This window comes from Cognatishimia sp. 1_MG-2023 (genome assembly GCF_030548175.1).
Lineage (GTDB): Bacteria > Pseudomonadota > Alphaproteobacteria > Rhodobacterales > Rhodobacteraceae > Cognatishimia.
The window spans coordinates 400448-456121 of the sequence record NZ_JAUORX010000002.1; the positions used below are offsets into that span (position 1 = coordinate 400448).

At 54.1% G+C, this 55674-nt stretch carries 55 protein-coding genes, 2 tRNA genes and 3 pseudogenes (2 of these 60 only partly in view); 32 read left to right on the plus strand and 28 right to left on the minus strand.

Annotated elements, in window-relative coordinates:
- Positions 1 to 159, plus strand: the end of a protein-coding gene (locus Q4544_RS04910) for a cold-shock protein (RefSeq protein ID WP_303504365.1). The gene continues 1581 nt to the left of window position 1, outside the view; only the last 159 of its 1740 coding nucleotides appear in the window; the start codon falls outside the window, past its left edge; its stop codon occupies positions 157 to 159.
- A gap of 908 nt (positions 160 to 1067) precedes the next feature.
- Positions 1068 to 1730, plus strand: a complete 663-nt coding sequence (locus tag Q4544_RS04915; RefSeq protein WP_303504366.1) for a hypothetical protein — start codon at positions 1068 to 1070, stop codon at positions 1728 to 1730.
- Positions 1731 to 1824: 94 nt separating this feature from the next.
- On the opposite strand, the gene Q4544_RS04920 is transcribed toward Q4544_RS04915, so the two are convergent.
- From Q4544_RS04920 to Q4544_RS04935, 4 genes are all read right to left on the minus strand, one after another.
- Positions 1825 to 3176 (minus strand): IS3 family transposase gene (locus Q4544_RS04920; protein WP_407063029.1). Its coding sequence is split into 2 segments (ribosomal slippage): positions 1825 to 2840 and positions 2840 to 3176, totalling 1353 coding nucleotides; the frame shifts between segments, so codons are not numbered across the junction.
- A gap of 1386 nt (positions 3177 to 4562) precedes the next feature.
- Positions 4563 to 5810, minus strand: a complete 1248-nt coding sequence (locus tag Q4544_RS04925) for an FAD-binding oxidoreductase (protein ID WP_303504369.1) — start codon at positions 5808 to 5810, stop codon at positions 4563 to 4565.
- A gap of 3 nt (positions 5811 to 5813) precedes the next feature.
- Entirely contained in the window at positions 5814 to 8030 is a 2217-nt protein-coding gene (locus tag Q4544_RS04930) for a TRAP transporter permease (RefSeq protein WP_303504370.1), read from the minus strand.
- A 207-nt stretch (positions 8031 to 8237) separates the two neighbouring features.
- A complete protein-coding gene (locus Q4544_RS04935) occupies positions 8238 to 9248 on the minus strand; it encodes a TAXI family TRAP transporter solute-binding subunit (RefSeq protein WP_303504371.1) in 1011 nt (336 codons plus the stop codon).
- A gap of 28 nt (positions 9249 to 9276) precedes the next feature.
- On the opposite strand from Q4544_RS04935, the gene Q4544_RS04940 reads away from it, so the two are divergent.
- Positions 9277 to 10299 (plus strand): LysR family transcriptional regulator, encoded by a 1023-nt coding sequence (locus tag Q4544_RS04940; RefSeq protein WP_303504372.1) that lies wholly within the window; start codon positions 9277 to 9279, stop codon positions 10297 to 10299.
- A 61-nt stretch (positions 10300 to 10360) separates the two neighbouring features.
- Here Q4544_RS04940 and Q4544_RS04945 read toward each other — a convergent pair.
- Positions 10361 to 10519, minus strand: a pseudogene (locus Q4544_RS04945) (RidA family protein); the annotation flags it as partial.
- Between Q4544_RS04945 and Q4544_RS04950 the strand changes: the two are divergent.
- The 3 genes and pseudogenes from Q4544_RS04950 to Q4544_RS04960 all read left to right on the plus strand — a co-directional run.
- Positions 10478 to 10597, plus strand: a pseudogene (locus Q4544_RS04950) (DDE-type integrase/transposase/recombinase); the annotation flags it as partial. The pseudogenes Q4544_RS04945 and Q4544_RS04950 sit on opposite strands and share 42 nt — an antisense overlap.
- Before the next feature lie 193 nt (positions 10598 to 10790).
- Positions 10791 to 11843 carry an IS110 family transposase gene (locus tag Q4544_RS04955; RefSeq protein ID WP_303504373.1) on the plus strand — a complete coding sequence of 351 codons (1053 nt, stop codon included), beginning with the start codon at positions 10791 to 10793 and terminating at the stop codon, positions 11841 to 11843.
- Between the two features lie 16 nt (positions 11844 to 11859).
- Positions 11860 to 12045: pseudogene (locus Q4544_RS04960) on the plus strand (IS3 family transposase); the annotation flags it as partial.
- 207 nt (positions 12046 to 12252) lie between these two features.
- Here the strand turns inward: Q4544_RS04960 and Q4544_RS04965 are convergent.
- Positions 12253 to 12326: transfer RNA gene (locus Q4544_RS04965), tRNA-Cys, on the minus strand.
- A gap of 143 nt (positions 12327 to 12469) precedes the next feature.
- Here Q4544_RS04965 and Q4544_RS04970 point away from each other — a divergent pair.
- From Q4544_RS04970 to Q4544_RS04985, 4 genes are all read left to right on the plus strand, one after another.
- On the plus strand, positions 12470 to 13123 hold the full coding sequence (locus Q4544_RS04970) for a protein-L-isoaspartate O-methyltransferase (protein ID WP_303504374.1): 654 nt from the start codon (positions 12470 to 12472) through the stop codon (positions 13121 to 13123).
- A 48-nt stretch (positions 13124 to 13171) separates the two neighbouring features.
- Positions 13172 to 14548 (plus strand): TolC family outer membrane protein, encoded by a 1377-nt coding sequence (locus Q4544_RS04975; RefSeq protein WP_303504375.1) that lies wholly within the window; start codon positions 13172 to 13174, stop codon positions 14546 to 14548.
- A gap of 71 nt (positions 14549 to 14619) precedes the next feature.
- Complete coding sequence (locus tag Q4544_RS04980; RefSeq protein ID WP_303504376.1) at positions 14620 to 15669, plus strand: hypothetical protein; 1050 nt, start codon at positions 14620 to 14622, stop codon at positions 15667 to 15669.
- Positions 15670 to 15693: 24 nt separating this feature from the next.
- Positions 15694 to 16266 carry a cobalamin biosynthesis protein CobQ gene (locus tag Q4544_RS04985; RefSeq protein ID WP_303504377.1) on the plus strand — a complete coding sequence of 191 codons (573 nt, stop codon included), beginning with the start codon at positions 15694 to 15696 and terminating at the stop codon, positions 16264 to 16266.
- Between the two features lie 70 nt (positions 16267 to 16336).
- Here the strand turns inward: Q4544_RS04985 and Q4544_RS04990 are convergent, their stop codons facing one another.
- On the minus strand, positions 16337 to 16657 hold the full coding sequence (locus Q4544_RS04990) for a DUF6280 family protein (protein WP_303504378.1): 321 nt from the start codon (positions 16655 to 16657) through the stop codon (positions 16337 to 16339).
- A gap of 206 nt (positions 16658 to 16863) precedes the next feature.
- Here Q4544_RS04990 and efp point away from each other — a divergent pair, with 206 nt between their 5' ends.
- A complete protein-coding gene (efp, locus tag Q4544_RS04995) occupies positions 16864 to 17427 on the plus strand; it encodes an elongation factor P (RefSeq protein WP_303504379.1) in 564 nt (187 codons plus the stop codon).
- A gap of 320 nt (positions 17428 to 17747) precedes the next feature.
- Here the strand turns inward: efp and Q4544_RS05000 are convergent, their stop codons facing one another.
- Positions 17748 to 18605, minus strand: a complete 858-nt coding sequence (locus Q4544_RS05000; RefSeq protein WP_303504380.1) for a LysR substrate-binding domain-containing protein — start codon at positions 18603 to 18605, stop codon at positions 17748 to 17750.
- A gap of 85 nt (positions 18606 to 18690) precedes the next feature.
- Here Q4544_RS05000 and Q4544_RS05005 point away from each other — a divergent pair, with 85 nt between their 5' ends.
- The 3 genes from Q4544_RS05005 to Q4544_RS05015 all read left to right on the plus strand — a co-directional run bounded on the left by Q4544_RS05005 (position 18691) and on the right by Q4544_RS05015 (position 21376).
- On the plus strand, positions 18691 to 19713 hold the full coding sequence (locus tag Q4544_RS05005; protein WP_303504381.1) for a permease: 1023 nt from the start codon (positions 18691 to 18693) through the stop codon (positions 19711 to 19713).
- Positions 19714 to 19857: 144 nt separating this feature from the next.
- Entirely contained in the window at positions 19858 to 20118 is a 261-nt protein-coding gene (locus tag Q4544_RS05010) for a type II toxin-antitoxin system Phd/YefM family antitoxin (protein WP_303504383.1), read from the plus strand.
- 154 nt (positions 20119 to 20272) lie between these two features.
- A complete protein-coding gene (locus tag Q4544_RS05015) occupies positions 20273 to 21376 on the plus strand; it encodes a TauD/TfdA family dioxygenase (RefSeq protein ID WP_303504384.1) in 1104 nt (367 codons plus the stop codon).
- Here Q4544_RS05015 and Q4544_RS05020 read toward each other — a convergent pair.
- Positions 21373 to 22113: a folate-binding protein YgfZ gene (locus tag Q4544_RS05020; RefSeq protein ID WP_303504385.1), complete on the minus strand. Its 741-nt coding sequence runs from the start codon at positions 22111 to 22113 to the stop codon at positions 21373 to 21375. The two genes, Q4544_RS05015 and Q4544_RS05020, sit on opposite strands and share 4 nt — an antisense overlap.
- 69 nt (positions 22114 to 22182) lie before the next feature.
- Between Q4544_RS05020 and Q4544_RS05025 the strand changes: the two genes are divergently transcribed.
- On the plus strand, positions 22183 to 22860 hold the full coding sequence (locus tag Q4544_RS05025) for a TIGR04283 family arsenosugar biosynthesis glycosyltransferase (RefSeq protein WP_303504386.1): 678 nt from the start codon (positions 22183 to 22185) through the stop codon (positions 22858 to 22860).
- On the opposite strand, the gene Q4544_RS05030 is transcribed toward Q4544_RS05025, so the two are convergent.
- The 3 genes from Q4544_RS05030 to Q4544_RS05040 all read right to left on the minus strand — a co-directional run bounded on the left by Q4544_RS05030 (position 22861) and on the right by Q4544_RS05040 (position 25622).
- Complete coding sequence (locus Q4544_RS05030) at positions 22861 to 24741, minus strand: ABC transporter ATP-binding protein (protein ID WP_303504387.1); 1881 nt, start codon at positions 24739 to 24741, stop codon at positions 22861 to 22863.
- A 201-nt stretch (positions 24742 to 24942) separates the two neighbouring features.
- Positions 24943 to 25110, minus strand: coding sequence for a hypothetical protein (locus tag Q4544_RS05035; protein WP_303504388.1), 168 nt, complete (start codon positions 25108 to 25110; stop codon positions 24943 to 24945).
- A gap of 116 nt (positions 25111 to 25226) precedes the next feature.
- On the minus strand, positions 25227 to 25622 hold the full coding sequence (locus Q4544_RS05040) for a RidA family protein (protein ID WP_303504389.1): 396 nt from the start codon (positions 25620 to 25622) through the stop codon (positions 25227 to 25229).
- Between the two features lie 87 nt (positions 25623 to 25709).
- Here Q4544_RS05040 and Q4544_RS05045 point away from each other — a divergent pair, with 87 nt between their 5' ends.
- Entirely contained in the window at positions 25710 to 26426 is a 717-nt protein-coding gene (locus Q4544_RS05045; protein WP_303504390.1) for a YafY family protein, read from the plus strand.
- On the opposite strand, the gene Q4544_RS05050 is transcribed toward Q4544_RS05045, so the two are convergent.
- Positions 26408 to 27523 (minus strand): pyridoxal phosphate-dependent aminotransferase, encoded by a 1116-nt coding sequence (locus tag Q4544_RS05050; protein ID WP_303504445.1) that lies wholly within the window; start codon positions 27521 to 27523, stop codon positions 26408 to 26410. The genes Q4544_RS05045 and Q4544_RS05050 overlap by 19 nt on opposite strands.
- A gap of 115 nt (positions 27524 to 27638) precedes the next feature.
- Here Q4544_RS05050 and Q4544_RS05055 point away from each other — a divergent pair, with 115 nt between their 5' ends.
- Together Q4544_RS05055 and Q4544_RS05060 are read left to right on the plus strand one after the other, a co-directional pair.
- Complete coding sequence (locus Q4544_RS05055; protein ID WP_303504392.1) at positions 27639 to 28940, plus strand: pitrilysin family protein; 1302 nt, start codon at positions 27639 to 27641, stop codon at positions 28938 to 28940.
- 15 nt (positions 28941 to 28955) lie between these two features.
- Positions 28956 to 30332, plus strand: coding sequence for a pitrilysin family protein (locus Q4544_RS05060; RefSeq protein WP_303504393.1), 1377 nt, complete (start codon positions 28956 to 28958; stop codon positions 30330 to 30332).
- Positions 30333 to 30401: 69 nt separating this feature from the next.
- Here the strand turns inward: Q4544_RS05060 and Q4544_RS05065 are convergent, their stop codons facing one another.
- From Q4544_RS05065 to Q4544_RS05080, 4 genes are all read right to left on the minus strand, one after another.
- Positions 30402 to 33566, minus strand: coding sequence for a valine--tRNA ligase (locus Q4544_RS05065; RefSeq protein WP_303504394.1), 3165 nt, complete (start codon positions 33564 to 33566; stop codon positions 30402 to 30404).
- Between the two features lie 134 nt (positions 33567 to 33700).
- Entirely contained in the window at positions 33701 to 33883 is a 183-nt protein-coding gene (locus Q4544_RS05070) for a hypothetical protein (RefSeq protein WP_303504395.1), read from the minus strand.
- 247 nt (positions 33884 to 34130) lie between these two features.
- Complete coding sequence (locus tag Q4544_RS05075; protein WP_303504396.1) at positions 34131 to 34550, minus strand: SRPBCC domain-containing protein; 420 nt, start codon at positions 34548 to 34550, stop codon at positions 34131 to 34133.
- A complete protein-coding gene (locus Q4544_RS05080) occupies positions 34547 to 34906 on the minus strand; it encodes a helix-turn-helix transcriptional regulator (protein WP_303504398.1) in 360 nt (119 codons plus the stop codon). Before Q4544_RS05080 ends, Q4544_RS05075 begins: the two co-directional genes overlap by 4 nt.
- 114 nt (positions 34907 to 35020) lie before the next feature.
- Between Q4544_RS05080 and Q4544_RS05085 the strand changes: the two genes are divergently transcribed.
- On the plus strand, positions 35021 to 35473 hold the full coding sequence (locus Q4544_RS05085; RefSeq protein WP_303504399.1) for an MmcB family DNA repair protein: 453 nt from the start codon (positions 35021 to 35023) through the stop codon (positions 35471 to 35473).
- On the opposite strand, the gene Q4544_RS05090 is transcribed toward Q4544_RS05085, so the two are convergent.
- Positions 35474 to 35662, minus strand: coding sequence for a DUF6324 family protein (locus Q4544_RS05090; protein ID WP_303504400.1), 189 nt, complete (start codon positions 35660 to 35662; stop codon positions 35474 to 35476).
- Positions 35663 to 35762: 100 nt separating this feature from the next.
- Between Q4544_RS05090 and Q4544_RS05095 the strand changes: the two genes are divergently transcribed.
- Together Q4544_RS05095 and Q4544_RS05100 are read left to right on the plus strand one after the other, a co-directional pair.
- Complete coding sequence (locus Q4544_RS05095) at positions 35763 to 36677, plus strand: helix-turn-helix domain-containing GNAT family N-acetyltransferase (RefSeq protein WP_303504401.1); 915 nt, start codon at positions 35763 to 35765, stop codon at positions 36675 to 36677.
- A 62-nt stretch (positions 36678 to 36739) separates the two neighbouring features.
- Positions 36740 to 36816: transfer RNA gene (locus tag Q4544_RS05100), tRNA-His, on the plus strand.
- 122 nt (positions 36817 to 36938) lie between these two features.
- Here Q4544_RS05100 and Q4544_RS05105 read toward each other — a convergent pair.
- The gene (locus Q4544_RS05105; protein WP_303504402.1) at positions 36939 to 37232 is read right to left on the minus strand and encodes a DUF6476 family protein; all 294 of its coding nucleotides are present in this window, start codon (positions 37230 to 37232) and stop codon (positions 36939 to 36941) included.
- Between Q4544_RS05105 and Q4544_RS05110 the strand changes: the two genes are divergently transcribed.
- Both Q4544_RS05110 and rpoH read left to right on the plus strand, forming a co-directional pair.
- Positions 37231 to 38268 carry an RluA family pseudouridine synthase gene (locus tag Q4544_RS05110; protein WP_303504403.1) on the plus strand — a complete coding sequence of 346 codons (1038 nt, stop codon included), beginning with the start codon at positions 37231 to 37233 and terminating at the stop codon, positions 38266 to 38268. The two genes, Q4544_RS05105 and Q4544_RS05110, sit on opposite strands and share 2 nt — an antisense overlap.
- Positions 38269 to 38587: 319 nt before the next feature.
- Positions 38588 to 39484 carry an RNA polymerase sigma factor RpoH gene (rpoH, locus tag Q4544_RS05115; protein ID WP_303504404.1) on the plus strand — a complete coding sequence of 299 codons (897 nt, stop codon included), beginning with the start codon at positions 38588 to 38590 and terminating at the stop codon, positions 39482 to 39484.
- 155 nt (positions 39485 to 39639) lie between these two features.
- On the opposite strand, the gene Q4544_RS05120 is transcribed toward rpoH, so the two are convergent.
- From Q4544_RS05120 to Q4544_RS05140, 5 genes are all read right to left on the minus strand, one after another.
- Positions 39640 to 40233, minus strand: a complete 594-nt coding sequence (locus tag Q4544_RS05120) for an MAPEG family protein (RefSeq protein WP_303504406.1) — start codon at positions 40231 to 40233, stop codon at positions 39640 to 39642.
- Positions 40234 to 40321: 88 nt separating this feature from the next.
- Positions 40322 to 42142, minus strand: a complete 1821-nt coding sequence (locus Q4544_RS05125; protein ID WP_303504407.1) for a M3 family oligoendopeptidase — start codon at positions 42140 to 42142, stop codon at positions 40322 to 40324.
- Between the two features lie 154 nt (positions 42143 to 42296).
- Complete coding sequence (locus Q4544_RS05130; RefSeq protein WP_303504408.1) at positions 42297 to 42899, minus strand: hypothetical protein; 603 nt, start codon at positions 42897 to 42899, stop codon at positions 42297 to 42299.
- A gap of 195 nt (positions 42900 to 43094) precedes the next feature.
- Entirely contained in the window at positions 43095 to 44033 is a 939-nt protein-coding gene (locus tag Q4544_RS05135; RefSeq protein ID WP_303504409.1) for an alpha/beta hydrolase, read from the minus strand.
- Positions 44033 to 44323, minus strand: a complete 291-nt coding sequence (locus Q4544_RS05140; RefSeq protein WP_303504410.1) for an SCP2 sterol-binding domain-containing protein — start codon at positions 44321 to 44323, stop codon at positions 44033 to 44035. The genes Q4544_RS05135 and Q4544_RS05140 overlap by 1 nt, the downstream gene beginning before the upstream one ends.
- A gap of 72 nt (positions 44324 to 44395) precedes the next feature.
- Between Q4544_RS05140 and Q4544_RS05145 the strand changes: the two genes are divergently transcribed.
- The 5 genes from Q4544_RS05145 to Q4544_RS05165 all read left to right on the plus strand — a co-directional run bounded on the left by Q4544_RS05145 (position 44396) and on the right by Q4544_RS05165 (position 49355).
- A complete protein-coding gene (locus Q4544_RS05145; protein WP_303504411.1) occupies positions 44396 to 44956 on the plus strand; it encodes a tetratricopeptide repeat protein in 561 nt (186 codons plus the stop codon).
- A 15-nt stretch (positions 44957 to 44971) separates the two neighbouring features.
- A complete protein-coding gene (locus tag Q4544_RS05150) occupies positions 44972 to 47743 on the plus strand; it encodes a helicase-related protein (RefSeq protein ID WP_303504412.1) in 2772 nt (923 codons plus the stop codon).
- A gap of 67 nt (positions 47744 to 47810) precedes the next feature.
- Positions 47811 to 48188: an RNA-binding S4 domain-containing protein gene (locus tag Q4544_RS05155; RefSeq protein WP_303504413.1), complete on the plus strand. Its 378-nt coding sequence runs from the start codon at positions 47811 to 47813 to the stop codon at positions 48186 to 48188.
- Positions 48189 to 48238: 50 nt separating this feature from the next.
- Positions 48239 to 48577 carry a ferredoxin FdxA gene (fdxA, locus tag Q4544_RS05160; protein WP_303504414.1) on the plus strand — a complete coding sequence of 113 codons (339 nt, stop codon included), beginning with the start codon at positions 48239 to 48241 and terminating at the stop codon, positions 48575 to 48577.
- Between the two features lie 268 nt (positions 48578 to 48845).
- Positions 48846 to 49355: a CarD family transcriptional regulator gene (locus tag Q4544_RS05165; RefSeq protein WP_303504415.1), complete on the plus strand. Its 510-nt coding sequence runs from the start codon at positions 48846 to 48848 to the stop codon at positions 49353 to 49355.
- 146 nt (positions 49356 to 49501) lie between these two features.
- On the opposite strand, the gene Q4544_RS05170 is transcribed toward Q4544_RS05165, so the two are convergent.
- Entirely contained in the window at positions 49502 to 50050 is a 549-nt protein-coding gene (locus tag Q4544_RS05170; RefSeq protein ID WP_303504416.1) for a helix-turn-helix domain-containing protein, read from the minus strand.
- Positions 50051 to 50167: 117 nt separating this feature from the next.
- On the opposite strand from Q4544_RS05170, the gene Q4544_RS05175 reads away from it, so the two are divergent.
- Both Q4544_RS05175 and Q4544_RS05180 read left to right on the plus strand, forming a co-directional pair.
- Positions 50168 to 50899, plus strand: a complete 732-nt coding sequence (locus Q4544_RS05175) for an AzlC family ABC transporter permease (RefSeq protein ID WP_303504417.1) — start codon at positions 50168 to 50170, stop codon at positions 50897 to 50899.
- Entirely contained in the window at positions 50892 to 51188 is a 297-nt protein-coding gene (locus tag Q4544_RS05180; RefSeq protein ID WP_303504418.1) for an AzlD family protein, read from the plus strand. Before Q4544_RS05175 ends, Q4544_RS05180 begins: the two co-directional genes overlap by 8 nt.
- Here the strand turns inward: Q4544_RS05180 and cobS are convergent.
- Positions 51185 to 51931 carry an adenosylcobinamide-GDP ribazoletransferase gene (gene cobS, locus Q4544_RS05185; protein ID WP_303504419.1) on the minus strand — a complete coding sequence of 249 codons (747 nt, stop codon included), beginning with the start codon at positions 51929 to 51931 and terminating at the stop codon, positions 51185 to 51187. The genes Q4544_RS05180 and cobS overlap by 4 nt on opposite strands.
- 80 nt (positions 51932 to 52011) lie before the next feature.
- Here cobS and cobT point away from each other — a divergent pair, with 80 nt between their 5' ends.
- Entirely contained in the window at positions 52012 to 53022 is a 1011-nt protein-coding gene (gene cobT / locus Q4544_RS05190) for a nicotinate-nucleotide--dimethylbenzimidazole phosphoribosyltransferase (protein ID WP_303504420.1), read from the plus strand.
- Between the two features lie 136 nt (positions 53023 to 53158).
- Here cobT and Q4544_RS05195 read toward each other — a convergent pair whose 3' ends face one another.
- Positions 53159 to 55033 carry a monovalent cation:proton antiporter-2 (CPA2) family protein gene (locus Q4544_RS05195; RefSeq protein WP_303504421.1) on the minus strand — a complete coding sequence of 625 codons (1875 nt, stop codon included), beginning with the start codon at positions 55031 to 55033 and terminating at the stop codon, positions 53159 to 53161.
- 20 nt (positions 55034 to 55053) lie between these two features.
- Positions 55054 to 55509: an Lrp/AsnC family transcriptional regulator gene (locus Q4544_RS05200; RefSeq protein ID WP_303504422.1), complete on the minus strand. Its 456-nt coding sequence runs from the start codon at positions 55507 to 55509 to the stop codon at positions 55054 to 55056.
- Positions 55510 to 55652: 143 nt separating this feature from the next.
- On the opposite strand from Q4544_RS05200, the gene hppD reads away from it, so the two are divergent.
- Positions 55653 to 55674, plus strand: partial view of a 4-hydroxyphenylpyruvate dioxygenase gene (gene hppD, locus Q4544_RS05205; RefSeq protein ID WP_303504423.1) — the beginning only. Its footprint extends 1076 nt past the window's final position; 22 of the gene's 1098 nt are visible here — the first part of the coding sequence; it begins with the start codon at positions 55653 to 55655; the stop codon falls past the right edge of the window.

The window sequence follows — 55674 nt, forward strand, 5'->3', positions numbered from 1 at the left end:
AAGATTATAGACAGTCGAGACCTCGGCAAGTGTGAAAACGGGTTCTACAGATGTAGCTGTGGAAGTTGTTGCAAGGAGCATCAGGTCGAAGCTGAGCAACGAAAAAGGCAACTGGAGCAAATGGTTCAAGACAGAGGAAGCAGAAGGTTCGGGCGATGAAAGCCCGATCGGGAATCCTGACTTAGCGCTGAGGTCACTCGGTGACCAGATCTTCATCGCGGCGGAGGAAGCGGAAGACGCTCGGCGAGGATGTCACCGAAGAACTTGAGTATGTGCCTGGCGTTTCGTCGTGAACCGGATCGTTCGGCCACGTTCCGGTCCTTGTATTTCTGCAAAGAAGCTTTTCGTTGAAGATAGAGATTTGCAACAACGATTGCCCAAACGTTCGAACGGTGGCATCGCTCCCGATCCCTCCCGCAACGAAACTGAAAGAAGCGATGTAGCTTAACTTCGCGGCCCGTTGAGAACCGCGTCCAACCACAGAACTGCGATATCTGGCGATTTTTGCCTGAAAACGCCGCAAATGCAGGAAAAAACTGTTTATTTACAACGATGTAACGCTGCAACAGGTGTGTTACAGGGCCTGTAACGCACCTAAGTACCTAATATCATTGGTAAATATCTATATCTATAACTTTGTAACAAAAATATAGAGAGTGTATATATATGAGACCATCACAGCTTCCCATGTACTGTTGTATATATATACATATATGTTGGCGTAACGCGTTACATTTGTTACATCGTTGATTTTATTGAATAATTTTGTAACGGGGCTCTTTTTTGCCGCCTTCCTTTGGTTGTAGGTCTATATTTGCGTTTAATATCAATAACTTAAAGCGTAACACTTGTCAGCTTTCGGTATTCAGCCTGACCTGTTGGAGTTGTTCAACCCTGCGCGCCACGAACAATCTGTTTTGTAATCGTATGGTGCTCCGGTAATGAGATTAGACCCAAAGATTTTCCGATGATGTCGGTGCTCTGGAAAGATATCCACATAGATATGCCGCAAGCCTACTTGGTATTTCAGTTTGATGACGTAAGTTGATTGGCAGAAGGAGCCATCTATGCAGGTCATCTCACATTGCGTCGCCCGCCACATAAACGACGATCCAGCAATTTTTGTCGGCGAAAGTCTATTTGCTCAGATGGTCTCTCGTGTAGAGCAACATCAGATCGCCAATGCATTATTGGAGGTTCACGACCCTTTGCTTGAGTTTGGTTCTGACATTGTCGCATATTATCGTGCGCCAAATCGAGTTCGAGATGCTAGCCAAACTGTGAGTAGCGACCGGCTAATTCAACGAATTGATGCGATTACTAAACGATTTTCGAGCCTTCATAATTATTCTAAAAACGACCCGCGGTTTCTCTGGACCCGGAAAGAAGCTACCAGACGAGCAATTCCTGGGATGTCTGAGGGGGAAAAAAAGCCTGTTCGACTTGCGACACTCGACATGCCTGGGGCGCGACTGATTATGATTTCGATGCTGATGGCTGTCGGCATTTACTCCAAGAAGTTAATCAAGCTTATGTCATTCGAACAACGTTACGCTTCGCTTTACTATTCGAACAGCGCCCACAATGTTTTCGATTGGGTCTTTACTGCTTTAGAAGAGACCGGTGTTGATTTGGAGCGTTTCTTTGATGACATGCATATGCTCAGGACTGTGCAACAGGTTTCATCAAAACGGGTGTCCCCACGCCAAAATCCCGCACACTCGATGTAGCCTTTAATCTGGGTGATGATTGTGCGTCGGCAGAGTTTTTGGGTCCAAAGGCGGCCTAAACTAAGAGAGCGTTTGGCTCATCTGGTTGGTTTGATTATGCGGCGCGTTGCCTGTGATGCAAGCGGCGCGTTTCGAGTGTCTTTCGTTTGATCCTTTCCCTTTGTTTTAGAATGGCTTTGTCCCGTCCGAAGTAGACGTCGGCAGGTGTGACGTTGTTCAGGCTCTCGTGGTAGCGCTGGTGGTTGTAGTGGTCGACAAAGGCTTCGATCTGGGCTTCGAGATCACCGGGTAGGAAGTAGTTTTCCAGCAGGATGCGGTTCTTCAAGGTTTGATGCCAACGTTCGATTTTGCCTTGTGTCTGGGGATGATACGGCGCTCCGCGTGAGTGCTTCATGCCCTTATCCTGCAACCATTCAGCCAGATCGCCCGAGACGTAGCTGGATCCGTTGTCGCTGAGTAGCCGTGGTTTGTGGGCGACGTGAACCTGGTCGCAACCTGATGCCTGCAATGCCACTTCCAGCGTGTCAGTCACATCTTCAGTCCTCATGTTTGTGCAGAGTTTCCATGAAATGATGTAACGGCTGTAATCGTCGAGTATCGTACTGAGATAAAACCAACCCCAGCCCAAAACCTTGAGATACGTGAAGTCGGTTTGCCAGAGTTGGTTGATGGCCGTGGTTTTGTCCTTGAACTCACTTGTCGCCTTGATCACGATGAAGGCTGGACTGGTGATCAGGTCATGGGCTTTCAGTATCCGGTATGTTGAAGCCTCTGATACAAAATAGTTTTCTTGATCCGTGAATGCGACGGCCAACTCCCGTGGTGATAGTTCCGTTTCCTTCAGGGCTAATTTGACGACCTTGCGCCGCACCTCGTCAGGGATACGGTTCCAGACGTGTTTGGGCTTGGGAGATTGGTCCTGCAAGCCAGCCTCGCCACGCTGATGGTATCGGTCGTACCAGCGATAGAATGTCGTGCGAGGGATGCCCAGTTTGGCCAGTGTTTGGCGGGCTGACAGGTGGCTCTCTTCGACCAGCCTGATGATCTCCAACTTCTCAGATGCAGCGTATCTCATTCTTGGTCGCCCCCATCTCCTGTCATGCTTTTTTTGAGAAGACGCAGTTCCAGCGTTTGCTCGGCCACAACCTCTTTCAGATCACGGGCTTCACGACGTAATTCCTTGACCTCATCGGTCGTCGCAGCACGTGCGGTGTCACCCGCCAACCTGCGCTTGCCAGCCTCCATGAAGTCCTTAGACCATTTGTAGTAAACGCCCTGGGAAATGCCTTCTTTGCGGCACAACTCCGCAATGCTGTCCTCACCGCGCAAGCCATCCAGGACGATCCTGATCTTCTCTTCAGATGAATAGTGCTTGCGGGTCGCTCGTTTGATATCTTTGACGATCTTCTCGCCAGGGCTTTTGCGTATTCCTGTTGTCTTTCTCATCATCCACTCCTCAGTGGTTACGATGAGCCAAGAACTCTCTCTTATCAAATACCGCTATTTGGATCCATAAGCGCTGACGTCAGACAGTCTGGTAAAATCCGGATGGATACGATCTTCATCGACGAAGGCTTCGGTAGTCTCGACGCTGAGAATGGAACGGGCACGCTGGACCAAGTGATACAAGTTCTTGCTGCGCTGACAGAGGGCAGTCGGGCAGTCGGGCTTATCTCACACGTCGGGCTGGTGCAGGAGGCTATTCCACAAGGCTTCTACGTTCGTTCGAGCCCAAGCGGTAGCAAAGTGGAGGAAAGAAGGGGGCTGAGATGACGGGCCGTTGGTATTATCGGAAGGCCCACACTCGTAGACTTTCATCAGGGGGGACCGTTTTTGCTCGCGGCGGCTGGTCTCTTCGGGCCGATCGTGGAAGTAGAAAGGGTGCAACCTTCAAGCGGGCGTGTCCTGTCTGCGGAGCACTGATCGTAAGCGTTGGAATGCCCAACGGGGGCTGGGGCCACTTTGAAAGTGGTATAGGCCTAACACGCATAAAGTACCCTTGCCTGCATCTTGGTGAAGGGCTGAGCGCGCGGCGCGACAAAGACACACCGGATCTTTTCGGTTCGCCCTAAACTGCTCGTGCGATTTTTGTCCGGAAATTACCCCGTTTCGACAAGGGGCTTGGTAACTGCAGCTCGGCAGTTAATGGCCTTGCAATAAGCTTTGGTTTGACATGCTAGAGTTCGTTCTTTTTCCTGCTCTGAGCGGCCTCCAAGTTCAATGACTGCTATTGCATTCGGTCTAGCAACTCGTAATTCCTCGAACCAATGAAGAGAGAGCTGAAGGTGCGCGAGTAATTAATTGAGGCTCAACCACTGCGGGTTAATTTACCCAGTTCCCGGCATTTACTTTCGAGTTCGTAGTTCGTTGTGCTGGTCGTGTGGTCAAATTTGACCTCTCCACCATCATCGTCTCATCGTCTCATCGTATGGTGATGTTATTTTGCAACACAACTCCAGTGTTGGTATTGGCGTTGGTATTCTCGGCCATTTTCCTCCGTAAGTTGTTGATTTTGCTTGGAGTGCGAAGACGCCCCTGGGCACCATTTTTACCAATCAAAAGCAATACGCTAGAGATGCGATAGCAGTTATCTGTGGCTGGGTTTTTTCCCGGGTAGGGCCGATACAGTAATGATAGCAATGGCTTTACCAACGAGCGTCTATAGGACGTTGTCGGCAAATTGATGAGAGCTAAGGGTAGGGCGCCCCCACCCTAATTCTACGTCAGTTTTTAAGGTAGATGCATTACCTATTCGTTTAAGCCGTCCTGTAGGGGCGTGGGGCAGCTGTAACTGTCGTTGAGGGGCGGACAAATTACAATAGTCACGATCCGCTATGAAAAGCGTTTTGTGTTAAATGCGGAAATGTCCAGATTGTGCTTTCGGCCCTCAATCAAATCAGACAAAATTTCGCCGGACTTTGGTGCCATCATCAATCCATAGTGGGAATGCCCGAACGAGGCGAATAGGCCCGGGTGTGTGTCAAACTCGCCGATCAATGGAAGGCTATCTGGAAAAGATGGACGATGCCCGTGCCAGAACGAGGCATCTTCGGTATTTAGATCCGGGACAATGGTCTTGGCTTGTTTTGTTAACAGGGCCTGACGCTTAGGGTCAGCTTTGGCATTGATGTTGCAAAACTCTGATGCGCCTGCGACTCGAAGGCCTTCGGTCATGGAGGAGGCAACAATCTTTGCATCTATGTCCATAACCGAGTTGTTAAGCGCGACACCAGGATTTGGGAATTGTACATGATAGCCTCGCTCGGCCATCAATGGCAGCTTGATCCCAAGTGGCTCTAGTAGTTTTGTACTCCAGGCGCCTGCAGCCATAACAAGCTTTTCGCTTTCAAAGGACCGGTCTTTGCATTGGATGTGCCATAAATCGTTTTCACGCCGGATTTCCAGCATCTCAGCTTGATCAAAGGTCACTCCTAGGCTGAGGGCCTTGTTGAGCAAAGCGAGAGCGATCTTTTCGGGTGATTTGGCGCGTGCCTGCCCCTTAACCAGAACAGCCGCCTTAAAATCGGGACCCAGCGCGGGTTCTAACCGATGCAAGTCTTTGTCTCCGATAAATTCGACTTCTGCCCCAAATTTCCGCCGCTGCCGGTAGTCGATGGCGTTTTCATCCCAATTGCGAGCGGTGTCTTCGCTGCGGAAGGCGTGAACGTACCAAGCCTCGGTCAGGAAATCCTCGTGCTTGGTTCCTACGAGATGCTGACGATAGAGATCAATGGATGGGCCACATAGGATCGACATGGCCTCTGATGCTCGCTCGACTTTCTCAGGAGCGGTGTTTCTGAAAAACTCAATGCCCCATGGCACCAGCTTTGGAAGTTGGCTCATGCGGGTTTTGAGCACTTGGTGCCGTCCGAACATCAAATTTGGAATGTTTTTCCAAATGCCCGGCACGGCTTGGGGCAGAATAGACCAAGGTGATATAATGCCAGCATTGCCGTAGCTCGCACCCTGGGCGGGCGCGTTCTTGTCTATAATGCGGACCTTGAAATTCCGTTCCGCGAGGGACAGGGCGGTGCAGATACCCACCATTCCTGCCCCAACGATAGTGACTGTTTCAGACATATTTTACGCTGTCGCTCCAACTTTGCGCCGTGCGACCACTTGGGTGATGACAGCCGGGCTTGCGATCAGCAAAGCGATAAGGTCTGCTTGCAGACTTGGAGCGATAAAGACGATGCCAGCTATGGCCAATAGGATGCGATAGATCCGACCAAGAGGGGCCAGCCAGTACCCCACGACAGAAGCCGACAGAGCAATCACACCTGCGATACAGCTTGCAGCCGCATAGGTGAATTCCCACAGATCAAAGCCGGATGAGGACACAATCAAGAGGACAGGTGCATACACAAAGGCCATTGGGGCAATCACTTTGCCAAGGCCCAATGTGAAGGCCGAAACCCCCGTACGGAATGGGTTGGAATTTGCGATTGCCGCCGCTGCATAGGCTGACGTACAAACCGGCGGCGTGATTTCTGCGACAACGCCGTAGTAAAGTACAAACATATGGCTTGCGATTGGCGGAACGCCAAGCTGCGCCAAGGCAGGTTGCGCAACGGATACCAGCATGATGTAAAGTGCAGTTGTTGGGATGCCAGCGCCCATCAGGATACAGGCCAGCGCAATGAAGACGAGACTGATGAAGAGCGTCAGGTCTTCAACGGCAAAGAAGTTTAAGCCAGTTGCGCTAAACAAGCTGTAAATATCCGCACCGAGGCTCGATGCCCCTTGGGTCACCATAAAGCCGATACGAAACCCGATACCTGTTGTGTTAATCACACCCACAACGATGCCAACAGCTGCAGAGGCTGCGCCTACAGCCAGCGCGTATTTTACGCCGGTCTCAAAGGTATCAGCCATTTCGCTAAGCGTGATGCGTTCTTGCGGGTTAAAGGTCGCAATTATTGCGCCAAGCACAAGTAAGCCGGTGATGATTGGCCCAAAGCCCCCGTTACTGAACTTCCAAAGTGCAAATGCAATGAAGGCGGCAGCGTAGATCAGTGTGATCGGTGCTTTGCGACGAGACATGCCTGCAATGATCGAAAGTGAAATACCGCAGAAAGCTGACATGAACGGCGTGTAGCCATTGAATAAGACCAGCAAAAGCCCCATCAACGGAACGATATTCGCCCAGCCCTCTTTCCAGACCGCTCTGAACTTTGGCAGCATTTCTTTCGTCAGGCCCTGAAGCTTCAAGCGACGTGCCATCAGGTGAACAACTGTAAATACACCTACATAGTGCAGTAGTGCTGGGAAGATCGCAGCAATGATGATTGTAGTGTAGGGAAGCTCTAGGAACTCGGCCATGATGAAGGCTGCTGCCCCCATGATAGGTGGTGTAATCTGTCCACCAGCAGATGCAGCGGCTTCAACGCCCCCTGCAAAGTGCCCCGGATACCCCAGCCTTTTCATGTTCGGGATGGTCAAGGCACCGGTTGAAACTGTGTTCGCCACAGAAGAACCAGAAATCGTTCCAAAGAATGCAGATGACACAACCGATACCTTTGCTGGTCCACCTGTGTAGCGTCCCGCCAGGATGGTGGCGTTGTCGATAAAGAGCTGCCCCAAACCTGTGCGCTGTGCGATCACACCGAATAGGACGAAGTGGAACACGATAGTGGAAACAACCCACAGCGTGACACCGAAGATGCCTTCTTGAGGGAAGTACATCGAGGAAACAAATGTACGGAACTTTACTCCGGGATGCTGCAGAATGCCGGGGAAGATCGGCCCAAACAACGCATATGCCATAAAGACACAGATGATCAGGGGCAAAACCCAGCCTAGGGTCCGGCGGGCAATGTCAAGAACGAGCAAGATCAATGCGCAGCCAAAGAACATATCGAACTGGTTGGGTGCACCCATTCTGAAAGTTTGTTCTTCGATGCCAAGCAATGGGAGACCGCGCCAAGCGAGACCCAGATAAAGTGCGGCCGATACCCCAAGGATCATTAAGAAGACATCAAAGTACGGCACACCGCCAAGGCGCATGGGACCGGTCTTTAGATCAAATGCAGTCGAGGTTTTCACCATCGGGAAGAATGCATATGTCAGGATGAATAGGCCTGCGAGGTGCCAGCCCATATGCCAATGATCCGGTGGCAAGGAGAAGCCAGCAGTCAGATAATGGTAGACCGCAAAGGTCAAAGCAACAACACGCAGTACCTTCGCCATTCCAGGTGCAACTTGACGTGTTGCGGCACCTTCATCGTATTTCTTTTCAATGGCTTCCAGCTCTTCAGCTGTCAATTCTTGTGCATCTGTATTCTGTGAGGCGTCAGTCATGTTTGGTCACCTTGGTACGGCGTTTCTTGCCAAGTCGAGTTTCACTTGACGTGCTTAGCTTGCGGCTGGCTACGCGATTGGTTTGTCAGCTGAGCTTATGGCATCGAAAACTTAGATGGCATCGGGTTGGTCACCCAATGCGTACTAAAATCTTGGGCGACAGGCTAATGAGCCTATCGCCCTGTGTTTTCAGAAGTTAAGGCGATCTTATTTTAGAAGGCCAACTTCGCGGTAGAATTTCTCGGCACCTGGGTGAAGAGGGACGCCAAGCGCTTCGACGCCATCCAGCGCGGTATCAGCTGTGATTTGCTTGCCTTTAGCGTGACCATTATCAAGCAGCTTACGCGTGTTGTCGTTCCACATGGCTTTGGTAATGCCGTATACGAGTTCTTCGCTTAGGTCAGAAGAAACCACAAGCATCGCAGAAACAGCTGGTGTTAGAACGTCGTAATCAACGCCTTCATAGACACCTGCAGGGATCTTGGATGGGATGTATGCAGGGATGATTTCGTTGATCTTTTCAAGATCTGCCTGCTCAAAGGAGTGCAATTCCATACCTTTTGTGGACGCCAACTGAACCATCGCAGCAACAGGCCAACCTGCAGCATAGAAATACGCATCTAGCTGACCATCTGCCAGGCGCTCAGCGGACTGGCTGTTATTCAACTCCGCTTCGTTCATGTTGTCGCGGTTGACGCCCCAAGCATCCAGCATTTGCAGCACGGCAACTTGAGTTCCGGAACCAGCCTGTGCAATGCCAACGCGTTTCTCAACGAGGTCACCTAGGTCAGAGATTTTAGATCCCTTTGGCATCACAAGATGCAGGTCCTCTGGGAATAGGTTTGCGACGATGCGCAGTTTTGGATGTGGTTTGCCATCAAACTTGCCTTCGCCCAAATACATGGAGCGCGTAACGTCAGCTGCCGCAAGACCGGCCTCAAGTTCACCATTTTGAACGGCGGCATTGTTGAAAACCGATGCGGTTGTGGATTGAGCGATCGCAATCAGGCCAGGAACGCCGCATTGGCCACCTTCATCACATGCACGGGAGCCAGGAGGGGAGGAAATGCCGTTTGCAATAGTGCCGCCGATTGGGAAGTAAGTACCACCGGCGCCGCCGGTCCCGATGCGGAAAAAGGTTGGGCTTTGTGCAAAGGCCGTGCCTGCCATCAGCGAAGTGGCTAGCAGAGCTCCCATAATCTTAGTCATTTTTGTCATGTTATTTTCCCTGTGGAAGTCATTTACTTTGGATTCTTCGATCCATGCTCTCAGTTTAGAAATCACAATTATAATTACAAATTTCAATTTCTTGCTAATTGATAAGAATGTTTTATGCTTGGGTATGAATGTTCCACAACTCCTTTCCTTTTGCGAAGTCATGAAGACCGGGTCCGTCTCACAGGCAGCGCGAAATCTTGGCCGCACCCAGCCTGCGATTAGTTTGTCGATCAAAAGCTTAGAGGAACTGTTAGCCGTGAAGCTCTTTGTGCGCGACGGGCACAGTTTGCATCCTGTTCCAGAGGCTCACTACCTATTCGAAGAAGCTAGGAATGTTTTAGATAGATTGAATGTCGTTACAGACACGATGAAGAACCTTGCAAGAGGGCAAAGCGGTGCTTTGAATGTGGCTGCGATGCCGGGGCCTTCGACGCTCGTCTTTCCTCGATTTGTAGCTCAAGCTATTAGAAATAATGAGAATATCAAAATCTCATTGTCTTCCCGTTCTTCGCAACATATCAGAGAAATGGTCGGCGCCCAGACTTTGGATTTCGGGTTTGCGGATGCCGCCGAAGTTAACGACCCAAACGCGCTTTATGAGGAAGAAAAACTAGCTGCGCCGTGTCTTTGCGCGGTTCCAGCAGATCATCCGCTCGCACTTAAAGACTGCATTTCTATTAAGGATCTTGATGGTGTGCCTCAGGGTACGCTCCAAAACGGGCATCCGCTTTTTGAGCGTGTCCGCGATGCATTTGCGCTAAACAATGTAGAATTTGTTCAGCAAGTCGACAGTCAGATTGTCTTACCATTGATGCAATTTGTTCAAGAGGGTCTCTGCTGTGTGATCACTGACCCGATCTCGGCATTTACGCAAATGAATATACAAGGGGCGACAAATGCGGTTGTATTTCGCCCCTTGAAGGATGAAATCTTTTATGATTACGCCATTCTCACACCGCGCTATCGGCCAATTTCGCAGACTGCCAAAGTTCTGCTAAACGGATGGCGCAGTCATTTCTCGAGCATTTTAAACGAAGTTTTGGAGCAATAGCTCGGTTTGACTTACGGTGTAGCAGACTACTCTGCCACACCGTAATTCTATCGCGTAAGATTGCCGCGGTGACGATACATTCTACCAGGTAATCTGGTGTCGCAAGCTTAGCTTCGCCGCAGGCGCGTGCTGCTGGAGCGGCTGGATCAACCCAAGCGTCATAGACTTCGTTCATTGCGCCAAAGGATGCGTTCATCATACGGATCGTGGTTTGCAATATTGTTCGCATGATTATCAGAAAGTCCTGGGACAACATGGCTTCAAGGTATCCATGAGCGGGAAAGGCAATTGCTATGATTGTGAGTATGGTATTGCGGCTTGATGGCCTGACCCATGCTACGATTGACTGCGTGTCATTGCGTTGACGTGTCGACCGTCAAGTCGCCCCGGCAACGGGCGAGATGTGACTTCATAGGAGCCTGACGGGAACGCCCCATCACAGTCCTGTCCCCTCGGATCGGTGCCCGGGCATTCTTATCAATGAGGGCATCATGAAGACTACACATCCAATCATTATTGGCATCGACACACACAAAGCAACACATGTTGCCGTCGCAATCGATACGCAAGGTGCCCGCTTAGCGGCGCTGTCTATCCCGACCAATCCCAAGGGATATTTGGAGTTGGAACGTTGGTCGCGATCTCTCGGCAATGTTCTGGCATTCGGCATCGAAGGAACTGGTTCATATGGCGCAGGCCTTTCCAGATCTTTGCTGGCTCAAGGGCATAATGTCATCGAAGTCACGCGCCCAAATCGGCGACTACGATACACGCAAGGCAAAACGGATAGCTTGGATGCAGAGGGGGCTGCGCGGTCGGTTCTGTCGGGGCAAGCAACAGCGCTGCCCAAAACACAAACAGGATCATCAGAGATGATCCGGCATTTGAAAATTGCGCGCGATACGGCAGTCAAATCGCGCTCACAGGCGATGGTCACGCTAAAAACATTGATCATCAACGCACCCGCCGACCTGCGAGACACCTTGGATCAAATCCGAGGAAAGGTTGCCTTGATCCGTCACATCGCAGCTTTCCGGCCTAGCGACATCGACACGCCATTAGCGTCTGCAAAAGCTGCTATGCGGGCACTGGCACGCCGCTGGCTTTGGTTGCATGAAGAGATTCTTGCACACGACAAGGAATTGGAGCGCCTTGTCAGGGAACGCGCCCCAAAGCTGTTGGCGTCACATGGCATCGCGACACTGACGGTGGCTGAAATGTTGATCTTGGTTGGAGATGATCCAACACGAATTCGCTCTGAAGCCGCTTTTGCAAAGCTATGCGGCGTCTGCCCTATCCCCGCATCAAGCGGAAAAACACATCGCTTTCGATTGAACCGGGGTGGAAACCGGCAGGCCAACGCAGCCCTATACCGTGTCGCCATCGTCAGGATGCGAAGCCACGCACCAACGCTCGCCTATGTCAAGAAACGCACAAAAGATGGGAAGAGTAAAAGTGAGATCATTCGTTGTTTGAAACGTTACATCGTTCGGGAAATCTACAGCCAGCTCTGTGTGCCGAAAACGGCTCAAATCGCCGCTTGACGAATATAGGAGCTTCAATGCCGCCGTCGAGACCTTCTTCAAAACCATCAAAGCTGAACTGATATGGCGGCATTCTTGGGAGACGCGACGAAAGGCTGAGGTGGCAATCTTTAAATACATCAACGGCTTCTAGAACCCGCGTCAAAGGCATTCAGCATTAGGCTGGAAAAGCCTCGTCGCCTTCAAACGGAAAGTGGCCTAAGCGAGCACATGGGACGGCACAAACCGGGACAGGTCCAAGATGCTTCAAAAATATGGTGGCTCTACGCGACAACAAGAACTTGCGAAGCAGGCTTAAATTGCGCGGAACCGGAAAGAACAAGATGAGATCAAAACGTGAATGGGTAGATAGGTGGGTAGAGATTAGATTTCTCAAAAATCAAATACCTGCTAAGTCATTGATTTTAAATGGAGGCGAGTACCGGAATCGAACCGGTGTACACGGATTTGCAATCCGCTGCATAACCACTCTACCAACTCGCCGCCGATGTGGTGTCGTGGGCAATATCGCATCTCTTTCAGGGCTGCAAGAGAGAACGATAGCATTTCATCTTTGTGAGCGTTGCTGTTCGCAAATTATTGTGGCAAGACGGGTGTGACCGCAAATCTGAACGAATGAGTTTAGTATGTCTGATTATACTTCCCGCCGCACGGCCATGGTAGACACACAAGTCCGCCCGTCCGATGTTACGAAATTTCCGATCATCGAATCGATGCTGAATGTTCCTCGTGAGGTGTTTGTACCTCTCGATAAACGCGAAGCTGCATATATGGGTGAAAACCTAGCGTTTGATGACAATCGCGTTTTGCTAGAGCCACGTACGCTGGCAAAAATGCTTGATGCCTTGGACATCCGCAAAGGTGAACTGGTTCTCGATATTGGTTCTGGCCTTGGGTATTCTGCTGCCGTCATCGCACGCATGGCAGAAGCAGTGGTTGCCGTCGAAGATGACGAAGCGCGAGTCGCTGAAGCACAGACCACTTTGGCTGAACAGAACATTGATAACGTTGTTTTGCATCACGGCGCGCTCTCCGAAGGTGCTGCAGATCACGGTCCTTATGATGTGATCGTTGTACAAGGTGGCGTGCAAGAACTTCCACAAAATTTGTCCCAGCAGTTGAAAGACGGCGGGCGGATCGCATGTTTGTTCATGCAAGGTGCATTGGGTGACGTGCGTATTGGCCAAAAGGTCAACGGCGACATCGTCTGGCGCTCTGCGTTTAATGCTGGCGCACCAGTCCTAGAAGGATTTGAGACGCAGAAGGCATTCGAACTATAACGCGAGGTGGCACATTTTGCCGCCTTTCATCCATTAGGGGCAGGGACCATGGGTATTAAGCAGGTTTTTCTTTCGGCAATTGTAACTGTTTCGTTAGCCTCTGGAGTGACAGCCGAAACGCTGGCTGATTCTATGGCAAGCGCCTATGAGCACAGCGGCCTGCTAGAGCAAAACCGTGCCCTGCTACGTGCTGCTGACGAAGATGTTGCCCAAGCTGGTGCCGCGTTAAGACCCATCATCAATTGGACTGCGGGTGTTCAACGTCGTTTTTCATCCGGCACGACAGTGCTTTCGACGAATACTGCTAACATTGGTTTAGAAGCCAATTGGTTGCTGCTTGATTCCGGCGCTTCGCAGGCCGCAATAGAGTCGCAAAAACAAACCGTATTGGCGACTCGTCAATCCTTGGTTTCAGTAGAGCAAAGCGTTCTCCTAAATGCGGTTCAGTCCTTTATGAACGTGCGCCGCGATTCAGAGATCGTTGCACTGCGTCAGAACAACCTTCGTTTGATCACGCGTGAACTACGCGCGGCACGTGATCGGTTTGAAGTTGGCGAAGTCACGCGAACAGACGTTTCATTGGCCGAGGCCCGTTTGGCGGGCGCGCGTGCAGAGCTGGCGGTTGCACAGGGTAACCTGATGTCATCTCAAGAGTTCTTTGCTGCAGTTGTTGGCCACAAACCTGGCCGTTTGACGCCTCCTTCACGTTTGCCAAACACCGCGAAATCGCTTGATGCCGCGAAGGGTATCGCCGTTCGCGGACACCCAGATATGTTAGCAGCACAGTTTCAGGTCGCGGCAAGGGAATTTGATGTCCGACGTGCAGAAGCTGCGATGAAACCAAGCCTGAATTTGCGGGCAGGGGTTACAAAATCTGATCAGTTTAATTCATCTGCGAATACCACCAGTGGTTCCATCTCTTTAGATGCCAGTGGGCCCATCTATCAGGGCGGCCGCCTAAGCTCTGTCTTGCGTCAAACAATGGCGCGCCGTGACGCGGCGCGTGGCGCTTTGCATGCGACGCGCCACAATATCCGCCAAAGTGTTGGTAATGCGTGGGCACAGCTCTTGTCCGCCCAGGCCCAACGCCAGGCAAGCGTTCGCCAGATTAGCGCATCTCGTGTGGCCTTTGATGGCGTTCGCGAAGAAGCAAAATTGGGCGCACGTACCACGCTGGATGTGCTGAACGCCGAACAAGAATTGCTGAATGCACAAGCCAACCAAATTACGGCGTCCAGCAACGAATTCACGGCGGCCTATGCTTTATTGGCTTCAATGGGGTTGTTGAACGTTGATTACTTGAATTTGACGGTCGAGAAATACGATCCAGAAGCATACTATAAGCAGGTCGAAAAAGGCCCAGCGTTGAAGAGCAAGCAAGGTCAGCAACTTGACAAAATCCTGCGAGCTATCGGAAAAGAATAACATTTTTCGCTATCTGTTGTGTGGGACGCTCTGTGTCGCTAAACTATTCAGCGAGGAGAGTGGTTTAATTTATGTCTGATCCGGTCAAGAACGTTGAAATCGAGGATGTCTTGTCTTCGATTCGCAGGTTGGTTTCTGAAAACGGCCATGCGCCCGCAACTTCAAAGCCTAGTGCGCCTGAGGTTAAAGCGGTTGTTCCTGAAGCTGGGAGCAAGGGGGAAGCGGCTGTAGAAAGTGCGGTCGACAATCGTCTGGTTTTGACCCCTGCATTACGCGTTTCTGATTCGCCTGCAGTTGAGTTGGTCACTGCGCCGGATGCCGTAGAAGAAAGTTCTGAACACGCTGCAGACAAAGCATTAATGCGTGAGATTCAAGCTGACATTCAGCCACTCCACGATAGCATACCAAATTTTTTACAGCGCCAAATTGAGATCGAAGCACCGGCCGCGCTGGACAGTGCCGCGCCTGAACTTGATGCGATTGAAACGCATGTTGAAACGTCTGACAATGAGGCATCGGTTGATGTCACTGAAGACGCGGTATTCGACACGCCTGAGCCAGAGATTCTGGAAGTCGACGTCGCGCAAGACTTTGATACTCGCGTGGATGCCATTGAAAATGACGCTGATGTAGATGCAGAGCCGCAGCGTCCGTGGGAGACTGATGGTGAGCTGTTGTCAGAATGGCATTCTGTTCGCTCCCCAGCTGTTGAAGATTTTGAGCCCGACGAACCCGGCGATAGCGACTACGCTGGTACGGCTGTTGCGTCTCTTGCTTGGGAAGATCATTCAGATCAGACCGATGATTTAGACGACGTCTCAGACGACGAAGTTGCCGTTGCAGACGAGAGCATCGAAGAGCCTGCGGCCTTTGCGAGTATCTCAGAAGAGGCACTGACCGAAACTGTGATCGAAGGCATCGCACAATCCGAAGATGCGGTCGAAGACACCCAATACGAAGCTGTGCTAGACGAAGAAATGCTTCGTGACCTTGTGGGCGAGATCGTGCGCCAAGAGCTGCAGGGGCCTTTGGGCGAGCGTATTACACGTAACGTGCGCAAGCTTGTGCGTCGCGAAATCAATCGCGCAATGACCTCTCAGAGCCTAAATAACGATTACTAAGCCCATACAGAAAAGAGGTGGCTTGTGAACACGCCTGCGCATCTCTTGCTTGGCTGGGCTGCGTTTGGCCGCAATGCGCCGCGTGGGGTCGTCTTGGCCGCTCTTGCGGGTGGCTTACTGCCAGACCTTTCGCTTTATGTATTGGCGGGTACGTCGCTTTTTCTTTTGGGTATTCCGCCAGCGACCGTATTTGGTGAGTTATATTTTTCAGCAACATGGCAGGCGATTTTTGCTGTCGATAACTCGTTTGTTGTTTGGGCAATCGGGCTGCTTTGCGGGCTGTATTTGCGCAAACGATGGGTTGTCGCGCTGTGCGGCGCGGCTTTGATCCATTTGGCGATGGATTTTCCATTGCATCACGACGACGGCCGTTCACATTTCTGGCCGATTAGCCGTTGGATTTTTGAAAGCCCTGTTAGCTATTGGGACCGAAGCCACCATGCAGGTATAGTGGCACCGCTAGAGGGTGTTTTGGCTTCGTTTTGCGCATTGTTTATTGTTCTACCAGACTGGCGAAATTGGCGTACTGTCTGTGTTTTTGGGCTGGTGTTGCTTGAGCTGATCGCGGTGCTGCCCGGTTTCTTCATCAGTTTTTAAGTAAATTTGGCAATAAAAAACGCGCGCCACAGTGGCACGCGCTTTTTTAGGGCAGCAGTCTAATATGTTGTTACGCAGCTTGGCTTTCCTGGGCCGCGTTACGACGTTCACTTTCTTCGCGTGACAGGGCTACGGAGGTCCGTACACCTTTGCCAACGAAATCCATCAAGCCGGTTACAACCCGTTCGTTTGGGTCGATACCAGCGCAGGACAACACTTCACGCCCGTCGCGCGAACGCGCCCAGCGTGCTATTTGTTCTGGTCCATTGCCGTACTTTTTATCGTCGGCAATTGCATCGTCTAGCGCGGCTAGAACCACCGCGGCAAAAAGCTTGCGCGCGCGGTTGCCCTGTTCGTTATTAAAAGCCGTGCCATCAACGAAATCTTTCATCTCGTCGTCCTTGTATTATTGGTCTTGTGTTTCTGGCGTGAGGCGTCTTATGGACTATTCAGATCGATTCGGGTACCCTGTTTTTGCATAGCATTTATGCAGAATACGCATGGCTGCGAACCAAATAGGCCGTCTTGTCACTCATCGACCGCCGAGATATAGGTGCTTTCAAAATCCAATCAACCTTTTTGTCATGGTTTTGTCATATGCCCAAGATTAACGGTAACGAAATTCGCCCCGGTAACACGCTGGAGCATAACGGTGGTCTTTGGGCCGCTGTCAAAGTCGATCACGTGAAGCCTGGTAAGGGCGGCGCCTTTGCTCAGGTTGAAATGCGCAACTTGCGGAACGGATCGAAACTGAACGAACGCTTCCGTTCTGCGGATAAAGTGGAGCGTGTACGTCTGGAGCAAAAGGACCAACAGTTCCTTTATGAATCCGATGGCATGCTGGTGTTCATGGACACCGAAACCTACGAACAGATTGAATTGCCTGCAGAATTGCTGGGTGACCGCCGTCCGTTCTTGCAGGATGGTATGACCATTCAGGTTGAATTCTACGAAGAAGAAGCGCTGAACGCGGCCGTGCCACAAAAGGTGACATGCAAGATCGTAGAGACTGAGCCTGTCGTTAAAGGTCAGACTGCAGCGAACTCTTTCAAACCTGCGATTTTGGACAACGGCGTGAAGGTCATGGTGCCGCCGTTCGTGGGCCAAGATGAGATGATCATCGTGGACACTATCAGCATGGAATATTCCGAACGCGCCTAAGCGTTTTTTAACCAATTTCAGAGGCCGCGCTTTGAGAAATGCGCGGCCTTTTGTGTTTTTGCCTAAAATGCGATGCAACGTTTTGAGGCAGGGCAGCGTGCCGTGACGTCATAATTCGGTCATGTGGAAATTCGTACGTTTCGGCGCTTGAAACGTACGATTCGTGTTTTGGTAGCGGCAGGGGGTGTTGGCCGTCAGGCTGGTATGCATTTTGCTACATAATTGCTCCCACGATCTCGCAACGAATTTTGGCGCGCAGGCGTAAAGTCCGTTCTGAGCGCAAGGAGACGGTTGCTGCAAAAACATGGATAGCCACATTTCTAGACTTTGGCCAAATATGCAGATCGGATAGCTGCTTTCATCGCGTCTTGCGGTCCTGTGTCGCGTGACCCGCTTGACGCCATCACCAGCTTTGAGGTTGGTGTACTGCCGAAGCCAAGGCCGTTGCTCACGACTGACAGACCAGAGTGCAAGGATGAGCGGCCCAGTAGGCCAACTGCGATCCCGGCTTCGACTGCTGCGATGACGCCTGCAACGCTTTGACTGGAATAGACGATGCGGTATGGCTTTCCGCTGGCTTTAAGGGAACTAATCGCAGCGTCGCGCCACCAACAGGCGTGGTCGAACAAGGCCACAGGCAGGCAATCAACGGTCAGAAATTCCTGATGCGCAGAGGACACCCAGCATGTTGGGTCTTCTATCAGCACTTCTTCATGTTCTTTCGGACATTCCACCTCATAAATTGCGAGGTCGAGTGTTCCCTTGTCTAGCGCGTCAGGGAATTGGGCGCTTAACGCACAGGTTACATCCAACTCGACTTTGGGGTGGTGGCGGGTGAAAGATGCGATGATCTCTACCAGCTTGGCCCGGCCGTGATCGTCAGGGATACCTACGCGTAGTTTGCCAGTTACAGTCTGTTGGGAGATGTCTTGCAGCACGGTGTCGAGGCGCGCGGTGATTTCGAGGGCTACGGGCAGCAACTGGCGGCCAGTGTCGCTTAGGACAACGCCGCGCCCGTGCCGTTCAAAGACGGGTTGCCCAAGGATAGCTTCGAGGCGCTTGATCTGAAGACTGGTGGCAGATTGAGAGCGATGGATGCGCGCTGCGCCATCTGTGACGCTGCCTGCTTCAGTTACGGCGACGAAGGTACGTAGCAAATCACTGTCGAGATTGACCATTCGTTTTCCCGATATCAGAAATTGAAGGTATTCGTTTCACAGATGGCATGCCTGCCGGTACTCTTCAAGGCTAGAGGAGTATCCGATGTCTGATCAGACAGTTGCCCGCCGACTATCTAACAAGAAACCCGTATTGTGGGGAATGTGCCTATTCGTGTTGATAGGCATGTGCATTGTATGGCCAGAGCACTCTGTGCAGGCTGCTAAGTTTGTTCTTTGGGGGCTGGTTGTTGTAACTCCCATCGTCGTTCCGGGCATTTTTCTGGCTGCGTGGATCATTGCAAGCGGAGCAGATGCACACATTGCCGACGCGTTCGAGGGCAAGACGATGAGAACGGTGGCGGTGGCCTCTTTGATTGGCGCGATTACTCCGGTTTGTGGCGTGACGGTTTTGCCATTGATGGCTGGGCTTTTAGCAGCGGGCGTTCCGCTTGCCCCGATCATGGCATTCTGGTTGTCGTCCCCGATCACGGACCCAGCCATGCTTGCGACGACGGCCGCGACCCTTGGCCTGCACTTTGCAATTGGTAAAACGCTTGCGGCCTTCGGCTTGGGGGTCTTTGGCGGTGGGATCACTACACTGTTTGCCAAGACCTCTTGGGCGCTGAATGCGCTTCGCGACAACGGGCTGGCGCGCCAACTCAGCGCGGAACGTTGCGGAGCGGTTCAAACATTCGAGCCTTGGATTTGGAGATCGGGGGCACGTCGGCGGGCTTTTCGTACTCAGTTTTGGGCAACAACGCGGCTCATCCTGATTTGCTTGGTCCCAGCATTCACAGCCGAGTATGCGTTGAATGCTGCGCTTACGCCGGGATTGCTTGGCGCCTATCTGGGGGAGGGCCAGTGGTGGGCCATACCTGCGGCCGTTTTTGTTGGCGCACCGGCCTATATTGATGGCTACGCAGCGCTTCCCTTGACGCGTGGCTTGATTGAAAATGGCATGTCTGAAGGTGCCGCCATGGCCTTTTTGATCTCCGGTGGTGTTGTCAGTATCTGGGGAGCCCTGGCCATTGCCCCGGTCCTGAAGTTGAGACCTTTTTTGCTTTACCTTGCTTTGGCTGTTCTGGGTTCGTTGGCCGCGGGATATGCATTTGAGTGGGCCGTCTAGAAGGCGGCAGCTAGCGAGAGTGGAGATGGGCGCACGCGTTGCGGCGGGGAGGCTAATGTTTGGCTGCTATGACGTACGCACCAGTTTCCATTTGTTAGCACTTTGGCCGGAAGGTGGGTGCTCGGGTGAAGCGATTGGGGCGGTATGTTCGAGCAGGAATGGATAGCGGCAAGCGTTTTGCGGGACAATCTGTCCAAGACCCTTGCTGAGGTGGCACACAGCGATCGGCGTTTGTTGATCACTTGGCGAGGGGCTCCGGCGGCGGCGTTGGTGTCTTTGTCGGATTTGAAACTGTTGGAAGAGTTTCATCGGGACTCGGCTGAACAGCGGGAGTTGCGGCATCAAATGCATATGGAGCGGTTCCGGCGTGCGCAGGCTTTGGAACGTGGCAGTTTGATTGGTTAGGCTTGCGTGGTTGACCGGCGCTGGTTAGGCTTTTGGCATGTTAGTTGTGATTGGAAGAAATCCGGGCCATCCCTTTGCGAAGGCCTATGTTTGGTGGCCTCCGCCCGCGGTGTGAGCTGCATCCATTTTCCATGACATTCTAACGGAGCATTTCATGCAACCGACACTGACTGTGGGCGCAACGCGCCTTGATCTGCGATGGCCTGATGGCATCACGGGCAACTATCCTTTTATCTGGCTGCGAGACACGGACCCGAGTGGCTTTCACCCCAAGACTGGCGAGCGGGTGTTTGAGCTGACTTCTGTGCCCTTGGACATTGTGCCTACTGCTGTGGCGTTGAGCGACGAGCATCTGTTGGTCACATGGCCCGGGGCGGCGGAGCCAAGCGCGTTTGATCTGGAGTGGATCAAGGCGCATCGTCCGGGGCAGCGTCGGGAGGATCCAGCGGATTTGCCGTTTCAGTTATGGCGCGCGGCGGATGGGGCTGCGGGTGTGCCGCGGTTTGAGGCGGATGATCTGGATGATCCGGCGGAGTTTTTGCGGTGGCTCAAGGCAACCAAGCAATATGGGTTGTCGATTGTTCAGGGCATGGCTGACATGACGGCGGCGGGCACGGATATTGCGCGCCGGGTGGGGCATTTGCGGGAGACGAATTTTGGGCTGACGTTTGAGGTGATGTCCAAGCCTGATCCGAATAATCTGGCCTATACGTCTGACGCTTTGCCGTTGCACACGGATTTGCCGAACCAAGAGCTGCCGCCGGGGTTTCAGTTTTTGCATTGTCTGGCGAATGAAGCTGAGGGCGGCGGATCGACGTTTTGCGATGCGCGGGCTGTGGCCGAGGATTTGCGCGCGCTTGATCCAGAGGCGTTTGAGGTTTTGTCTACTGTCGCTGTGCCGTTTCGGTTTCAGGATGGGACTGCTGATTTGCGTAGTCGCAAGACGATGATCGTTTTAGATGATCAAGGGCGGGTGGTTGAGGTTTGTATCAATGCCCATATTGCCGACATTGTGGATTTACCTGCCGATCAGATGGAGGCGTTTTATCGGGCCTATCGTCAGTTGATGATGATGACGCGCGGGGCAGATTACACGATCTCGCTAAAGCTACAGGCGGGCGAGATGGTGGTGTTTAACAACCGCGCGGTGCTCCATGGGCGCGAGGCCTTTGACCCGCAAACGGGGCGGCGGCATTTGCACGGTTGTTATGTGGACCGGGGCGAATGGGATAGCCGCATTCGCGTGATGTCGCGTTAGGCTTTGTAATAGACAGTGGCCGCGCCTGCCTGCATTTCAGGTTGGGCGCGGTCGTAGCGCAGGTAGGCGAGGGCTTGGTCGCCTGCGCGGCTATGGAGCGTGCCGACAGGTTTGCCGTTTGCGGTGATGGCGGTGCCCGGTTCTGCGTCACCTTGGATTGTGACGGTGGCGAGGCCTTTGCGCAGTTCGGTTTTGTGCTTCATACGGGCGGTGACCTCTTGGCCGACGTAGCAGCCTTTGCGGAAATCAACGCCGTTGATGCGTTCAAACCCCATTTCGAGGATGTAGCTGTCTGGTGTTAGCTCGATGCCGGTTTGTGGCACTTGAGCTGCGATGTGGAGGGCTGTCCAATCGGTGGAATCACTTTGTGCCGGTGTGTCGCGGTAGGCGCGCCAGCCGAGGGAGGCGTCGCGGGGATCTTGCAAGCCGTCGCTGGGCAGATCGCCGAGGCCTTGGTGCACATGCAGGGCGCTGTCAGTGATGGCGACGTCGGCGCGCAGTTTGTACATGGTCAGGCGCATTTTTAGCATGTCGCCGAGGCTGGCATCCACGTCCAGCAGGATGGCATCCCCTTGGCGGGATAGGAAAAAATCGGCCAGATATTTGCCTTGGGGGGTTAGGATAGCCGCATAGACCAACCCGTCGTCCAGCTTTTTCAGGTCATTGGTGATCAGGCCTTGCAAGAAGGTCTCTGCATCGGATCCAGTGATTTCGAACAGCGCGCGTGGGTGGGTCATGGGTTGGTCCTGTAAATTCATATCTTGTTAATATAGATAGGTGCGAGCCGTGCAACAGGGGGACATGTTATGCGCGCACCGCTTTCCGTCGTAATTCCGACGTTGAATGCAGAAATAGGGCTGGCGACATCCTTGCCTGCGCTGATGGAAGGGCTATCATCTGGGGTCATTCGAGAGGTTATCTTCTCGGACGGTGGATCTGTGGATGGGACCAAGTTGATGGCCGAGGATTCGGGGGCTGTGTTTGTGACGGGGCCTGCATCGCGTGGTGGTCAGTTGCGGCGCGGGGCCGAGGCGGCGGCCGGAGAATGGTTGTTGTTTCTGCACGCGGATACTGTTTTGTCGCCGGGTTGGAGTGCCGCTGTGGAGGCGCATTTGCCGAGCGCGCAGCCGGGCTATGGGCGGTTGCAGTTTGCGGGTGGCGGTTTTGCTGGGCGTTTGGTGGCTGGCTGGGCGAACCTACGGTCGCGGGTGTTTGGCTTGCCTTATGGCGATCAAAGCCTGTTGATCCCGCGTTCTTTGTACAAACAGGCCGGCGGGTATCGCGATATTCCGTTGATGGAAGATGTGGCGATGGCGCGGGTTTTGAGGGGGCGGTTGCACGCCTTGCCCTATGTGGCGATGACAAGTGCCGAACGCTATCAGCGCAATGGCTGGTTGCGACGCGGGAGCCGCAACCTTTGGACTTTGATCCGGTTCTTCTTTGGCGTGTCGCCAGAGCGTTTGGCGGCTGACTACCGCCGCTGATCAGACCTTTGGCAGGCGTGTGAACAGACGACTCCAGAAGCCTTTTTGAGCTTTAGGCGCGTTGAGTGCGGGAACATTGGTTTGACGTGCGGCTTGTTCTGCAGTTGGGCCGCTGGTTGCGAATTGCAGGTTGTACAATTCCGCATAAGCACCGTTTTGGGCCAAGAGTTCGTCGTGACGGCCTTCTTCGACAACGCGGCCTTTGTCCATCACCACGATTTTATCCGCTTCGCGCACGGTCGATAGACGGTGTGCGATGACAAGCGTTGTGTGGTCTTTGGACAGCTTATCCAAGGCGTCTTGGACGAGGACTTCGGATTGGGCGTCTAGCGCGCTGGTGGCTTCGTCCAGCAGCAAGAAAGGCGTATTACGCAGAAGGGCGCGGGCGATGACAACGCGCTGACGCTGACCGCCAGACAAGCCGCTGCCGCGTGGGCCAACACGTGTGTCGAGACCTTCGGGCATTTTACGTACGAAGTCGCTGACGTGGGCGGCATCAAGCACAGCCATCAGTTGCTTTTCGGTGACTTGATCGCGGCCCAGCAAGACGTTCTCGCGTAGGCTTTCGTCAAACAGCATGGCGTCTTGGGACACGACGGAAAAGAGATCGCGTAGTTTGTCGAGGTTGAGCTGATTGGTGGCGGTGCCGCCAATGGTAACGCTGCCGGATTGTGGATCAACGAGCCGTGTTAAGACGTTGAAGATGGTCGATTTCCCAGCGCCCGAGGCCCCAACAATGGCGGTGGTTTCGCCCGCTTTGGCGGTGAAGCTGGTGCCGTCGAGGACTTTGGATTCGCCATAAGACAGATGCACGTCCTCTAGAACGATGTCGGCGGCACCGGTTGGGATTGGTTTTGGCTTGGCCGGGCTTTGCAGCGTTGGCTCTGCGTCGAGCAGCTCTTTGAGACGTTCGATGCTGGCCGCTGCAATCTGCCATTGGCCACTGACCGCGCCGAGGCGGCGTAGGGGTTCAAAGGCAAAGCCGAGGGCGGTGAAGAAGGTCATGAACTGACCCACGGTTTTTTCGCCTGCGATGATCTCGCCGCCGCCATAGACCAGAACACCCAGAAAGCCGAGACCTGCCATGATGTCGATCAGGCCGGGAATGGTGGCGGCACCTGCGGCTGAGCGGACTTCGGTTTTGACAAGCGAATTGGTGAGGCTGCGGAACTGTTCGGATTGATAATCTTCAAGGCGGTTGAGTTTAACCGCGACGATGCCGTGGAAGATTTCGTCAAGCCGAGTGGCAAGACGCGCGCCCAGATCGCGTGCTTCGCGGGCGCGGCGGCGGACGAATTTTTGCACCAATACAGAAGGTAGAACGAGAACAGGCGTGCCGATGCAGGCCACCAAGGTCCAACGCCAATCAACAGAGACCGCCACAGACATCAGGACAATCAATGAAATCGCATCACGTCCGGCGCCGGTGATGATTGTGCTCCAGACTGTATTGATCTGCATGACGTCAGATTGCAGACGTTGGATCAGATAGCCGGGAGGATGGGTTTGGTGGAACGCATTGTCCTGCCGCATCAAGCGGTCCAGCAGCCGTGTGCGCAGATCGGCTGCGGTTTTTTGCGAAATCTGGGTCAGGATGACCTTTTGCGCGATAGAGGCCAGCGCGCGTGAGATAAAGATCGTCATGATCACAACGCCGACCCACCAAAGCGCATCTGCTTGGCCATCAGTAAAGACGCTGTCAAACATCGGCTGCATCATCCAACTGAGCGCGCCCAGCATGGAGCCTTCGACGGTCATGAAGAGCAGGGCCAATATCAGCAGAAGAATGTGCTTGGACAAGAAATTGCGCCAGAGCCAGCCGATCAGTTTTGGATTGGGCTTGGCTGGAACCTGTGCGGGCGTGTCACTGTTGTTTGTCACGAGAGTGTCGACATCCTGTATTTGAACGCCTGCGGGGACGTTACCTGATGGTAGGCTGTGTTGCGCTGATCTTCAAACGCGATTTTCTAAGCGCCTCGTGTAGTCTGGCTGGGGATTGGTCGCAAGGGCGCGTTGCGTGGCGCAGGCAGGCCGGGGCGCTGCCCCGGACCCCGAGGTATTTGGATCAAGAAAAAGCAGGGCTTAGGTCGCGAGGCGGGAAATGCCGGTGTTTAGGAAAAGCGCGAGCAGAAAGACAGGTACCAAGCCCCAGAGCGCCCAGATGGCGGTGAATATCCACATCAGATTGACGAAGCCCATCACGAGCGCGGCTGTGGTGTAATCTGGTGCGGGCTGGCTGTGGCGTGTCATGCGGCTCTCCTTAATGGGAGGATAGCGCATTTTTGGAATTTGACGAAATCAGGGGTTTGTGAGTTTTTGTTGCGCCAGCCCGTTTGCTTGAGGGTAGGGCTGGCGCAGGGATTGGTTTAGGCCGCCGCGGTGGCTTCGATTTCAAACATCAGCCCGGGGATGGCTAAGCGGGTGACGCCCAGCAATGTCATTGGTGGCGCGGATTGGAGGGGGCCAAAGCGCATGCCGAATAGATCAAAGTGCTTTAGCGCCTCGTCGACATCGGTGGCGTAGATGCCAAGGCGGATGATGTTTTCTAGGCCCATATCGGCGCCTTTTAGGACGGTTTCCAAATTGTCCAACGCCAGCGCGATCTGGCCACGCATATCGCCGATGTGCTGTGGGGCACCGTTTTCGTCGACAGCGGTTTGACCTGCGCAGATGACTTGGCAGGTTTGGCCTTGGATGATCTCAGCTTGATTGTAGCCGAGTTTCAAAGACCAGTCCCATGGGTTTACAGCAGTACGTTGCATTGTTGGAATCTCCTTGTTTGTGTTGCTGTCTGCTGTGTAGGATTTAAAGGTGCCAAAATTTGTCACCAAATGCGTTATGGTGGAAAAATGAATATTCGACACCGACATGACACCATCGTGCGCAATCTGCGGCGTAATGGGAGCGCTACGATTGATGCATTGGCGCATGAGGTTGGGGCCTCTCGGCGCACGGTGTTGCGCGATATTAGTGCGCTGCGGGATCAGGGGTTTGTGATCCATTCCGAAAGCGGGCGTGGGGGCGGGGTACAGTTGGATCCACAATCCATGCAAACCACTGCGCGGCTTTCAGTGTCAGAGGTGTTTGCGCTGTTGATCAGCGTGGCAGCGATGCGAGCGGGGCAGAACCTGCCGTTTTCTGATCTGGCGGATGCGGGATTGGCGAAGATCGAGAAGTCTTTGCCATCGGATAAGGTGCGGGATTTGCGGCGGTTTTTAGACTGTTTGCATATTGGGCAATTGTCACCAAAACAGGATTTGTCAGATCTAGGGCAGATTGATCCGCACTTGTTGCCTGCCTTTGAAACCGCTTTTTTGCAGCGGTGTCATCTGCGGTTTGATTATCGCGATGCCAAGGGCATGCGAACCAACCGCGAGGTCGAGCCGCAGGCGATGCTGATATTGCAACCGCTTTGGTATTTGGTGAGCTGGGACCCCACGCGGGAGGATTTCCGCCATTTCCGCATGGACCGGATTAGCAATCCGGTCTGCGTTGTTGATCGGCGCTTTCGCTGGCGGCATGTGCCGTTTGAGGACGATGTTTGCCCCTATAAGGATTTGCCCTGAAGGGTTTTGAGAGCTTGGGGCAGGGCTTCTGCAAAGGTCTGCATGTCTTTGGCCGTGCCGCAGCTGACACGGATGCAGCGGTTTTGCGGGGCGACAAAGGGCATACGGATAAAGACGCCTAAGGTGGCGAGCTCTTGCACAAGGGCCTTGGCAAAAGTGCCATCGCGGTGGGTGTCGATGGTGACGAAGTTGGTCGCAGATGGAATGGCGGTAAGGCCGTTATCTTTCGCAATTTGGGCAAGGGTGGCGCGGGATGTGGCTACGTTCTCGCGGGTTTGGGTGAGCCAGGCCTCATCTTGCAAAGCGGCAAGCGCGCCGGCCTGACTGGCGCGGTTCACGCCGAAATGCAGGCGGATTTTGTCAAAGGCTTTGATGAGGGGGGCTGCGGCCATGGCGTAGCCGATGCGCGCGCCCGCAAGGCCATAGCCCTTGGAAAAGGTGCGCATGCGGATCACGTTGGGATGGTCGACATCATATTCGGCGGCTGTGCCTTTTGGGGCGAGTTCGACATAGGCTTCGTCTAGGATCAGGAGGCAGCCGTCTGGGATGTTATCCAGTTGCGCGGCTATTTCAGCGCCTGTGTGCCATGTGCCCATCGGGTTATCTGGGTTGGCGATATAGATCATTTTGGCGTCGGTCTCGTGGGCCTTGGCGATCAGAGACGGCAGGTCTTCGTGGTCATCGACAAAAGGCACGGTGTGAATGGTGCCGCCATGGCCCGCGACATGGTAGTTTAGCGTGGGATAAGCGCCTGCAGAGGTGACGATGCTGTCCCCTGTGGTGATCAGCAGCCGCACAAGATCGCCAAGTAGCCCATCGATGCCTTCGCCGATCAGGATATTGTTGATGCTGACCTTGTGGCGGGCGGCAAGGGCGGTGCGCAGATCAAAGCTTTCGGAATCGGCATACATCCAAATGTCTTTGGCGGCCTCTTGCAGGGCAGTGATGGCTTTGGGGCTGGGGCCAAAGCCGTTTTCATTGGCACCAAGGCGGGCCTTGAACGGATGCCCAACCGCACGTTCGTGCCGTTCTGGTCCCACAAAAGGCGAGTCAGAGGAAAGGGATTGCACAAGCGGGGTGTAGCGTGGACCGGTCATGTCGGGAAAGTGGCCCAATGGTTTGATCGATACAAGCGTAAATGCCGTATTGGGGTTTGCTTTCGTAATCACCTCTATTATTCTTACGGTTGTAATTGAGATCAATGAAATTAGTATGTGGCGAAAATTTATTGGGTTCAGCGCTTTAGCTGGTGTTTTTATTGGTGGCGCGGCGCTGCTACCTGTGGAAAGCGATACAGATCGCCGCTTTGAAGGACTAGGCGATATCCGGGTGTTTTCAGAGCCGCAAGCCTCTGAAGTTAGTGCTTTTTTGATTTACCCCTATGGGGAAGGGGCAAACCCCTTTGCCGAAGGCTTAATGCATTATGTCGAGCACCTAGTTGCTGCGTCAGTGTGGGATGTGGGCGGTGAGGACGCAATGCGTCACTCGAATGCTTGGACCAATCAGTTTTCGACCGGTTATTGGGGAAAGGGACAGTCCCAAGATTTGCCAGATATCTTGCAAGCGCTGGTGCAGTCCGCTGCGCCGTTCGACATGGCCCCAGAGTTTGCGAGCAGTGAGCGCAAGATTGTGCAGCGCGAATATGATTTTCGAAATTTTGGTCAGGCTATGACCGTCATCAATCGCGAGATTGAGGACAAGCTGTATGGGAACCAAGCGTGGTCAAGATCAGTGATCGGAACACCGCAGGATATTGCGCAGTTTTCTTATGAGGATGCTGTGGTGTTACATCAGCGGTCGCATCGCTTGGAGGATGCGGTTCTATTGCTGTTTGGCGATGTTTCAAAGGGCGATGTATTTGATGCACTAGAGGCGATTTCCACGCCAAGTGCTGCGGCTGTTTCTGCGTTGGACCCCGTGGATTGGTCGATTGAGGTTACGCCGATGCGACAACACGCTGGGCAATCTTTGAAAGGGGATGCTGGCCCCGATGTGATCTACCGCAAGATCGTGCAGACTTCTGTATGCGGTCAGGATTTTGCCTGCGACGTCCGGCTGGGGTTGTTGGAGAATATTTTGGATTCTGCGATGGAGGGCGGCATCGCGGGCCCCCTGCGCTTTGACGCGTTTTTGGCGCAGTCTTTTCGCTTTCACTTAGCTCATTTGGGCCAGGGGCAAGTTGAGATTTCGTTTAGCGCGTCATTGGATGAGGGGGTGTCGCGAAAAGAGCTGTTATCGACCTTTGAAAGCATTCTCGAAGATCGGCTGACATCCGGGTTCTTGGTAGAAAGTTTTGAGCGGGTGAAGAAACGGGGCCTGTTGGGGGCTAACGACAAGCTTTTTTCCGCAAAGCAGAAATTTGATGCAGCCCTGTCTTGGGCGCAGTCTGGAATGCCAATCCCGGGGCTTTTGGCCGAAAACAGGGTTTATGATGCCATTACATTAGAAGAGTTAAATGGCCTAGCGCGTGAATTAGCTGCGCCGGGCCGTGTTGTTGTTCGAAATTTATATTAACGCGAAAGATATATGATGAAGACGTTGATTTTAGGCGTAGCACTTTGCGCTTTGGTTGCTTGCAAAGATCCAGCAAAGGAAGTGGTTCAAGTAACCAGCCCGGCAGGGCATTCGTTTTCCTTGCTGCCCATCTTTGATGAGGGTGTGACGGATATTACTGTGAATATTGCCTGGCCCACGGATTGGGCGCATCGGGCGGATGTGAACCCGTTTGTGCCCTATGTTGGGGCGGAAGCGATTATGAGCGACGGCACGCAAACCAAACCAGCCCAAGAGGTGATGGAGGCGTTTAACGATAAAAATGCGCGCGGGCGTGTTTATGCAACGGTTGATCATGTTCGGGGGGAGTTGAGCTTTCCTTATGAACATACAGATTATGTGGCCGAAGTGGCGATTGAGGCTTTGAGCGACCCGAAGTATTCGGATGCGTGGCTTGGCCGGATTAAGCAAAAGCTTGGTGATGATCAGGCAGAGGGGCTTAGTCAGGGGCACATGAAAATGTGGAATGCGGTGCGTTATGCGTTCTTGGGGGATAGCCCTGTCTATAATGCTTTAACGCTGCCGGACGTTGCCTTGGCCGAAGACGTTGATCGCGCCATGATGCTTGATTGGCATAAGGCTGTGTTTACAGGCGATGTTGCGGGTATTTCTGTGGCGGGACGGATCACCGCCGAAGATGCGGGCGTGTTGGTGGATCAACTGCTGGAAAAGCTGCCTGAGGGTGGCGATGTAAAGCCACAGCCCGTGTCACTGGATATGCGTCCTGCGAATGTGTTCCTGCACCTGCCTGAAGAGGACAAAACGGTTCTGGGCATGATTGGCCACTTGCCGAACACGACTGATGAAAAAGACTATGTCGATATCTTGGGCATTCAGATGTTGAGCCGGTCAGAGGGGCCAATGTTTCAGGCGGTGCGCGAAGACCTGAGGGCCAGCTATGGCGTGAGTGTTGGCGTCGCCAATTATGACCGCGCCAATCGCATTATGTATATTTATGCAGAGGTCGAAGGTGACAAGCTTGAGCAGACCGTGGATGTGGTGCGTGAGACTTATGAAACGCACCGCACGGCTGCGGACCTGTCAGAGCTAAATCAAGAGCGTGATGCCTATGCGGCCAATGCGCGGAAGCGGTCGGGTTACGTGAATGTCGCGTCACACATGATGATGGAACTTAGCTTGGATGGTCATAACCCGGCTAAGACGTTGTCGATTGCCGATACAATCAATGCACTAACCGCGGATGAGGTTCAGGCGCGCATGACTGCCGTCTTTCCCAAGGCGGAGGATCTGTTTGTGATTGCTGCGGGGCCGGATGCGAGTGCTTGGCCGGGGGCTTGTGTGATTACTTCAATAGAAGAGATTGCAAATTGCCCACGTGGCACCGGATCATAACCATTTGATATCGCAAAAAGAAACGCCCGCCAGATTGGCGGGCGTTTTTGTTTTTCTTGGCCTGATCGCTTAGCTGATTTCGGCGACGCGGGCGAGGGCGGCTTGGAGTTTGGCCTCTTCCTCTTCGCGTGCGGCAAGGTTGGCTTGGGCTTCGGCAACCACATCCGCGGGCGCTGAGGCTGCGAACTTGGGGTTCTTGAGGCGGCCACGTAGACCGCCCAGTTCTTTGGCCAATTTGCCCAGCGATTTCTCGAGGCGGGCCTTTTCGGCGTCTGCGTCGATCACGCCAGCCAGTGGCAGGCCGAAGGTTGCGCCATCAACCGCGACGGTGGCGCAGCCTTTGGGGAATTCATCGACCTTAGTGAAGCTTTCCAAACGCGCCAGTTTGAAGATCAACGATTGGTTGGCCGTAAAGGCCGCATTGTTTTCATCGGTGATTTGGGTCACGACCATTGGGATTTTCGCGCCCGCTGGTACGTTCATTTGTGCGCGGGTGGAGCGGGTGGCCTCAATCGTTTGAATAACCCAGTTCATTTCGTGGTCTGCCGCTGCGTTCACCAGTTCGTCGCCGTAGGTTGGCCATGCTTCGTGCACCAACATACCGTCGCGTTTGGCGGTTTGGCCCCAGAGCTCTTCGGTGATGAACGGCATGATGGGGTGCAGCATGATCATGGATTGATCTAGAACCCAGCCCATTGTGGCGCGGGTTTCGGCTTTGATCGCCTCGTCCTCTGAGGACAGCAGAGGTTTCGCGAATTCGACGTACCAGTCACAGACTTTACCCCAGACAAAGGCATAAAGACCGTTGGCGGCATCGTTGAAGCGGAAAGCATCTAGCGCGTCGTCAACGGTGGCGCGGGCCTTGGCGACCTCGCCGATGATCCATTGGTTCACGGTGGCGGTTGCCTGTGGCACTTCGCGCGATGGTGCGCCATTTGCGTAGACTTCGTTCATCTCGGCAAAGCGGACGGCGTTCCAGATTTTGGTGCCGAAGTTGCGGTAGCCTTCGATGCGTTTCATGTCGAGCTTTAGCACACCACCAAGGGCCGCCATCGCCGCAGATGAGAAGCGCAGCGCGTCAGCGCCGTATTCGTCAACAATATCAAGTGGGTCGACGACGTTGCCGGTGGATTTCGACATCTTCTTGCCTTTGGCATCGCGGACGAGGCCGTGCAGGTAGACGGTATCGAATGGGATTTGATCCACAACAGCCAGCTGCATCATCATCATGCGGGCCACCCAGAAGAACAAGATGTCTTGGCCGGTTATCAGGGTCGAGGTTGGGAAATACTTTTGCATTTCCGGAGTGTCGCCCGGCCAGCCGAGGGTGCCGATTGGCCAGAGGCCAGAAGAGAACCACGTGTCTAGGACGTCTGGGTCGCGGCGAAGCCTGATCGTTAGAGTCTGCTTACCGGATTCTTGGTCATTGTTTACCTTGTATTGCCATTTTCGAGAAAGTTCGATGCGCTCGACAGGGTAAAGAGCCTCTAGCTCAGTGCCTTTCATTAGCTCGCGGAACTCAGCATAATCTTCGTCTGTTATTGGCCAAGTCGGCTCCGGGTCATCCAAAAGTTCTTCAATAATTACTTCTGAATTTGGGTAACTTTCCGAATAGAACTCTACAGCACTTTTGCGGACTTGTTCAAAACTTGAGCCACAGAAATTTTTACTGTCGAGTAATTTTGAATTCCCGATCCGGTTGAGATCAGGCCCATACCAAACCGGAATCTGGTGGCCCCACCATAGCTGACGAGAGATACACCAAGGTTCGATGTTTTCTAGCCAGTGGTAATAGGTTTTTTCACCTGACTCAGGCAGGATTTTCACGTCGCCATTGCGCACAGCGTCCAGCGCTGGGCCGACGATTTTATCTGTTTCGACAAACCATTGGTCGGTCAGCATTGGTTCGATCACAACCTTAGAGCGGTCGCCGAACGGCTGCATAATCGGTTTGTTTTCAACGTAAGGCACGGTCTCGGTGACTTGGGATTCATTGCCCTCGTCATCTTTGACGGTCTTGGTATCGGTCGTCATGACCGCGAGGCCTTCGTCGGTGATTTGGGATACGACCAGTTTACGTGCCTCAAACCGGTCTAGACCGCGCAAATCGTCTGGGATCAAGTTGATCGCGTCGACTTCGTTTTCGGTGAATTCCGCGCCATTGGCGTGGGCTTGTGCTTTGGCGGATTCCTCGGCGTAGGACGCGCCGTCGGCACGCATCGCGCCTTTGGTGTCCATCAGGCGGTACATTGGGATGCCGCCGCGCTTGGCGACTTGGTAGTCGTTAAAGTCATGCGCGCCGGTGATTTTCACCGCACCAGAGCCAAAGTCTTTGTCTGGGTATTCGTCGGTGATGATTGGGATCAGGCGGCGGTGCTCTTTTGGACCAACCGGGATTTCAACCATTTTGCCAACGATGGGGGCGTAGCGTTCGTCAGACGGGTGCACCGCAACCGCGCCGTCGCCCAGCATGGTTTCAGGACGTGTTGTGGCGATAGAGATGTAGTCGCGGGTTTCGCGCAGGGTGACATTGCCCTCTTCATCTTTCTCTAAATACTCATATGTCGCGCCGCCCGCCAATGGGTACTTAAAGTGCCACATGTGACCGGGGGTTTCCACGTTCTCAACCTCTAGGTCCGAGATCGCAGTTTCGAAATGCGGATCCCAGTTCACGAGGCGTTTGCCGCGGTAGATCAGGCCTTTGTTGTACATTTCCACAAAGACTTTGATGACCGCATCGTGGAAGTTGCCGCCAGCTTCATCCGCAGGGGCGCCCGGAGCGCCGGACATGGTGAAGGCGGTGCGCGAGAAATCAGCAGAGGCGCCAAGGCGGCGCAGCTGGTTGATGATGGTGCCGCCGCTTTCGCCTTTCCAGTCCCAGACTTTTTCAAGGAATTTTTCGCGGCCCAGTTCGGTGCGCTTTGGCTCGCCGTTTTCGGCCAGCTTGCGCTCCACCACCATTTGGGTCGCGATGCCCGCGTGGTCGGTGCCCGGCTGCCAGAGGGTGTCAAAGCCCTGCATGCGTTTCCAGCGGATCAAGATGTCTTGCAGTGTGTTGTTGAACGCGTGACCGATGTGCAGAACGCCGGTGACGTTGGGCGGTGGGATCATGATGCAATAGGTGGATGCGCCGGGTTTGGCGTTTGCGCCTGCGGTAAAGCAGCCTGCTTTTTCCCAAGCGTCAAAGAGACGGCTTTCGGCTTCGGCTGCGTTAAATGTCTTTTCCATCGCCATGTGCGTGTTTCCTGCGTGCGGTCATATCAAGTTGCAGCGAGGTTTAGCGAATGGCGCGCCTAAGGGAAAGGTGTTGTTATGCGGTCTGCGCCGGTGGCGCAGGCTTTATTTTTTGTGTTGCGCTTGTGGGGATGTCACGCGCCGCGCGCTCGTGATGTGGATGGAGCGCGGTTGATGCCTTCGGCGAAGGTATTTGGATCAAGAAAAATCAGATGATCGGGATGATTGGAACGCCGCAGGCTGTGAGGGTGGTTAGGGCGATCAGGGCTAAAATTGCTTTGGTCATTGGGCTGCTCTTTGTAAATTGTTTTGCCCATTAGTCTGTCTTAGGTGCTGATATGCAAGGGTAAAGTGGCGGGCCCGCAAACGCAGCCGTGGGGTAATCTCAATCCCGGGGACCTGTATGTACAGGTGGGCGCCAGGTAAGTGGACCAGGATCCAAACAGAGCCAGCTCCCGTGGAATTGCTTAAGGCCACTGGATTGCTACCGGATCACGAGAAGGGCAGAACCCGCCAAGCCCACACATATGCACTGTTGCTTGTGTGGGCAAGGGGCCTGGGTGATTAGTCGGCGTGAATATCAGCGCGCATCCGGGCCATGTGGTCTTCCCAGCCTTTATCAAGCGCGAGGGCGAGGCCGAAGGTTTCCTCGTTCGCGGGCAGGCCGGAATGGGTGAGGTTGAGGCGTGTGCCGCCGGGAACGTCTTGTAATGTCCAGACAACATGGCTGCTGGCGCCATTCATCGGGGCGATGGAAAAGGTCATTTCTAGGCGATCAAAGGGATCGGCCACGGTGGTTTCGCCCCACATCAGTTTTTTGCCGCTTTCGGTGCCGTACATTTCATAGGTTTGGCCTGCGGCGAGGGATTTGGTGGGTTTGTGAAACCAGATCGCCAGTTTGTCGGGGTCTGTGAGGTATTCCCAGACCTGTTCTTTGTTGGCGCGCAGGAGGATGGATTTTGTGAGCGTGGTTGTGTCGGTCATGCTGTGTCCTTTGGGTCGGAGGTGCGATTGATGTCGGCTTCGATGGCGTCGGCGAGGGTGGTGAGTTTTTCATCCCAGAAGAGATCAAAGTAGGTCAGCCAATCGGTGATGGGGGCAAAGCCGTCGGGGAGGAAGGCGTTGAGCTTTTCGCGTCCCTGGGCGGTGACTTGGATAAAGCCGCCTTCGGTCAGGATGGTCAGGTGCTTTTTGACGGCGGCGCGGGTCATGTCGAAGTTTTGGGCGACCTCGGCGATGGTCATGGGCTTTGATTTGAGCAAGGTGAGGATTTCGCGGCGGGTTGGGTCAGCGAGGGCGCGAAAGGCCGCCTGGGGGGCGTTTAGGGTTAGTGTGGTCATGGTGCATCCTGATATGATACCGATTGGTATCCTTTTTATGATACTGTTTGGTATCACGTCAAGCGTCGAAAATGAGGGCTTGAATTTTGTTCATGAATTGTTCACGTTTGAGCTATGGATCAAGATATGCAACCCGGACAACTCTTGGCGCGTGGCGTGAGCCGCCATTTGCGCAGCCACGGCTTTGTTTCTGTTGAGGAATTCGTGCCAGAGCGGGGTAAGCGGGTTGACGTGATGGCGCTGGGGCCAAAGGGCGAGATCTGGGTGATTGAATGCAAATCCAGCCGCGCCGATTTTCAATCTGACAGTAAGTGGCAGGGTTATCTTGAGTGGTGTGATCGGTATTTTTGGGCCGTGGATACCGAGTTTCCGACCGAATTATTGCCCGATGAAACCGGGCTGATCATTGCTGATTCTTATGATGCGGAAATCATTCGGATGGGGCCTGAGGACAAGCTTGCGCCTGCGCGGCGTAAGAAAATCATCCAGAAATTTGCGATGGATGCCGCCCGGCGCTTGCAAAGGTATCGCGACCCTAAGCTTGCGCCGATGCCGGACGACAGCTGATTACTTGGCCATTTGTGCCGCAGTTTGCGCAGCGGCGCGAATTTCTTCGGCGATCTCTTCGGCTTCGTCTGGGGAGAAGTCCATTGGAATCTCCATACCGCCAGCTTCGATGAAAATGCGCACAAAGCCCTGATCTGTTGGACCGATCTGTAAGTTCGCTTCGACGTCGCGTTCGGTGTTGATACCCATGTCGCTCTCCTTGGTTCAGGGGTGCAATATCGTTGATTGCCCTGCCGGGGCAAGGAAATATTACTTGACTCAGTCAAGTAATATCAACCATAGCAGCTGTATGGATTATATTACTCAGATACGTCAGTTTAATCGCGATTACACCGTCAAGCTGGGCCTACTGGACAGCTCTTATCTTGGCTCTGGTTTGACGCTGACACAGGCGCGGGTGCTGCAGGAAATTGCAATCACCGGTGAAAATGGCGCGTCTGCACGCGATATTGCGCTGCGGATTGGCACGGACGAGGGCTATCTGAGCCGCATCCTGTCAAAATTCGTCAAGCAGGGGTGGGTCTCCCGGCAACCCGATGGCGCTGATGCCAGACGTAAAGTGTTAACGATGACCAAAGTCGGGCAGGCGGTTTATGCGCCGCTTGATGCGGCCTCTCGGGAATTGACCCGCGATCTAACGGCGCATTTGTCAGAGCCAGCTCAGGACGCATTATCTGCATCGCTGTCTCAGGTGCAGAGATTGCTGACCAAGCCGGAGCATAGCGATATTACGGTGCGCGGACTGCAAGCGGGCGATCTTGGCTGGATCACAGAGGCCCATGGCCGCCTTTATGCGCAAGACGAAGGATATGATTTGCGGTTCGAGGCGTTGGTTGCCCGAATCCTTGCAGACTATGTGGACGTGCCACATGCGCAAAACCGCGCATTCATTGCCGTTGACACAAGTGGGCAGCGTTTGGGCTGCACTTTTGTGGTTCACGATGACGATGACACAATGCGGCTACGGCTGGTTCTGCTTGAGCCGGTGGCGCGTGGGCGTGGGCTTGGCAAGCGTTTGCTGGCAATGGCGCTAGAGCACGCCAAGGCGAACAACTATAAAAAGATGGTTCTATGGACCCACGAAAGCCACCAGGCGGCCATAGCGCTATATAAGAAAGCCGGATTTTCGCTTGTCTCCTCCGAGGCAGCAGAGGCGTTTGGAAAACAGGTTGTTGATCAGGTCTGGGAAAAATCTCTGATCTAAGACGCTTTTTCTCGCAAAGCTCTCTTGCATTCGGTAAATTGGAAATGTAAATCGCCTGCAGTGCCGCCTTAGCTCAGTAGGTTAGAGCGCCTGATTGTGGATCAGGAGGTCCCCCGTTCGAGCCGGGGAGGTGGTACCACTCTTCCCCTTAATATGTATGACTACAATGACGCCCTTATTGGGCTTTTCTTGATCCAAATACCTCGGGGTGAGCTTTGAAACCAAAGGTTTCACGGCGAGGGGCAGCGCCCCTCCGCGCGGTTAATCGATTGCGATGGTTTTCTTGATCTGGCCAGTCAACGCATCAAAGATCAGAATCTGATTATCGGCGGTCACCACGGCATACCAATCGTCGCCACGGGTAAAGGCAGTGGCGGTTGTTCCGTCGGGCAAATCGATGCTTGTGGGCATATCTGGGCCTGATCCATAGAAACGGGTGACAAGCAGGCCAACCACGACTACAAGCCCGCCAATCATCACAATCATCAGCACCGTGATTAAGCGGCGCAGAAACCTAAGATTTGCCGGTTCAACTGGTTCAGGAGTGTCTTGCATGACAACTGCTCGCGTTACATTTCAGATTGCGGATAACCCGCCTGCGCGTCTTGATAAGGCTTTGGCCCTGAATGTACCAGTAGAAGCGGCGCTGTCTCGCACACGCCTGGCGCGTTTGCTGCAAGAGGGCTGCGTTTTGATCAATGGTGTCGAAGTACGTGACCCGAAAGCCAAGGTGGCCGAGGGCGCAGAGGTGGAAATTCTGGTGCCTGTCGCGGATGAAAGCCACATTGGCCCCGAAGATATTCCGTTAGAGGTCATTTACGAAGATGACGACTTGATCGTCATCAATAAGCCGACAGGCATGGTGGTGCATCCGGCACCGGGTACGCCGAATGGTACCTTGGTGAATGCGCTGTTGCATCATTGCGGGGATACCCTGTCTGGGGTGGGTGGCTCTAAGCGTCCGGGGATTGTGCACCGGATCGACAAAGATACATCGGGTCTGTTGGTTGTGGCCAAATCAGACCGTGCGCACCACGGCTTGGCGGCGCAGTTCGAAAAGCACACGGTGGAGCGCTATTATAATGCGGTTGTTTATGGCGAACCGGATGCCCATGATCCGCGGTTGCGGGGCGTGCGCGGCGTTAGCTTTGAAAGCGGCAACATCATGCGGATCACCACGCAATTGGCGCGGCATAAGACAGATCGCCAACGTCAGGCGGTGTTGTTTGAAGGTGGCCGTCACGCAGTAACGCGGTGCCGGATCGTTGAAACCTTTGGTGCGCCATCGGTGGTGTCTTTGGTGGAATGCTGGCTGGAAACCGGCCGCACGCATCAAATCCGGGTGCATATGACTCATGCGGGTCATAGCCTGATTGGCGACCCAACCTATGGTGGACGACGTAAGTTATCGGAAAAAGCCCTGACACCGGCGGGTGTGGTTGCGGCGAAAAACTTCGACCGTCAGGCGCTTCATGCGGCGGTTTTGGGCTTTGTGCATCCAGTCACAAAAGAAGACATGCGCTTTGAAGCGCCGATTCCTGATGACATGGCGGCGTTGATTGAGGCATTGCGGCAGCAAAAACTGAACTAGTCAGTTCAGTTTGACTTGTCAATATAATCATTTATTTACAAGCGGTTATGATGGATTTATCTGTATTTCACAGGCGTATCACGAAAATTTACTGTTGAAAATTGCGTAACACCTATGCAGATTTGCATAGAAGTTACTGTTTCGCGCACATCAGAACTCTGTCACATTCTGCACAACGCCGAGAGCGCACGGGTCTGTGACTGGTTTGTTTCAATCCTTGCGTTCATCATACTGAAAGAAATCTGAGCTAGCCCGCTTGAAAGCCCGTTATCGCTCACCTATCTGGATGTTAAGCCTTTAAACATTAAGGGGACAGAATATGAGCAACTACAAGAATTTGCCGGCCCCAACGCCGGAAGGCGGTCTGAACCGCTACATGCAAGAAATCCGTAAGTTCCCACTGTTGGAACCGGAAGAAGAATACATGCTGGGCAAAGCCTGGGCAGAAAAAGAAGACACCGAAGCGGCACACCGCATGGTGACATCTCACCTGCGTTTGGCGGCTAAGATTGCGATGGGTTATCGCGGTTATGGATTGCCACAGGCCGAAGTGATTTCCGAAGCCAACGTGGGCCTGATGCAGGCCGTGAAACGGTTTGATCCTGAAAAAGGCTTCCGTCTGGCGACCTATGCGATGTGGTGGATCCGCGCCTCTATTCAGGAATACGTCCTGCGTAGCTGGTCGATGGTGAAACTTGGCACGACCTCGGCGCAAAAGAAGCTGTTCTTTAACCTGCGCAAAGCCAAAGCACGCATCGGTGCCTTGGAAGAGGGTGATCTGCGCCCAGAGAACGTGCAGCGTATCGCCCATGATTTGGGTGTGACCGAAGACGAAGTGATCAGCATGAACCGCCGCTTGTCGGGTGGCGATGCCTCGTTGAACGCGACCGTAGGGTCCGAAGGCGAAGGCACCATGCAATGGCAGGACTGGCTTGAAGACGAAAGCGCAGATCAGGCGGGCGACTACGAAAAACGTGATGAACTGGAAGCGCGTCGTGAGTTGTTGGCCGAAGCAATGGACGTGCTGAATGATCGTGAAAAAGACATTCTGGTGCAACGTCGTTTGCAGGACAAAGCGATCACCCTGGAAGAGCTAAGCAACCAATATGACGTGAGCCGCGAGCGTATTCGCCAGATCGAAGTGCGTGCTTTTGAAAAGCTGCAACTGCGTATGCGCACCTTGGCCAGCGAAAAAGGCATGATGGCGCAAGCCTGACATTAGCCTCCCCCAAGGCTACCTTGTGAAAAGGTCCCGTGTTCCGCGCGCGGGGCCTTTTCTATGTTTTGAGTAAGGGGCGGGGGCTTTGCCCCCCTTGGGCCTATGGCCCAATTCCCCCAAGGTATTTGGGTCAAGAAAAAGTATGGAGTGGGTTACAGGATCAGGCTGATCGCGATGTAGCTGGCCATGCCGTAAAGACCCAATAGGCTGATGCTCATGAAGATCGGGCGAATGGTGTCATTGCCGCGCAGATAGCCAAAGCTATGACCAAGCCGTCCGATGGCGAAGGCCAGCGGCCAGACCGTTGCAGCCCAAAGGGTAGGGGTGGCAAAAGCGAAAACAAACGCAAGGCAGGCAAAAATCACTGTGTTTTCAGTCGCGTTGCGGTGGGCGTTGTGATTGCGGGCCAGCTCTTGTTGGGCGAGAGCTGAAGCGTCTTTGGGGTCTCGCTTTGCCGCGCGCCATTCTTCTGGAGTGGCATACAGGCTGTGTTCAAGGCGGGTGAGTTCGGTGCTGGTCATGTGCCAGCTGTGATTGATCACCAAGAGGATCGCCGCCAGGCCAAGGGCTGCCAAGGTAGATTTGTCTGGGAGCGAGGGCGTTAGGGGCGCAATGCCAAAAATAGTAACGTTCATTGCCAAAGCGATTGCTGTGAGCACAATCGGGTAACCGATTATCATGAGCGTGAATTTGCGCTTTTTGTCTGGTGTCGTTGCTATTGCTGAATCGGACTGTGTGATGTCCATTAGTGCCCCTTCCTTACAAAATCACGGGCCCAGTTTGCCTGAACCCGTGAGATTAAAGTGTATGTTGTGGGGCCTGATTTAAAGGGGCTTAGTCTTCCATCGCCTCGAGTTCGTCGATCATGTCAGAGATCATCGACAGGCCTTTGTCCCAGAATTTCGGATCACTTGCATCAAGGCCGAAGGGCGCCAGTAGGTCTTTGTGATGTTTGGAACCGCCTGCTTTGAGCATGTCGAAATACTTCTCTTCGAAGTTTTCGCCGCCCTCGGCATAGACCGCATAGAGCGCGTTCACCAGACCATCGCCGAAGGCATAGGCGTAGACGTAGAACGGGCTGTGTACAAAGTGTGGGATATAGGCCCAGAAGGTGTCGTAGCCATCCATGAACTCAAACGCAGGGCCGAGAGATTCTGCCTGAACCGACATCCACAGCGCATTGATGCCTTCGGGTGTGATTTCACCATCGCGGCGGGCGTCGTGCAGTTTGCATTCAAAATCGTAGAACGCGATCTGGCGGACAACCGTGTTGATCATGTCCTCGACTTTGCCAGCCAATAGAATTTTGCGCTGTTCTTTGGTTTCTGCTTTTTCCAGCATTTTGCGGAAGGTCAGCATTTCGCCAAAGACAGAGGCGGTTTCGGCCAAGGTCAGGGGCGTAGAGGACAGCATCTCGCCCTGATCTGCGGCCAGCACTTGGTGAACGCCGTGGCCCAATTCATGCGCCAGTGTCATCACATCCCGTGGTTTGCCAAGATAATTCAGCATCACATAGGGGTGTACGTTGGTGACCGTTGGGTGGGCAAATGCACCAGGGGCTTTGCCGGGTTTGACGGCGGCATCAATCCAGCCATCTGTGAAGAACGGCTTTGCAATTTCGCCCATGCGCGGATCAAAGGCATTGTACGCCTCCATCACGATGGATTCAGCGGAGTCCCAATCAACGGTGCGGGTGTCTTCCATTGGAAGCGGCGCGTTGCGGTCCCAGACCTGCATCACATCTAGGCCAAGCCATTTGCGTTTTAACTCGTAATACCGGTGGCTTAGCTTTGGATATGCGTTGACCACCGCGTTGCGCAGGGCTTCGACAACCTCTGGTTCCACATGGTTGGACAGGTGACGGCCATGCTGTGCGGTTGGCATGTTGCGCCAGCGATCCAGCACCTCTTTTTCCTTGGCTTGGGTGTTATGAACCCGTGCAAAGGTTTTGATATTAGCGCCCAAGACACGCGCCACTTCGCGGGCTGCGGCTTCGCGTTTGCTGCGGTCTTGTTCGGTGAAATAGTTCAGCGTTGCTTCGATGTTGAGCGTCTCGCCCTCCATCTCAAACTCTAGGCCCGCGATGGTTTCGTCAAACAAACGTTCCCACGCATCGCCAACAACACCCAGATCATGCAGGAACTTTTCCAGTTCGTCCGACAGCTGATGCGGCTTCATCGCGCGGATACGGTCAAACACAGGCTTATATCGGGCCAGATCCGCGTTTTCCGCAAACATCGCGTCCAGCTTGTCGTCGTCAATCCGGTTCAATTCCAATGTGAAGAACACCAGCGGGGTCGAGAAATCGGTCAGCGCCTCTTGCATGTTGGACATGAATTGCGCGCGTTCGGCATCCACGGTGACCTGATAATAGCGCAGGCCCGCATAGGACATGATGCGACCAGACACTTGGCTGATCTTTTCGTTACGCTCAACGCAAGTCAGCAGTTCGGCCGCGTTCAGATCGGCCAGTTTGCCTTCGTAATCTTTGGCAAAAGCAGCGCATTCCGCTTCGAGCCAATCAAGGTCTTTGTCCAGCTCTGGCGCGTCGGGCGATGTGTACAGATCAGACAAATCCCACTCTGGCAAATTGCCGAGGCCTTCGGTGCCGTTAGAACTATTGGCGTCGCGGACAGGGAAGGGCAGGTTCAGCATAGGGGCCTCTTGGGATTGATGCGTTTGTTAGGTGTCAGATAGGCAGAGCAGGGGGCAAGGTGCAAGGGGGGAGGCCGGGATTTGGTCAGTGGGGGTGCAGGCCGGGGCCCCCGATGCGGTCCGTTTCAAAACGAAACGGCAATCGGACGCGCATTCAAAGGCTACAACAGCCAATACCCACGCCACCATTATCAAAATAATGAAGCCCATATACGGCGTCACTCATACCATCCGAACATCGCCCCGGTACGATATGGGCGTGAACTGGGGTATTTTCAGTGAGCCATGTTAAACGAACGCCGGTTTCCTGAACTTTGATGTTCTTGCGGGATGGCGACACGCTTTGGAGCGGGTAGGTCTCTTCGTTTTCAGGGCGGGAAATTCTTACGCCATCTTCGGTGAAATCAAGGGACCAAAAGGGTTCGGTGCCAAAGCATTGTAACGACTTTGGCAAGCCTGAAACGCCTACAACATCCGGTAAACGCTCGAGAAACCGAAGGGAAACCCAACCAGCACGCCCTGCGTCATTCACCATTGCCCATTTTCCCTGAAGGCTAAAAGCAACGACCTCGATGTCGGAGGCATCATAAGCGAAGGATCCAATCAATTCAGACGTCGCCTCAGGCTTTTCGCGGATATTGAGCACATCCCCAACAGCCACATTTGCAACCTGATATAGTGCAGGCAACGGCGGCGGGACCTCGTCGGCATAGAGGTGTAAAGGCCAGAGTAGGAAGGCTAGGATCAATCGGGTCATGTTTATTCAAATCCTGCAATAGTGCCAGTGAGTGCAGCTCAAACCCTGATGGGAGTGCCGCAAGAACTTTGGCATCAATTCAGCCGGCCCTGCAATCAGGAATGAAATCATGGTGCCTGTTCGCGGTCGTTTGCCGAATGCGATGACGAACGAGAATGCTGGCTATTGTGCGGTGAATGGCGGGATGCCCCACCCTCAAAGATTATCCTCAAATAGGGCGACCATATCGGCGGTCACTTGGCCGCGGGTGGTGTCGCCTTCCATTAGGACTTCGTGTTCGCCTGCTGGAACCATCCGCAAATCACCGTTGGGCCAGTTGTCCATCCGCTTTTGAATGGCGCTGGCGCTGATGATTTTTTCGTCTGTTCCCAGAAATGTGATGCAGGGCATGCTGGGCGCTGGGCGCTTGGCCAGATCGCGGCATTCATACAGCGCTTGGGTCACCCAACGCAGGGTTGGGCCGCCTAATGTGACCTCTGGATGCGCGCGGGCCTGTGTTTGCAGGCGGGCGTACATATCGCGATCTTTGGTTAGCATGTTGTCTTCGAAGGCGCAGTCCAAAACGTAGGTGTCGTATGACGTGCCCGGTGCCAGCCAATGGCCGCCGCCAATGGCAACACCAATGCCGCCCACAACATAAGCAACTGGGCGCAAAAGCGGCGACAAACCAATGCCCCACATCGGGCCGGTAAAGGCCGCGGCCTTGACTGATAGCCCTTCCACCAAGGCGCGCAAACCAATGCAGCCGCCCATCGAATGGCCAACCATAAAATAGGGTTTGGGCAGGTCCAATGCCTCTGCCGCGTCCATTAGGCTGGCGACATCTTTTTGGTAGTCGTCAAAGCGATCCACGTGGCCTGCCATCTTGTGCGGAACCAGTCGATCCGCCAGACCTTGTCCGCGCCAATCGATTGAAATCGTTGCATAACCGGCAGCAGCCAGTTCCGTTGCGTTCAACGCATACTTCTCAACATATTCGGTGCGGCCGGGGAACAGCAGGACTGTTCCCTTTGCCGCGTCACACGGCCAAACCGCCGCGCGCAGACGCACACCATCAGAGGCGGTCAACCAATAGGCTGTGGCCTCTTTTTCCCCAGGAATATCGGCGAAATACGGTGCGCGCTCTAGAGTCATCAGGACAGGATCTGTCCAAGTTTCATCGCCATGCCCATGTCGCCATCAACCGACAGCTTGCCGCCCATAAAGGCAGCCGTGGCGTTGGTGTCGCCCTCTAGGATGGATTGGAACGTGTCTGCATCCGCAGTTAGGGTCACATCTGCTTCATCATCGCTGGCACGCACGCCGTCGCCATCGATGATCAATGCGCCTTCGCCTTCGATCACAAACTTCGCAGAGCCATCCAGCGTGGAATCACCCAGTTTCGCACTCAGCGCTTCGACCGCTGCGTTAACAATATCGCTCATTTGCAAACATCCTTTGAATTGCGCAATGCCGGACTAGTAAATCCTGATGCGCAGGTTACATTCAAGAGTGTTATGGGCGCGTTAGCAAATATTCTCAAACCTGTCGTCGCGGCAGCCTTTGTTTCGCTTTTCGGCGGTGCCACGCCGGGCAGCGCCCAAGATCGTCTGGCAGAGCTGATGACAGAATTGCAATCCGCTGAACCGGCGGCTGCGGAAAAGCTGGTGGATGAAATTCAACTGGAATGGTCCAAATCCGGCTCCGCTGCGGCGGATTTGCTGTTGTCACGGGGGCGTAAAGCCTTTGATGCAGGTAATCTGGACGCCGCGATAGAACATTACAGCGCCCTCACGGATCACGCGCCCACCTTCGCCGAAGGCTGGGTAGAACGGGCGCGTGCCTATTTAGAGGTCGGGCTTTATGGACCAGCACTGGCTGACCTGGAAACAGCATTGTCATTAAATCCGCAACATTTTGAGGCAATCAATGGGCTTGGTGTGATTTTGGAAACAATTGATAAGCCGGTTGAAGCTTACGAAGCGTACAGTTTGGTCCGCTCTATACATCCCCACCATCCCGCCGTAACAGACGCTCTGGAACGACTCGAACCGGTTGTCAAAGGCCGGAAGCTTTAAGGCAAAGGCGCGAATATGTCTGGACAGACGCGGATCACCGCGGTCTTAGGGCCGACGAACACCGGCAAAACCCACCTTGCTATCGAACGGATGCTGGGTCACCGCACAGGCGTGATTGGCCTGCCGCTGCGCCTTTTGGCGCGCGAGGTCTATGACAAGATCGTCGCTGTGCGTGGCCCCAATGCTGTGGCCTTGGTCACTGGTGAGGAACGCATCGTGCCTCCGCGCGCTCAGTATTGGGTGTGCACGGTCGAGGCGATGCCAGAGGGCATGGGCTGTGACTTCCTCGCGGTCGATGAAATCCAGCTATGCGCCGACCCAGAACGGGGCCATGTCTTTACCGACAGATTGCTACGATCACGCGGCCATTTGGAAACCATGTTCATGGGCGCAGACACCATGCGCGGCACCATCGCGGCGCTGGTCCCTGGCGTGCAGTTTGACCGCCGCGAACGCATGTCGACCCTTAGCTATTCGGGCAGCCGCAAGATTAGCCGGATGCAACCACGGTCTGCCATTGTCGGTTTTTCCGTTGATAACGTCTATGCCATCGCAGAGCTGCTAAAACGCCAAAAAGGCGGTGCGGCTGTTGTCATGGGGGCCCTAAGCCCGCGCACGCGGAATGCGCAGGTTGACCTCTATCAGAACGGAGATGTGGACTTTCTGGTTGCGACAGACGCGATCGGTATGGGCCTGAACCTAGACATCGACCACGTCGCCTTTTCCAGCACGACTAAGTTCGATGGCCGTCGCATGCGCGATTTAATGCCGAACGAGCTGGCCCAGATTGCCGGCCGGGCAGGGCGGGGCATGAGCCACGGTACCTTTGGTGTGACGGGCGAAGCGCGCCCAATGGATGATGGTGTTGCACAGGCGATCATGGATCACCGCTTTACGCCGCTGAAAAAGCTGAACTGGCGCAATCCGGCGCTTAAGTTTGGCAGTGTTGATGCGCTGATCTACTCGCTTGAGGAAAGCCCAAGCGACGAATTGCTAATGAAGGCGCGCGAGGCAGATGATCTTGGCGCCCTTAAAACACTGTCGCGCGATGCAGAAATCATGGCCCGCGCCAGCGATACAAAGTCGGTGCGTTTGTTGTGGGATGTCTGCCGCATCCCCGATTTCCGGGGCATCAGCCACAATGAACATGCCAACCTCTTGGAAGGCATCTTTAATCACCTACATCAAAGAGGGGCTATCCCGAACGACTGGTTCGCGCGGCAGGTGAAACGAATCGATAAAACCGATGGAAACATCGATGCATTGTCCAAAAGGTTGGCGTTTATCCGCACATGGACCTACGTTTCGCAGCGAAATGGTTGGATTGATGACGAAAATCATTGGCGCGGAGAGACTCGCGCTGTAGAAGATCGCCTGTCAGATGCATTGCATGCAAAGCTGACGGAAAAATTTGTGGACCGCCGTACATCTGTACTGTTGCGGCGGCTCAAACAGAAGGAGGCCCTTTTGGCCGAAGTGAATGATAAGGGTGAAGTGACCATCGAAGGTGAATTCGTTGGTCGTTTGGATGGGTTCCGTTTTCAAGCCGACAAAAGCGCCGAAGGTGCCGAGGCCAAAACGTTGCGTCAGGCGAGTCTCGCCGCGCTTGCACCGCAATTTCATCTGCGTGCGGACCGTTTCTATAACGCACCCGACACAGAAATTGATTACACCGAACAAGGCGGCCTGATGTGGGGCGAACATGCGGTTGGCAAATTAGTGGCCGGCGCAGACCCATTGAAACCATCAGTGACCGTATTCGTCGATGACGAAGCTGGCCCAGATGTTGCTCAGAAAGTTGAGCGTCGTTTGCAGCATTTCATCGACCGCAAAATTGCGGCTTTGTTTGAGCCGCTGCTCAACCTATCGCGTGACGAAGAACTGTCGGGTTTGGCCCGTGGTTTTGCCTTCCGCATGGTCGAAGCGCTGGGCGTGATCCCTCGCGGCGATGTGGCTGACGAAGTCAAAGAGCTGGATCAAGATGCTCGTGGCGCGCTGCGCAAACACGGCATTCGCTTTGGTCAGTTCACGATCTTTATGCCGCTTCTGCTGAAACCTGCGCCGACACGTCTGCGCTTGGTGCTGTGGTCCTTGCATAAGAACCTGGATGTGTTCCCAGAATCCCCTCCACCGGGTCTGGTGACTGTCCCAGCGGGCGATCAAACCCCACAGGGCTATCACGCCATGGCCGGCTACCGTGCCGCAGGCGAGCGGGCGATCCGTATCGACATGTTGGAACGCTTGGCTGACATGCTGCGCTCTGAGGACAGCCGGGGTGGTTTTGAAGCCAACCCAGACATGCTGTCCATCACCGGCATGACGCTAGAGCAATTCGCAACTCTGATGAGTGGCCTTGGCTACAACGCAGAAAAAGGCGAACGCGACAAAGTTAAGCCTGTTGCCGCAGCGGCTCCTGCTGAAACTGAGGCCAAAGCGGACACCGCTGAAGCCGAGACACCAGCCGCCGAAGCCGCACCTGCCGAAGAGTCTGCACCAGTCGAAGCACCTGCTGCTGACGCCGCAGAAGCTGAAGCCGAGAAAGAGGTGTTCTACACCTTTACTTGGGGCGGACGTGCCAATCGTCAGAACAACCGTGGCCAACGCCAGCAAGGCGGTCGTCGTGACGGTGGTCAAGGCGAAGGCAAACCACGCGGTAAGCCAAAGGGCAAAGGCAAGCCTCGGAACGAAGGTGCGAAGAAATTCAGCGCACGTCCTCCGAAGAAAGAAAAGGCAATCGACCCAGACAACCCCTTTGCGGCGGCTCTGATGGGTTTGAAAACCAAGTGATCAAATGGGGCGTGCAGATCAAACTGTACGCCCTCTTTGTTTGTGACGACCAAAGGCCCGCTTCAACGTGACCGACCAACCCCCAAAACTGCGCATCGACAAATGGCTGTGGCATGCGCGATTCTTTAAAACGCGTACCCTCGCGGCCAAGGTTGTCAGCGGTGGGCACGTCCGGGTGAACGGATCTAAGATAGCCAAACCCAGCTATTCGATAAGTCCAGATGACGTGCTGACCTTTCCACAGGCCAAGGACGTGCGAGTCGTGCGGGTCCAGGCCATGGGTGAACGGCGCGGTCCAGCACCCGAAGCGCAACAGCTGTACTTTGATATGACCGAAGTGAAAGAAAAAGTTCCGCGTGCGCCTAAATTTGAAGGAAAAGGTCGTCCAAGCAAACGCGATCGCCGCAATCTCGACCTTATGAAAAACAGGCCGCTTGAAGATTAGGCCACAAGGCTTTAGCTAGACGTCAAATATACAGTATATCGAGACGCCCCATGACCTATGTCGTCACTGACGCCTGCATTGCATGCAAATACACAGATTGTGTTGAAGTCTGTCCCGTAGATTGCTTCTACGAAGGCGAAAACACGCTGGTGATCCACCCAGACGAATGCATTGATTGCGGCGTCTGCGAACCTGAATGCCCAGCGGATGCGATCCGTCCGGACACAGAGCCAGAGATGGAGAAATGGGTAGAGTTTAACCGCAAATATGCGGAACTTTGGCCAGTGATCATCACCAAGAAAGACCCGCTGCCAGACGCTGAAGAACGCGATGGCGAAGAAGGCAAAATGGAGAAATACTTCTCCGAAGCGCCAGGCGAAGGCGGCTAAATCAGCCGATTCGCACCTGCGGCATCAATTTCTGCTCTGCAGAATGGCCCTAAGTTACTGAACTTTCAGGGGAAACACGCCGTTTCCCCCGGTTGTGCTTCTCATATGCCAGTTTTTGTGCTATGATTTTGTAACAATTGAATATGACCACCTGACGCCATCCTGACGGCCACGGCATTTGCCACAGCCACGGATGGCTTTTTGCGCCAGTCAAACCAAGCGACCGACCCACGAGGGGCCGTTCCTGAGGTTTGTTAGGAAGGATTGCATGAGCAAATCGAAGAAAGCCGAATTCCGTCCAAACGAATACGTTGTCTATCCAGCCCATGGTGTGGGCCAGATCGTCAACATCGAAGAACAGGAAATCGCGGGCATCGAGCTTGAGTTGTTTGTTATCTCATTTGAGAAAGACAAAATGACCCTGCGCGTGCCAACGCACAAAGCCACTGAGATCGGCATGCGGAGCCTGAGCTCCCCTGACGTGATCAATCAGGCGATGAAGACCCTGAAAGGCAAGGCAAAAGTCAAACGGGCTATGTGGTCCCGCCGTGCGCAGGAATATGAACAAAAGATCAACTCGGGCGATCTGATCGCAATTGCCGAAGTGGTCCGCGACCTGCACCGCACCGATGATCAACGCGAGCAAAGCTATTCCGAGCGTCAGCTTTATGAAGCGGCACTTGAGCGCCTGACCCGCGAAGTTGCTGCCGTTGCCGGTGGCGACGAAGTTTTGGCGGCCAAGCAAGTGGACGACGTCCTAACAGCCCGCGCCGCGTAAGCTGTTCGACCATCAGATAGAAGGCCGCGTAGAGCAATCTACGCGGCTTTTTCTGTTTTAGGGTGGGGGCGCTGCCCCCCTGACGAAACTCCGTTTCGCCATTCCCCCGGAGTATTTGTGGAAAGATGAAGAGGGGGCGTCGCGTTTTAAGCGCTGCTTTCCATGACATTATAGAGAACAGCTTCGTCGGTGAGGGCTTCGTAGGAATGTTCTACATCGGCGGGATAGCGATAATAGTCACCCGCATTGAGTGTTTCTAAGGAATCCGTTGGACCCACGCGGACCTGTCCTGAAACAACCATGGAATGTTCAACCGTGCCTGCGGGATGCGCCACGGCCCGCCGCACAGAGCCTTTGGACAGGGTCACACGGTAGAGATCGCGATTTCGGTTGGGCGGGCATTTGTCCAATAGGGTCGTTTGGAAGTCTGCCATATCTGATGCAACCCCATCTGAATCTCCGGCGCGCACCAATTTGACGTCATTGGTTGGGATTTCAAAAAGGTAGCTAAACGGCACACCCAAGACATTCGCGATGGCCCATAGGGTTTCGATACTGGGATTGCCTTGGCCAGACTCAAGTTGGGACAGTGTCGATTTTGCCAACCCAGCCTGTTGCGCCAATGCGGTGAGGCTAAGGCCTGCACGATTTCGTTCACGTTGGATTGAGCGTGCAATCAAGGCGGCTGGGGTCACGGCAGTCTCTTTCGTTCGTTTCAGAGAACATAGTTTGATTTGACAAACGCTACAACGCTGTTCATTTTGTCGAATAACGTTCGTTAAATCGTTCGATTCTTATTGTGTGAGTCTCTGATGCAGCCTGACCCGACATCTCAAAAGACGTCTATGGCGTCTGAAATCAAAGACGGTTTGCGTGATGCGCTACCAATTGTGCTGGCGATCGCGCCGTATTCCGTCGTCTTTGGGGCCTTCGCTGTGGATCAAGGTCTGACCCCTGCGGAAATTCTGCTTGCGTCAGCCACCATATTTGCGGTGGCCAGCCAATATGTGATGGTGAATTTAATGGGGCAGGACGTGCCAATTTGGTCGATCTTGCTGGCTGTTCTGGCAGTGAACTTTCGTCATGTCCTGTATTCAGCCGCCCTAACCAAACATCTTCAGCCTTTTGCGCCTTGGCAGAAGCTGGCGGCGTTCTTTTTGCTGGTTGATCCGCAATATGCGACATGCGCAGCCCGAGGCGCAGTGCGCCCCATTCGGCCCAGCTACTATTTTTCATATGCCGCCATCGTCTATATCGCTTGGATGTGCTCTAATTTGATAGGGGTGCTGTTTGGCGGGTTGATGGGAGATCCAAGCCGCCTTGGGCTTGATTTGCTACTGCCGATGTTCTTTGCCAGCCTTGTCATCGGTTTTCGCAATCGTCCGCGATTTCCATGGGTTTTATTGGCCAGTGTAACAACATCCCTTGTCGCCTTTTTCGCGATTGGCAGCCCGTGGCATATTACTTTGGGCGGGTTCGCGGGCATTTTGACAGCCGCCATGATGAGCAAACCAACAAGCGTTTCAGAGGTGAGCCATGCCTGATACCTATCTGTTGATCCTGCTCTGTGCAGGTGTGACCTATCTCACCCGCAGTGGAGGCTATTTGATTATGACCCACTTCGGCCGCGTGCATCATCGGGTCGAGGCGGGGTTGGATGCGGTGCCCATTGCTGTACTGTCAGCGCTCGTTGCACCTGTGATCGTCAGCGGTGCCGTATTGGACGCGGCGGCTTTGATCTTGGTCTGCTTGTTGTCCTTGCGATTGTCATTGCTGCCAAGTGTGACAATCGGGGTGATCGCCTTGGCGGTGATGCGCGCGGTTATGGCCTAGGCCAACGCCACTAACATCGCCAAACACGTCACCTGCTGAGTTGCCCCCAAGACATCCCCAGTTTGCCCGCCGATCTTGCGGTGGGCGAGCCATCCCATCAAGACAGCTGCCACGCCACCAAGGATAATCAGCTTAAAGACCACCCAGCCGATCATCAGAAATGCAATCGCGGCGGCCAAGCCAATCGCCAAAAGCGCTGAGTTTAGGGCAGGGCGCCCCTGAGCATGGCTCAAGCCGGTATCGCGGGCATGGGGCAGTTGCGTCATCAGCATAGGCATCGCCGCGCGTGAAAGCCCCTCAATCGTCAGCAAAGCCCAAAACCACGTGCCATTTTCGATTAACATCCAAACGGCCAACCAACGCAGCCCAACGGATAAGACCAGCGCCAAGACACCATAGGTGCCGATCTGGCTGTCTTTCATGATCTCTAACCGCCGCGCGGGCTCCCATCCGCCCCAAAACCCATCGGCGCAATCGGCCAATCCGTCTTCGTGCATGGCGCCGGTCATGATCACCGTTGCCGCAATCCAAAGCCCCGCTGCAAAGGGGGCGGCCAGACCTAGCCACAGGGCAACCGTCACAACAACACCCGCCAAAGCGGCCACAAACAAGCCCGCCAAAGGATAGGCCCAAACAGCCTGCGCACTGCGGTCGAACTCTGCTTTCACGGGCAAGCGTGTCAGCAGCGCAATCGCTGTGAGAATATCGCCTGCATTCAGCAGCGACGTGTCGTCCTTTTGCATAGAAATGCCCTTTCCAGCCTTGCCCAACCCCTATCATGAGGTAAACAGTTTGCCACTAGGGGAGACAACAGGAGCCCGCCATGACAGGTGTTTTTTCGTCACTTACCGAATTTCGCAACCTTCTGGCTGATGCGCCGCAGGCGAATGCCAAAGCCATGGGCGAGGCAGAGGCCCGCAATGGCCAATTGACCAAACCACCGGGGGCCTTGGGGCGGCTCGAAGATTTGGCAATTTGGTATGCCGGCTGGCGCGGCAATCCACGCCCCGAAATCGCAAATCCGCAGGTGATCGTTTTTGCTGGCAATCACGGTGTGACGGCGCAGGGCGTCTCGGCCTTTCCGGCCGAAGTGACGGAACAAATGGTGCTAAATTTCCAACACGGTGGGGCGGCGATCAACCAATTGTCCCGGGCGGCTGGGGCGAAACTGTCGGTGCATGCGCTGTCATTGGAAGCCCCAACCGCTGATTTCACCCAAGGCCCCGCCATGAGCGAAGCTGAGGTGGTTGAGGCCTTGCAAACCGGTTGGAATGCAGTGGATGCGAACACTGATCTGTTGGTCGTTGGCGAAATGGGTATCGGGAACACAACCTCGGGTGCGGCGATCCTAAATGCTATTTATGGCGGCGAGGCCGAAGATTGGGTCGGCCGCGGCACGGGTGTGGATGATGCTGGCCTTGTAAACAAAGCCCGCGTTGTGCGCGAAGGCCTTGCTGCGAACCCAAGTAAAGATGGACTAGACATCCTGCGCTGCCTTGGCGGACGAGAGCTTGCCGCGATGGCAGGTGCTATTGCGCGCGCCCGCGTGAATCGTATTCCGGTCATTCTGGATGGCTTTATCTGTACCGCCGCTGCTGCCACATTGGCAGGTGTCAGCGACAGTGCCTTGGATCACACGATTGCAGGGCATGTCTCTGCAGAGGCCGCGCATTTCAATGTGTTGAAAAACCTTGGCAAAGAACCCTTGCTTGCGATGAATATGCGGCTTGGTGAAGCCTCGGGTGGGGCCTTGGCGATCAACATTCTGAAAAGCGCTGTGGCGTGCCATTCCGGCATGGCCACTTTTGCCGAAGCGGGTGTGTCTGACGGTTGACATCTTGGGGCGCTGCCCCAAACCCCGAGGTATTTGGATCAAGAAAAAGCAGGCAAAAGTGGGCCTGTCTTCACCTTTCCCAAAATACTCCGGGGGGAATGGCGAAACGTAGTTTCGGCAGGGGGGCAGCGCCCCCTTATTCCGCAGCCTCATTCTTTTCCAGCGCGGCAAGCAATGAAGTCCCAAGCTCTTCTTCCAGCTCTTTTGCGCGATCAATATAGGCTTGGTTCTCTGCCGATGGGATCGCAGGATCCCAAAGTTGGGCCAGTTCCCGCACGCCTTCGCGGTCGTGATGGAAAAACGTCTGTTCCGAAATGGCAGCTTCGTAATCTGTCAGGCCCATGTTTTCTAACACATAGCGTCCCGCCCGTAGCGAGCTGTCAAACATCTCGCGGACAATGTCATTTGCCCCAGCTTGATACAGCCGGAACACATGGCCACGGTCACGAGCGCGGGCAACAATATGCAGATTTGGGCGCGCACGGCGGGCTTGGGCGACAAGTTTGACCGCTGAATTTGGATCATCCACTGCAACCACCAAGACCTTGGCGCTTTTCAATCCAGCCGCTTCCAGCAATTCCGGACGGGTTGGATCACCAAAGAAACCTTTGATACCAAAGCGGCGCATGCTTTCGATGGCTTTTAGGTCGTGGTCCAATACCACCGTTTGAAAGCCTGAGGCACGGACAAGGCGATTCACCACCTGACCAAATCGGCCGATACCCGCGATGATCACTGGCCCTTGTTCATCAATTTCGTCGGGTGCGCGTTGATCTTCTGGGTCGCCAAGACGGTGCGAAACATAGTCGTAAAGTATGAACAGCAGCGGGGTGATCAGCATCGATAAAGCCACCACCAGTAGCAGTTCTTCGGCCAAGGCGCGTGGCAGCACATTGGTTTGCAAGGCAAATGAGATCAAGACAAAGCCGAACTCCCCCGCTTGTGCCAGTCCAAGTGCAAACAGCCATTGCCCCCGTTTCCGCAGCTTAAACGCATAGCCCAGAATGCAGAGGATTGATGCTTTGATCGCGATCACAGCCACCGTCATGCCAAGGATATTCAAGGGATCGCCAAACAGCGTTAAGAAATCAATCTGTGCCCCAACGGTGATGAAAAACAGCCCCAACAAAAGCCCCTTAAAGGGTTCGATATCGCTCTCTAGTTCGTGGCGGAATTCGCTATTGGCCAGCAAGACGCCCGCCAAGAATGTGCCCAAAGCGGGGGATAGGCCGACAAGGCTCATCAAGAAGGCAATGCCGATCACAATCATTAGGGCCGTCGCGGTATACATCTCGCGCAGCCGTGCGGTGTGGATAAAGCGAAACAGCGGTTGGAACAGATACAGCCCTGCAAGCACAACCGCCAAGACCGCGCCTAATGTCACAAGGGTCACGCCCCAACCGGGTAGCCCTTCGACCAAGGACATCGCTGCGTGGCCATGGTCATTGGCATCTGACAGTTGGATGGACCCATCCGCTGCAAGCGACGGCACAAGCGGCAGCGCCAATAGCGGCAGCAAGGCCAGCATCGGGATCACCGCAATATCCTGTGTCAGTAACACGGCAAAGGTGGATCGCCCGCCGGCCGTCTGCATCAGCCCCTTTTCAGACAGGGTTTGCAGCACAATCGCCGTCGAACTCAGTGCAAAGATCAGGCCCACCGCCAGCGAAATACTCCAGACATAGCCCAGCCACATCATGCCCGCCATGATCGCCGTTGTCGTCAAGGTGATCTGTAATCCGCCCAGACCAATCAACTTATGTCGCATGTCCCACAGCGCCCGTGGGTCCATCTCAAGCCCAATCAGGAACAGCATCATCACCACGCCAAACTCAGCAAAATGCTGTAGGTCAGCGGTTTCGGATGATCCAACCAATCCCAAGATCGGCCCGATGATAACCCCAGCCATCAAGTAACCAAGCACGGACCCCAGCCCAAGCCGTGCCGCAATCGGTACAGCTACGACTGCAGCAACCAGATAAATCGAGGCTTGAAATAAAAATCCGTCCATTAGAGCTCCTTAAACGTGGCTTAGGTGGGTAGGGGGGCGTCGTGTTTGAATTGATCCATCACGATTTGGCTTTGAACGCGGCTGACTGCGGAATGCGGTAACAAGATCTCGTGGATCAAGGTGTTAAGTGCCTGTAAATCCAGGCAAAACACCCGCAGCATATAATCCGCATCCCCAGTCAATGTCCAAGCGCTGATCACCTCGGGGCGGGTGCCGATCAACCGCGCAAAGCTTTTGGCCTGGTCCGGTCCGTGCGTGCCCAATTGCACCTGAACAAAGGCCTGCACCGACAGGCCTAACCGCGTTGGGTCAAGCTTTGCCGCATAGCTTTTGATAAAACCCTCGGTCTCTAGCCGTTGCCGCCGACGCCCAGCTTGGCTTGGCGACAGGTGCAGCAATTCACCCAGTTGTTGGGCTGTCAGATGGGCATCATTCTGCAAAGCGGACAATAAGCGTTTGTCCATTTCATCCAGCATTGTGCGAAAACTCCGCGCGAAAATAGGTAATTGCGTTAATCATACGCGAATTTTTGCAAAATGACACCCAATTTTGCGCAAACACCGCCTGCGGGCAGGCGTATCTTTGTCATAGGACACACTCACACGAACAGGAGCACCCAATGGGTCCCTTCCCACATGACG

What these genes read in the sequence shown, in the direction of transcription:
- Q4544_RS04915 (WP_303504366.1), top strand. Translation starts at nt 1,068, where the DNA reads ATGCAGGTCATCTCACATTGCGTCGCCCGCCACATAAACGACGATCCA.
- Q4544_RS04925 (WP_303504369.1), bottom strand. Translation starts at nt 5,810, where the DNA reads ATGTCTGAAACAGTCACTATCGTTGGGGCAGGAATGGTGGGTATCTGC.
- Q4544_RS04930 (WP_303504370.1), bottom strand. Translation starts at nt 8,030, where the DNA reads ATGACTGACGCCTCACAGAATACAGATGCACAAGAATTGACAGCTGAA.
- Q4544_RS04935 (WP_303504371.1), bottom strand. Translation starts at nt 9,248, where the DNA reads ATGACAAAAATGACTAAGATTATGGGAGCTCTGCTAGCCACTTCGCTG.
- Q4544_RS04955 (WP_303504373.1), top strand. Translation starts at nt 10,791, where the DNA reads ATGAAGACTACACATCCAATCATTATTGGCATCGACACACACAAAGCA.
- Q4544_RS04970 (WP_303504374.1), top strand. Translation starts at nt 12,470, where the DNA reads ATGTCTGATTATACTTCCCGCCGCACGGCCATGGTAGACACACAAGTC.
- Q4544_RS04975 (WP_303504375.1), top strand. Translation starts at nt 13,172, where the DNA reads ATGGGTATTAAGCAGGTTTTTCTTTCGGCAATTGTAACTGTTTCGTTA.
- Q4544_RS04980 (WP_303504376.1), top strand. Translation starts at nt 14,620, where the DNA reads ATGTCTGATCCGGTCAAGAACGTTGAAATCGAGGATGTCTTGTCTTCG.
- Q4544_RS04990 (WP_303504378.1), bottom strand. Translation starts at nt 16,657, where the DNA reads ATGAAAGATTTCGTTGATGGCACGGCTTTTAATAACGAACAGGGCAAC.
- efp (WP_303504379.1), top strand. Translation starts at nt 16,864, where the DNA reads ATGCCCAAGATTAACGGTAACGAAATTCGCCCCGGTAACACGCTGGAG.
- Q4544_RS05000 (WP_303504380.1), bottom strand. Translation starts at nt 18,605, where the DNA reads ATGGTCAATCTCGACAGTGATTTGCTACGTACCTTCGTCGCCGTAACT.
- Q4544_RS05005 (WP_303504381.1), top strand. Translation starts at nt 18,691, where the DNA reads ATGTCTGATCAGACAGTTGCCCGCCGACTATCTAACAAGAAACCCGTA.
- Q4544_RS05010 (WP_303504383.1), top strand. Translation starts at nt 19,858, where the DNA reads ATGTTCGAGCAGGAATGGATAGCGGCAAGCGTTTTGCGGGACAATCTG.
- Q4544_RS05015 (WP_303504384.1), top strand. Translation starts at nt 20,273, where the DNA reads ATGCAACCGACACTGACTGTGGGCGCAACGCGCCTTGATCTGCGATGG.
- Q4544_RS05020 (WP_303504385.1), bottom strand. Translation starts at nt 22,113, where the DNA reads ATGACCCACCCACGCGCGCTGTTCGAAATCACTGGATCCGATGCAGAG.
- Q4544_RS05025 (WP_303504386.1), top strand. Translation starts at nt 22,183, where the DNA reads ATGCGCGCACCGCTTTCCGTCGTAATTCCGACGTTGAATGCAGAAATA.
- Q4544_RS05035 (WP_303504388.1), bottom strand. Translation starts at nt 25,110, where the DNA reads ATGACACGCCACAGCCAGCCCGCACCAGATTACACCACAGCCGCGCTC.
- Q4544_RS05040 (WP_303504389.1), bottom strand. Translation starts at nt 25,622, where the DNA reads ATGCAACGTACTGCTGTAAACCCATGGGACTGGTCTTTGAAACTCGGC.
- Q4544_RS05045 (WP_303504390.1), top strand. Translation starts at nt 25,710, where the DNA reads ATGAATATTCGACACCGACATGACACCATCGTGCGCAATCTGCGGCGT.
- Q4544_RS05050 (WP_303504445.1), bottom strand. Translation starts at nt 27,523, where the DNA reads ATGACCGGTCCACGCTACACCCCGCTTGTGCAATCCCTTTCCTCTGAC.
- Q4544_RS05055 (WP_303504392.1), top strand. Translation starts at nt 27,639, where the DNA reads ATGTGGCGAAAATTTATTGGGTTCAGCGCTTTAGCTGGTGTTTTTATT.
- Q4544_RS05060 (WP_303504393.1), top strand. Translation starts at nt 28,956, where the DNA reads ATGAAGACGTTGATTTTAGGCGTAGCACTTTGCGCTTTGGTTGCTTGC.
- Q4544_RS05065 (WP_303504394.1), bottom strand. Translation starts at nt 33,566, where the DNA reads ATGGCGATGGAAAAGACATTTAACGCAGCCGAAGCCGAAAGCCGTCTC.
- Q4544_RS05070 (WP_303504395.1), bottom strand. Translation starts at nt 33,883, where the DNA reads ATGGGCAAAACAATTTACAAAGAGCAGCCCAATGACCAAAGCAATTTT.
- Q4544_RS05075 (WP_303504396.1), bottom strand. Translation starts at nt 34,550, where the DNA reads ATGACCGACACAACCACGCTCACAAAATCCATCCTCCTGCGCGCCAAC.
- Q4544_RS05080 (WP_303504398.1), bottom strand. Translation starts at nt 34,906, where the DNA reads ATGACCACACTAACCCTAAACGCCCCCCAGGCGGCCTTTCGCGCCCTC.
- Q4544_RS05085 (WP_303504399.1), top strand. Translation starts at nt 35,021, where the DNA reads ATGGATCAAGATATGCAACCCGGACAACTCTTGGCGCGTGGCGTGAGC.
- Q4544_RS05090 (WP_303504400.1), bottom strand. Translation starts at nt 35,662, where the DNA reads ATGGGTATCAACACCGAACGCGACGTCGAAGCGAACTTACAGATCGGT.
- Q4544_RS05095 (WP_303504401.1), top strand. Translation starts at nt 35,763, where the DNA reads ATGGATTATATTACTCAGATACGTCAGTTTAATCGCGATTACACCGTC.
- Q4544_RS05110 (WP_303504403.1), top strand. Translation starts at nt 37,231, where the DNA reads ATGACAACTGCTCGCGTTACATTTCAGATTGCGGATAACCCGCCTGCG.
- Q4544_RS05105 (WP_303504402.1), bottom strand. Translation starts at nt 37,232, where the DNA reads ATGCAAGACACTCCTGAACCAGTTGAACCGGCAAATCTTAGGTTTCTG.
- rpoH (WP_303504404.1), top strand. Translation starts at nt 38,588, where the DNA reads ATGAGCAACTACAAGAATTTGCCGGCCCCAACGCCGGAAGGCGGTCTG.
- Q4544_RS05120 (WP_303504406.1), bottom strand. Translation starts at nt 40,233, where the DNA reads ATGGACATCACACAGTCCGATTCAGCAATAGCAACGACACCAGACAAA.
- Q4544_RS05125 (WP_303504407.1), bottom strand. Translation starts at nt 42,142, where the DNA reads ATGCTGAACCTGCCCTTCCCTGTCCGCGACGCCAATAGTTCTAACGGC.
- Q4544_RS05130 (WP_303504408.1), bottom strand. Translation starts at nt 42,899, where the DNA reads ATGACCCGATTGATCCTAGCCTTCCTACTCTGGCCTTTACACCTCTAT.
- Q4544_RS05135 (WP_303504409.1), bottom strand. Translation starts at nt 44,033, where the DNA reads ATGACTCTAGAGCGCGCACCGTATTTCGCCGATATTCCTGGGGAAAAA.
- Q4544_RS05140 (WP_303504410.1), bottom strand. Translation starts at nt 44,323, where the DNA reads ATGAGCGATATTGTTAACGCAGCGGTCGAAGCGCTGAGTGCGAAACTG.
- Q4544_RS05145 (WP_303504411.1), top strand. Translation starts at nt 44,396, where the DNA reads ATGGGCGCGTTAGCAAATATTCTCAAACCTGTCGTCGCGGCAGCCTTT.
- Q4544_RS05150 (WP_303504412.1), top strand. Translation starts at nt 44,972, where the DNA reads ATGTCTGGACAGACGCGGATCACCGCGGTCTTAGGGCCGACGAACACC.
- fdxA (WP_303504414.1), top strand. Translation starts at nt 48,239, where the DNA reads ATGACCTATGTCGTCACTGACGCCTGCATTGCATGCAAATACACAGAT.
- Q4544_RS05165 (WP_303504415.1), top strand. Translation starts at nt 48,846, where the DNA reads ATGAGCAAATCGAAGAAAGCCGAATTCCGTCCAAACGAATACGTTGTC.
- Q4544_RS05175 (WP_303504417.1), top strand. Translation starts at nt 50,168, where the DNA reads ATGCAGCCTGACCCGACATCTCAAAAGACGTCTATGGCGTCTGAAATC.
- Q4544_RS05180 (WP_303504418.1), top strand. Translation starts at nt 50,892, where the DNA reads ATGCCTGATACCTATCTGTTGATCCTGCTCTGTGCAGGTGTGACCTAT.
- cobS (WP_303504419.1), bottom strand. Translation starts at nt 51,931, where the DNA reads ATGCAAAAGGACGACACGTCGCTGCTGAATGCAGGCGATATTCTCACA.
- cobT (WP_303504420.1), top strand. Translation starts at nt 52,012, where the DNA reads ATGACAGGTGTTTTTTCGTCACTTACCGAATTTCGCAACCTTCTGGCT.
- Q4544_RS05195 (WP_303504421.1), bottom strand. Translation starts at nt 55,033, where the DNA reads ATGGACGGATTTTTATTTCAAGCCTCGATTTATCTGGTTGCTGCAGTC.
- Q4544_RS05200 (WP_303504422.1), bottom strand. Translation starts at nt 55,509, where the DNA reads ATGCTGGATGAAATGGACAAACGCTTATTGTCCGCTTTGCAGAATGAT.